50 protein-coding genes (2 of these 50 only partly in view) are annotated in these 57,671 nt (G+C 59.8%); 35 read left to right on the forward strand and 15 right to left on the reverse strand.

Going from position 1 to position 57,671, the window contains the following annotated elements; genetic code table 11:
- Positions 1-791 carry the 3' portion of a 3-isopropylmalate dehydrogenase gene (gene leuB, locus DXB44_RS07130; RefSeq protein WP_118658212.1) on the forward strand. The gene continues 283 nt to the left of window position 1, outside the view, so 791 of the gene's 1,074 nt are visible here — the last part of the coding sequence; its start codon lies beyond the left edge, outside the window; the stop codon is at positions 789-791.
- A gap of 72 nt (positions 792-863) precedes the next feature.
- Here the strand turns inward: leuB and DXB44_RS07135 are convergent, their stop codons facing one another.
- The 4 genes from DXB44_RS07135 to DXB44_RS07150 form a co-directional block, all read right to left on the reverse strand.
- Positions 864-1,628, reverse strand: a complete 765-nt coding sequence (locus tag DXB44_RS07135) for an amino acid ABC transporter ATP-binding protein (RefSeq protein WP_097782486.1) — start codon at positions 1,626-1,628, stop codon at positions 864-866.
- Positions 1,618-2,382 (reverse strand): amino acid ABC transporter permease, encoded by a 765-nt coding sequence (locus DXB44_RS07140; RefSeq protein WP_005920313.1) that lies wholly within the window; start codon positions 2,380-2,382, stop codon positions 1,618-1,620. The genes DXB44_RS07135 and DXB44_RS07140 overlap by 11 nt, the downstream gene beginning before the upstream one ends.
- A 112-nt stretch (positions 2,383-2,494) precedes the next feature.
- Positions 2,495-3,331: an ABC transporter substrate-binding protein gene (locus DXB44_RS07145; protein WP_118658213.1), complete on the reverse strand. Its 837-nt coding sequence runs from the start codon at positions 3,329-3,331 to the stop codon at positions 2,495-2,497.
- 401 nt (positions 3,332-3,732) lie between these two features.
- A complete protein-coding gene (locus DXB44_RS07150) occupies positions 3,733-4,308 on the reverse strand; it encodes a nitroreductase family protein (RefSeq protein ID WP_118658214.1) in 576 nt (191 codons plus the stop codon).
- Positions 4,309-4,526: 218 nt separating this feature from the next.
- Between DXB44_RS07150 and DXB44_RS07155 the strand changes: the two genes are divergently transcribed.
- Positions 4,527-5,336 (forward strand): twin-arginine translocation signal domain-containing protein, encoded by an 810-nt coding sequence (locus DXB44_RS07155; protein WP_243111076.1) that lies wholly within the window; start codon positions 4,527-4,529, stop codon positions 5,334-5,336.
- A 79-nt stretch (positions 5,337-5,415) separates the two neighbouring features.
- Here the strand turns inward: DXB44_RS07155 and DXB44_RS07160 are convergent, their stop codons facing one another.
- Both DXB44_RS07160 and DXB44_RS07165 read right to left on the reverse strand, forming a co-directional pair.
- A complete protein-coding gene (locus tag DXB44_RS07160) occupies positions 5,416-5,868 on the reverse strand; it encodes a threonine/serine exporter family protein (RefSeq protein ID WP_118658285.1) in 453 nt (150 codons plus the stop codon).
- The gene (locus tag DXB44_RS07165; protein ID WP_055186150.1) at positions 5,868-6,659 is read right to left on the reverse strand and encodes a threonine/serine exporter family protein; all 792 of its coding nucleotides are present in this window, start codon (positions 6,657-6,659) and stop codon (positions 5,868-5,870) included. The genes DXB44_RS07160 and DXB44_RS07165 overlap by 1 nt, the downstream gene beginning before the upstream one ends.
- An 890-nt stretch (positions 6,660-7,549) precedes the next feature.
- Here DXB44_RS07165 and DXB44_RS07170 point away from each other — a divergent pair.
- The 6 genes from DXB44_RS07170 to DXB44_RS07195 all read left to right on the forward strand — a co-directional run bounded on the left by DXB44_RS07170 (position 7,550) and on the right by DXB44_RS07195 (position 13,921).
- A complete protein-coding gene (locus tag DXB44_RS07170) occupies positions 7,550-8,464 on the forward strand; it encodes a MetQ/NlpA family ABC transporter substrate-binding protein (protein WP_118658215.1) in 915 nt (304 codons plus the stop codon).
- Between the two features lie 181 nt (positions 8,465-8,645).
- Positions 8,646-9,659 carry an ATP-binding cassette domain-containing protein gene (locus tag DXB44_RS07175; protein WP_118658216.1) on the forward strand — a complete coding sequence of 338 codons (1,014 nt, stop codon included), beginning with the start codon at positions 8,646-8,648 and terminating at the stop codon, positions 9,657-9,659.
- Positions 9,656-10,312 (forward strand): methionine ABC transporter permease, encoded by a 657-nt coding sequence (locus DXB44_RS07180; protein ID WP_113992408.1) that lies wholly within the window; start codon positions 9,656-9,658, stop codon positions 10,310-10,312. Before DXB44_RS07175 ends, DXB44_RS07180 begins: the two co-directional genes overlap by 4 nt.
- A gap of 92 nt (positions 10,313-10,404) precedes the next feature.
- Positions 10,405-11,679: an O-acetylhomoserine aminocarboxypropyltransferase/cysteine synthase family protein gene (locus DXB44_RS07185; protein WP_118658217.1), complete on the forward strand. Its 1,275-nt coding sequence runs from the start codon at positions 10,405-10,407 to the stop codon at positions 11,677-11,679.
- Between the two features lie 16 nt (positions 11,680-11,695).
- Complete coding sequence (gene metA, locus DXB44_RS07190) at positions 11,696-12,634, forward strand: homoserine O-succinyltransferase (RefSeq protein WP_118658218.1); 939 nt, start codon at positions 11,696-11,698, stop codon at positions 12,632-12,634.
- A gap of 138 nt (positions 12,635-12,772) precedes the next feature.
- Positions 12,773-13,921 carry an acyltransferase family protein gene (locus tag DXB44_RS07195; protein WP_118658219.1) on the forward strand — a complete coding sequence of 383 codons (1,149 nt, stop codon included), beginning with the start codon at positions 12,773-12,775 and terminating at the stop codon, positions 13,919-13,921.
- 90 nt (positions 13,922-14,011) lie between these two features.
- Here DXB44_RS07195 and DXB44_RS07200 read toward each other — a convergent pair whose 3' ends face one another.
- The 3 genes from DXB44_RS07200 to DXB44_RS07210 are packed head-to-tail and all read right to left on the reverse strand — an operon-like array spanning position 14,012 to position 16,294.
- Positions 14,012-14,596, reverse strand: a complete 585-nt coding sequence (locus tag DXB44_RS07200) for a flavin reductase family protein (RefSeq protein ID WP_055186157.1) — start codon at positions 14,594-14,596, stop codon at positions 14,012-14,014.
- Complete coding sequence (locus DXB44_RS07205; RefSeq protein ID WP_055186158.1) at positions 14,593-15,573, reverse strand: glycosyltransferase family 2 protein; 981 nt, start codon at positions 15,571-15,573, stop codon at positions 14,593-14,595. The genes DXB44_RS07200 and DXB44_RS07205 overlap by 4 nt, the downstream gene beginning before the upstream one ends.
- Positions 15,574-15,613: 40 nt before the next feature.
- Positions 15,614-16,294, reverse strand: a complete 681-nt coding sequence (locus tag DXB44_RS07210) for a Crp/Fnr family transcriptional regulator (RefSeq protein WP_118658220.1) — start codon at positions 16,292-16,294, stop codon at positions 15,614-15,616.
- Positions 16,295-16,479: 185 nt separating this feature from the next.
- On the opposite strand from DXB44_RS07210, the gene DXB44_RS07215 reads away from it, so the two are divergent.
- The 24 genes from DXB44_RS07215 to DXB44_RS07335 all read left to right on the forward strand — a co-directional run bounded on the left by DXB44_RS07215 (position 16,480) and on the right by DXB44_RS07335 (position 46,247).
- Positions 16,480-17,532: an MqnA/MqnD/SBP family protein gene (locus tag DXB44_RS07215; RefSeq protein ID WP_118658221.1), complete on the forward strand. Its 1,053-nt coding sequence runs from the start codon at positions 16,480-16,482 to the stop codon at positions 17,530-17,532.
- Between the two features lie 745 nt (positions 17,533-18,277).
- Positions 18,278-19,762, forward strand: a complete 1,485-nt coding sequence (locus DXB44_RS07225) for a C69 family dipeptidase (RefSeq protein WP_118658222.1) — start codon at positions 18,278-18,280, stop codon at positions 19,760-19,762.
- Positions 19,763-20,046: 284 nt separating this feature from the next.
- Entirely contained in the window at positions 20,047-20,802 is a 756-nt protein-coding gene (locus DXB44_RS07230) for a DeoR/GlpR family DNA-binding transcription regulator (protein ID WP_118658223.1), read from the forward strand.
- Entirely contained in the window at positions 20,799-21,704 is a 906-nt protein-coding gene (pfkB, locus tag DXB44_RS07235; RefSeq protein WP_118658224.1) for a 1-phosphofructokinase, read from the forward strand. Before DXB44_RS07230 ends, pfkB begins: the two co-directional genes overlap by 4 nt.
- A gap of 30 nt (positions 21,705-21,734) precedes the next feature.
- Entirely contained in the window at positions 21,735-23,663 is a 1,929-nt protein-coding gene (locus DXB44_RS07240; protein ID WP_118658225.1) for a fructose-specific PTS transporter subunit EIIC, read from the forward strand.
- A 215-nt stretch (positions 23,664-23,878) separates the two neighbouring features.
- Positions 23,879-25,375, forward strand: coding sequence for an MFS transporter (locus tag DXB44_RS07245; protein WP_118658226.1), 1,497 nt, complete (start codon positions 23,879-23,881; stop codon positions 25,373-25,375).
- Between the two features lie 179 nt (positions 25,376-25,554).
- Positions 25,555-27,048 carry a DUF1846 domain-containing protein gene (locus DXB44_RS07250; protein WP_118658227.1) on the forward strand — a complete coding sequence of 498 codons (1,494 nt, stop codon included), beginning with the start codon at positions 25,555-25,557 and terminating at the stop codon, positions 27,046-27,048.
- A gap of 144 nt (positions 27,049-27,192) precedes the next feature.
- Positions 27,193-28,563, forward strand: a complete 1,371-nt coding sequence (locus DXB44_RS07255; RefSeq protein WP_118658228.1) for a sodium-dependent transporter — start codon at positions 27,193-27,195, stop codon at positions 28,561-28,563.
- Positions 28,564-28,803: 240 nt separating this feature from the next.
- A complete protein-coding gene (ade, locus tag DXB44_RS07260; protein ID WP_118658229.1) occupies positions 28,804-30,543 on the forward strand; it encodes an adenine deaminase in 1,740 nt (579 codons plus the stop codon).
- 180 nt (positions 30,544-30,723) lie between these two features.
- Positions 30,724-31,494, forward strand: coding sequence for a formate dehydrogenase accessory sulfurtransferase FdhD (locus DXB44_RS07265; protein WP_118658230.1), 771 nt, complete (start codon positions 30,724-30,726; stop codon positions 31,492-31,494).
- A 178-nt stretch (positions 31,495-31,672) separates the two neighbouring features.
- Positions 31,673-32,590 carry an FMN-binding protein gene (locus DXB44_RS07270; RefSeq protein WP_118658231.1) on the forward strand — a complete coding sequence of 306 codons (918 nt, stop codon included), beginning with the start codon at positions 31,673-31,675 and terminating at the stop codon, positions 32,588-32,590.
- Between the two features lie 22 nt (positions 32,591-32,612).
- Entirely contained in the window at positions 32,613-33,257 is a 645-nt protein-coding gene (locus DXB44_RS07275) for a ferredoxin-like protein (RefSeq protein ID WP_118658232.1), read from the forward strand.
- A 12-nt stretch (positions 33,258-33,269) separates the two neighbouring features.
- The gene (locus DXB44_RS07280) at positions 33,270-35,426 is read left to right on the forward strand and encodes an aldehyde ferredoxin oxidoreductase N-terminal domain-containing protein (RefSeq protein ID WP_118658233.1); all 2,157 of its coding nucleotides are present in this window, start codon (positions 33,270-33,272) and stop codon (positions 35,424-35,426) included.
- 26 nt (positions 35,427-35,452) lie between these two features.
- On the forward strand, positions 35,453-36,370 hold the full coding sequence (locus DXB44_RS07285) for a hypothetical protein (protein WP_118658234.1): 918 nt from the start codon (positions 35,453-35,455) through the stop codon (positions 36,368-36,370).
- A 441-nt stretch (positions 36,371-36,811) separates the two neighbouring features.
- Positions 36,812-38,050: a gephyrin-like molybdotransferase Glp gene (gene glp, locus DXB44_RS07290; RefSeq protein WP_118658235.1), complete on the forward strand. Its 1,239-nt coding sequence runs from the start codon at positions 36,812-36,814 to the stop codon at positions 38,048-38,050.
- A complete protein-coding gene (mobB, locus tag DXB44_RS07295; protein ID WP_118658236.1) occupies positions 38,040-38,558 on the forward strand; it encodes a molybdopterin-guanine dinucleotide biosynthesis protein B in 519 nt (172 codons plus the stop codon). Before glp ends, mobB begins: the two co-directional genes overlap by 11 nt.
- 13 nt (positions 38,559-38,571) lie before the next feature.
- Positions 38,572-39,591 (forward strand): molybdopterin-binding protein, encoded by a 1,020-nt coding sequence (locus tag DXB44_RS07300; protein ID WP_005925006.1) that lies wholly within the window; start codon positions 38,572-38,574, stop codon positions 39,589-39,591.
- Between the two features lie 71 nt (positions 39,592-39,662).
- Positions 39,663-40,160, forward strand: a complete 498-nt coding sequence (gene moaC / locus DXB44_RS07305) for a cyclic pyranopterin monophosphate synthase MoaC (RefSeq protein WP_118658237.1) — start codon at positions 39,663-39,665, stop codon at positions 40,158-40,160.
- On the forward strand, positions 40,153-41,130 hold the full coding sequence (gene moaA / locus DXB44_RS07310) for a GTP 3',8-cyclase MoaA (RefSeq protein ID WP_118658238.1): 978 nt from the start codon (positions 40,153-40,155) through the stop codon (positions 41,128-41,130). The genes moaC and moaA overlap by 8 nt, the downstream gene beginning before the upstream one ends.
- A 6-nt stretch (positions 41,131-41,136) precedes the next feature.
- Entirely contained in the window at positions 41,137-42,069 is a 933-nt protein-coding gene (locus tag DXB44_RS07315) for an MOSC domain-containing protein (protein WP_118658239.1), read from the forward strand.
- A 74-nt stretch (positions 42,070-42,143) separates the two neighbouring features.
- Entirely contained in the window at positions 42,144-43,028 is an 885-nt protein-coding gene (modA, locus tag DXB44_RS07320) for a molybdate ABC transporter substrate-binding protein (RefSeq protein WP_118658240.1), read from the forward strand.
- Between the two features lie 10 nt (positions 43,029-43,038).
- The gene (gene modB, locus DXB44_RS07325; RefSeq protein WP_118658241.1) at positions 43,039-43,710 is read left to right on the forward strand and encodes a molybdate ABC transporter permease subunit; all 672 of its coding nucleotides are present in this window, start codon (positions 43,039-43,041) and stop codon (positions 43,708-43,710) included.
- Positions 43,707-44,756 carry an ATP-binding cassette domain-containing protein gene (locus tag DXB44_RS07330; RefSeq protein WP_118658242.1) on the forward strand — a complete coding sequence of 350 codons (1,050 nt, stop codon included), beginning with the start codon at positions 43,707-43,709 and terminating at the stop codon, positions 44,754-44,756. The genes modB and DXB44_RS07330 overlap by 4 nt, the downstream gene beginning before the upstream one ends.
- A 105-nt stretch (positions 44,757-44,861) precedes the next feature.
- A complete protein-coding gene (locus DXB44_RS07335) occupies positions 44,862-46,247 on the forward strand; it encodes a PTS transporter subunit EIIC (protein WP_118658243.1) in 1,386 nt (461 codons plus the stop codon).
- Between the two features lie 188 nt (positions 46,248-46,435).
- On the opposite strand, the gene DXB44_RS07340 is transcribed toward DXB44_RS07335, so the two are convergent.
- The 6 genes from DXB44_RS07340 to secA all read right to left on the reverse strand — a co-directional run bounded on the left by DXB44_RS07340 (position 46,436) and on the right by secA (position 54,465).
- Positions 46,436-46,792: a DUF1667 domain-containing protein gene (locus DXB44_RS07340; RefSeq protein WP_341458515.1), complete on the reverse strand. Its 357-nt coding sequence runs from the start codon at positions 46,790-46,792 to the stop codon at positions 46,436-46,438.
- Complete coding sequence (locus tag DXB44_RS07345; RefSeq protein WP_112121867.1) at positions 46,789-48,042, reverse strand: FAD-dependent oxidoreductase; 1,254 nt, start codon at positions 48,040-48,042, stop codon at positions 46,789-46,791. The genes DXB44_RS07340 and DXB44_RS07345 overlap by 4 nt, the downstream gene beginning before the upstream one ends.
- A complete protein-coding gene (locus DXB44_RS07350; RefSeq protein WP_118658244.1) occupies positions 48,035-49,480 on the reverse strand; it encodes an NAD(P)/FAD-dependent oxidoreductase in 1,446 nt (481 codons plus the stop codon). The genes DXB44_RS07345 and DXB44_RS07350 overlap by 8 nt, the downstream gene beginning before the upstream one ends.
- A gap of 250 nt (positions 49,481-49,730) precedes the next feature.
- Positions 49,731-50,297: a glycerol-3-phosphate responsive antiterminator gene (locus tag DXB44_RS07355; protein WP_118658245.1), complete on the reverse strand. Its 567-nt coding sequence runs from the start codon at positions 50,295-50,297 to the stop codon at positions 49,731-49,733.
- 37 nt (positions 50,298-50,334) lie between these two features.
- A complete protein-coding gene (locus DXB44_RS07360; RefSeq protein ID WP_118658246.1) occupies positions 50,335-51,552 on the reverse strand; it encodes a M20 family metallopeptidase in 1,218 nt (405 codons plus the stop codon).
- Between the two features lie 72 nt (positions 51,553-51,624).
- Entirely contained in the window at positions 51,625-54,465 is a 2,841-nt protein-coding gene (secA, locus tag DXB44_RS07365; protein WP_118658247.1) for a preprotein translocase subunit SecA, read from the reverse strand.
- Between the two features lie 265 nt (positions 54,466-54,730).
- Here secA and DXB44_RS07370 point away from each other — a divergent pair, with 265 nt between their 5' ends.
- The 3 genes from DXB44_RS07370 to DXB44_RS07380 form a co-directional block, all read left to right on the forward strand.
- The gene (locus DXB44_RS07370; RefSeq protein WP_118658248.1) at positions 54,731-55,567 is read left to right on the forward strand and encodes a type II CAAX endopeptidase family protein; all 837 of its coding nucleotides are present in this window, start codon (positions 54,731-54,733) and stop codon (positions 55,565-55,567) included.
- Between the two features lie 156 nt (positions 55,568-55,723).
- Positions 55,724-55,978, forward strand: coding sequence for a 30S ribosomal protein S15 (rpsO, locus tag DXB44_RS07375; protein WP_005925047.1), 255 nt, complete (start codon positions 55,724-55,726; stop codon positions 55,976-55,978).
- A 210-nt stretch (positions 55,979-56,188) separates the two neighbouring features.
- A protein-coding gene (locus DXB44_RS07380) for a polyribonucleotide nucleotidyltransferase (protein WP_055186080.1) crosses the window boundary here: on the forward strand, positions 56,189-57,671 show its 5' portion. It continues 659 nt past the right edge of the window; the window shows 1,483 of its 2,142 coding nt (coding positions 1-1,483); its start codon is at positions 56,189-56,191; its stop codon lies beyond the right edge, outside the window.

Genomic DNA, 57,671 nt, shown 5'->3' on the forward strand with positions numbered 1-57,671 from the left:
TGCGCGCCGGGATGGGACTGTACGCCAACAACCGCCCGGCGAAGATCTGGCCGCAGCTGGCGCCTGCCAGCCCCCTGAAGCCCGAGATCGTGACACAAGGCATTGACTTTATCATTGTGCGGGAGCTGATCGGCGGCGTGTACTTCGGCAATCACGAGACCCACACGCTGGAAAACGGCGAAAAGCAGGCCGTGGATACCATGCCCTATGCAGAGCACGAGATCGAGCGCATTGGCCGCATCGGCTTCGAGACCGCCCGCAAGCGCCGCAAAAAGCTGTGCTGCGTGGATAAGGCCAACGTGCTGGATACCAGCCGCCTGTGGCGCACTGTGATGCACCGGCTGCAGGTCGAGTACCCGGATGTGGAGTACAGCGAGATGTTCGTGGACAACTGCGCCATGCAGATCGTGAAGAACCCCGCTCAGTTCGACGTAATCGTCACCGAGAATATGTTCGGCGATATCCTGTCGGACGAGGCTTCCATGATCACCGGTTCCATCGGTATGATCCCGTCCTCCAGCCTTGGCGACGGCACCCGGGGTCTGTACGAGCCCATCCACGGCTCTGCCCCGGACATTGCAGGCAAGGACATCGTAAACCCCACTGCTTGTATCCTGTCCGCCGCCATGATGCTGCGGTACTCCTTTGGCATGGCAGAGGAAGCCGATGCCATTGAGAACGCCGTGAGCCGTGTGCTGGACAAGGGTCTGCGCACTGCCGACAACATAAGCGATGGCTGCACCTGCCTTGGCTGCACCGCCATGGGCGACGCCATTCTGGCAGAGCTTTGAGCCGTAGCGCTATTTTTAATGAAACAAGCCCGGAAGGTCTACCGACCTTCCGGGCTTGAATTTTTTATATTATTACAGCATCTTGGAGAGGAAGGCTTTCAGGCGGGGGTGCTTGGGGTTGGTGAACAGCTCCTGCGGCGGCTCATCCTCCTGAATTTTGCCGTCATCGATGAAGATGACCCGGTTGGATACCTCGCGGGCAAAGCCCATCTCGTGGGTGACCACCAGCATGGTGATACCGGTGTGTGCCAGCTCCTTCATCAGCTCCAGCACCTCGCCCACCATCTCGGGGTCAAGGGCGCTGGTGGGCTCGTCGAACAGGATCACATCCGGATCCATGGCCAGCGCACGGGCGATGGCAATGCGCTGCTGCTGACCACCGGACAGGCTCTTGGGGTAGGCGTTGGCCTTGTCGGCCAGACCTACGCGGGCCAGCAGCTCGTCTGCACGGGCAGAGATGGCCTCTTTGTCCTTCAGCTTCAGCAAGCTGGGTGCCAGCTCAAGGTTCTTTTTCACGGTCAGGTGAGGGAACAGGTTGAAGTGCTGGAACACCATGCCCATCTTCTGGCGCACGGCATCGATGTGTGTCTCGTTTACCTCCACACCCTCAAACTTGATGGAACCGGAGGTGGGAGTCTCCAGCCGGTTCAGGCAGCGCAGAAAGGTGGACTTGCCGCAGCCGGAAGGGCCGATCAGGCACACCACATCGCCGCGGTAGATATCAAGGTCGATGCCTTTCAGCACGTCCAGCGTGGGGTCGGCTTTTTTTGCGCCGCGCTTCTTTACGCCGCCATAGGTCTTGGTCAGGCCGCGTACTTCCAAAATCTTATCGGTCACTTTGTGCCAGCCTCCTCTCAAACTTGCTCAGCAGCCATGTAAACAGCATAACAAGGATCAGGTAGATCAGTGCAACGCCCAGCAGGGGGAACATGGCTTCATAGGTACGGTTCATAATGCCCTGTGCAGCATACAGCAGCTCCTTGCCGCCGATGGTGGTGATCAGGGAAGTATCCTTGAGCAGGACGATGAACTCGTTGCCCAGTGCAGGCAGCACCGCGCGGATGGCCTGCGGGATAATGATGACCACCATGGTGGTCATGTAGTTCAGGCCAAGGCTGCGCCCGGCTTCCATCTGGCCGGGGTCCACAGCCATCAGGCCGCCGCGGATGATCTCGGATACATACGCGCCGGAGTTGATGCCCAAAGTCAGCGCACCTACCATGGTAAAGTTGCGGCTGTTGGAAAAAATGACCATGCTCATGATCAGCAGCTGCACCATCATGGGCGTGCCGCGGATGATGGTGGTGTACACCTGACACACCGCGTTAAAAAAGCCCAGCACCGCATTTTTGTGGCCGGGGCGCTGCTGGTCGTGGGTCACGCGCACCAGCGCCACCACGCTGCCCAGCACCACGCCCAGCGCCAGCGCCAGTGCGGTGACCAGCAGGGTGGTGCCCACACCGTTGATGTACTGCATCCAGCGGTCCTTCAGCAGAAAGGCCTGATAAAACTTAAAAAAGAAATCCTGTCCAAAGCTTAGCTTTGTGCCGCTGTTGAGCAGCTCTTTGAGCAGTTCGTATTGCGCAGCCATTCACATCCTCGCTTTCTGTTTGTCAATAAATTGTAACCACTTTTTTCTAAAAAAAGAGGTGCCCCGGAGCGGGGCGCCTCCTTGGGTACGGAAATGGTACAGGGCACGCAGCTTAGTTTGCGTTGATGTACTTGTCCACGATGGCCTGCAGAGTGCCGTCAGCCTTCAGCTCCTCCAGAGCCTTGTTGACAGCGTCCTCCAGAGCAGAACCCTTTGCCATGCCGATGGCGTAATCCTCCTCGGCGTAGCTGGTGTCCAGCACCTTCAGGCCGGGGTTGGCAGCCACGAACTCCTGTGCGGGAGCGTTGTCGATGACCACAGCGTCCACCTGACCATTGTTCAGGGCCTGCACAGCGGTCAGACCGTCATCGTAAGCAACCACGTTCTCATCGCCGAAGTCATCGGAGCAGTAGATGTAGCCGGTGGTGCCGCGCTGGGTACCAATCGTCTTGCCGGCCAGATCGTCGGGAGAAGCAATGTCGGAATCGTTAGGCACGATGATGGACTGGATGCCGGTGGCGTAGCTGTCGGAGAAGTCCATCACAGCCTTGCGCTCGTCGGTCACGGTAACGCCTGCCATCACGATGTCGGCCTTGCCCTGCTGCACGCTGAGCAGTGCGGCGTCAAAGTCCATATCATCGATCTGCAGCTCCAGACCCAGCTTCTCAGCAATGGCCTTGGCGGTGTCCACATCGATGCCCTCAAACTCGCCGGCATCGGTGGTCATCTCGTACGGAGGGAAGGCGGCGTTGGTAGCCATGGTCAACTTGCCGGCCTCCACGGTGGTCAGTTCAGCAGCAGCGGCAGAAGAAGCAGCCTCGGAGGAAGCGGCAGAGCTTGCCACAGAGGAAGCAGCAGAGCTTGCAGAACCACCGCAGGCGGTCATAGCCAGAGCAGCAACGGAAACGGCAGCGGCAGCCATGAAGCTGCGGCGAGAGATCTTTTTCATATTCAAACACTCCTCAATCTATGCAATATAGTTTGCTTTGCCCCGATGGGATGCGATTCATCGCGCTTTCGGGGAACGCACTTAGTATAGTTTGTACAAAACAAAAAGTCAATACTTGTGCATAATAATCCGTGAAATTGAAACGATTTTGCAAACATTTATGCAATAACGGAGAAAATGCGTGAATATATGCAGTATAAACTCCCTCAGCCCTTGCTGTCCTGCGCCCTCTCCGTCTGCTCACTACGTTCGCATCCACCTCTCCCAAAGGGAGAGGCAAGAGCACTGCCGAGAACTTCCTCATTGCACCTAATACTTTAGCGATTAGCTTTACGGCTTGGCTCTCCCTTCGGGAGAGCTGGCGCGGGAGCGCCTGAGAGGGCGAACTTGCACTGCGGCGCTTATACGCTTCTTGCAAGCTCCTCCGCGCTGCGCTTGGGCACGCAGTAGTCGCGGTTTTCGTCCAGATAGTACTTTACGCCGGTCTGCTCGGTCATGGGGACGATGCTGGCTTTGTGGGTGGGGTAGCCGAAAGCCACCATAAAGGCCAGCTTCTGCGGCTCCTCGATGCCCAGCAGCGCGGTCAGGGCGGGCTTATTGATCGCGCCCATGATGCAGCTGCCCACGCCCTTGTCCCATGCGGCAAGGGTCATGTTGGCCAGCGCAATGCCGGTGTCGGTGGCAAGGTCGCCGGGGATGGCGGTATCCTGCACCACAGCTGCATAAAAGGTGGGCAGTTCGTCCGCTTTGGGCGTGCCCTGCTCCGGCGGCAGATAGCCAGCCCATTTGACCAGCGGCTGCACCTTGGCGACCATCTCCGGGCTTTGCACCAGCACCAGACGCACCGCCTGCCGGTTTGCCCCGCAGGAGGACAGCCGCACGGCCTGTACGATATCATCCACCACGTCCTGCGGCACGGCCTTTTGTGCAAATCGGCGGTAGGTGCGGCGGGTGGTCAGAAGTTCCATTGCGTTCATAGAAATCACTCCTTTTATAAATCACATTATAGTAAAATATAACAGATGCGGCAATATCTTGCAACAAGAATGATAAACAGATGGTGATTGTTAAAAACTTTTTTGCAAAAAGTCGAAATAAGTATTGACAAAATAATACAGGGGGGGGTATATTATAGAAGAACAAGCTCCTATTTTGTAGTAGGAGCTGAAAATAAAAGATCGTGAGGTTGATTATTATGTCTAATATCTCTCGTCGTCAGTTCCTGAAGGGCGCAGGCGCTGCTGCTCTGGCTGTTGCGGCTACCGGTGTGCTGGCTGGCTGCTCCAAGGATGATATTCCTGATACTCCTGATACTCCTGTGATTCCTGAAGTGACCAAGGAAGTTAAGGTCATCTTTATGTGCAACGGCGCAACTGCTGGCAAGGATGGTTCTGTTGTTGTTAAAAAGGACGCCAAGACTGTTCCTGTTTCCCTGATTAAGGCTGAGCAGATCCCGCAGGGCTATACTGTGGAGAGCACCGGTGAGCTGAACATCAAGGAAATCGACGGCAAGGAGTGTGTGCTTGTTACCCTGAAGAAAATCGCTACCAGCAAGAATGTTACGGTTGCATTCTACGACACCGTCAACAACGCTATGCTGAGCACCACCATGACGATTGCCGTTGCATCGGATGCTGAGTTTGTTTACAAGACCGATCTGAAGGAAGCTCTGCCCGGCTACGAGATTATCGACAACGGCAAGAACCAGATCAGCGAGAACAACCGCGTTGTGATGGCTGTTAAGCCTGTTGCACCGGAAAAAATGAGAAACGTTACTGTTACTTATCGTTTTTCGGGCTCTAACGGGTTTATTACTGATGCTACCGTTGATGTTCCCATGAGCAAGAAGTTTCTGACCAAGGCTGAGCTGCCCGCAGCAACGGTTGTGAGCGGCGGTTACCTGTTTGATGTTGTTCCTACTACTAATGGCCCGTTCGGTATCAACGATCTGGGCGATGGCAAGGGCGAAGTTGCTGTTACCGCAACAATCAAGATGCACAAATAATTTGAGCTGGCTTAGAAAGCTCGAAACCTGAGTTAAAAAGGGCGGCAGTCGTGTGACTGCCGCCCTTTTTTGTATATAGTCATTTTCCTCGTTTTTTCGGGATAGGTACGCACAGCACCAGACTGATGCCGATGGCCAGTGCCACCGCAATTTTAAAGGTGCTGATGCCCTTGGCAAGAGCAAGGGCGTTTTCGTTCTGGATGAAATAGTAGGCGGTGTAGTAGATGCCGGCGCCCGGCACAAGCGGGAAAATGCCGGTCAGCAAAAACACCGTGACCGGCGTTTTTTGGGTAATGGCAAACACGCGGGTAAGGATGGTAAGCGGAATGACCGCCAGCAGGGAGGCCGTGGCGGCGTCTGCGCCCAGCAGGGTCAGCAGTTCGTACCACAGCCAGCCCACAGCGCCCACCAGCGCGCAGTAAGGCAGGCAGCGCCGGGGGCACGCAAACAGAATGGCAAAACTCAGCGTGCCCGCCGCGGCCAGAAAAAACTGCGCGGTCAGCTCGCTGATCTGTACAGCTGTAAGGGACATCATACCACGACCACCCCCGTAAATACCGTGTACAGCCGCAGTACAAGGCCGGTGCCTATGGCAATGCTGGCGGCAATAAGCAAGGCGTCGATCATGCGGATGGTGCCGGAAAGGTAGTCGCCCTGCACAAAGTCCCGGATGCCCATGGTAAAGGCGATGCCCGGGGTCAAAATCATCAGCGTACCGATGATGGCGTGGCTTGCAGAAGTGTGCAGCAGATTGCACAGCAGGATGCACACCAGCGTGATCAGCGCGGCGGTGCTGATCTTCTGGAAGCCGCCGGGCACTTCATGCCGCCCGCACCACAGCAGATACCAGCTGGCCACCAGCCCCGCCCCGGCAGCTGCCAGTGCACTGCGCAGGTTGCCGCCGAACATCATGGCAAAGCAGAACGCCCCGCACAGCCCGGACAGCAGCTGCACATGATCTTTGGGGAAGGGCAGCTGCCGCGCCAGCACCAGACGGCTCTCGGCTTCATCCAAGGTCATCCCGGTCTGGGCGATCTGGCGGGAAAGCTCGTTCACCGCCGCCACCCGCCCCAGATGAGTGGTGCGCACCGGTACGTTGCGCACCTCGCTGATCTCGGCAGTGCCGGCACTGGCAAAAATGCCGTTGGTCAGCACATAAACGTGGAACTCCCGCAGATGGAAGCTGCGCGCCATGATCTCCATGGTCTGCTCCACCCGGAACACCTCTGCGCCGTTTTCCAGCAGGGTCTGCCCTGCGGCCATGATAAAATCCATGATGCGGCGGCGCAGCTCTTCATCGGGAAAAGGGTCTCTGCTGTTCATTGCCTGCTCTCCTTGCAAAAGATGATACCCTATTTTATCATGTGCACCAGCCGCATACAAGGGCGTATAATAAAAAGCTCTGGAAACACCAGAGCTTTCTTGCGAAAAGGGTCGGAATATGTTATAATCGTCCTGTCTCTGAAAAGTGACTGAAAGGTACTGCACATACGGCAGGCGGTTGGCCCTCACTTCCGGAAGGAGGTGAGAACATGCCTATTACTTTGACATTCCACTTGTTTGGATTTACGTTTACGATCAAGGTAAGAAAGTAAAAACCGCCACCCCCCACAGGTGACGGTTTTTCTTTGGATAAAAGTTAAACTAAAAACCTAAAGGGCCAACCGCTTGTCGCAGTGCCTTTTGTAGTTATAGTATAACCCTTTTTGTGCGCATTGTCAAGCAAAACGGGCGCGGCAAAAGGCCGGAAGCCATATCCCTACCCAAAAACTTCGTTGAAGGTGTTGACAAATGCCGCCGATGGGTTTATTATAGTGTCAATATCACAAAAATGGCTGTGAAGAGAAGAGTAGGCCTTCGCATTGATCCTTACCAGAGAGCCCGGGCGGTGGAAAAGGGCAGGAAACAGGAAGCTGAAAATGGTCTCGGAGCCGTGCGGACGAGGTGCAGGAGTGCTAAGCCCGCAACGGGATGCGCCCGTTACAGCGTCCGGCTGTAAGCAGTACACGCTGCCGCAGCATCGAGGCTGTATCTGTAAGGGTACAGTGAACCAAGGTGGTACCACGGAAGTATGTTCATGCCTCCGTCCTTGCAGAGTCTAAGACTCGTAAGGACGGGGGCATTTTTTCATGCATCCGTTCAAGGCCGCGCGCGGAAAGGTGCCGTGCGGGCCGCAGTACATAATAGAGAACAAATAGAGAGGGAACAAAACTATGATTACTCGTCGCGATTTTCTGAAAGTTACCGGTGTGGCAGCCGCAGCCGCTGCCCTGACTGCCTGCGGTGGTTCTTCTTCCACTGCTTCTTCCGCCGCTGCATCCGGCAGCGTGGCATCCTCTGCCGCAGCTAAGCTGGATAAGATCAAGGTGGCTGTGCCCAACGATACCACCAACGAGGCTCGTGCCCTGACCCTGCTGGAGAAGAACGGCTTCTTCAAGCTGAAGGCAGATGCCGGCCTGACCGCCACCAAGAACGACATCGAGGAGAACCCCCTGAATGTCACCGTGGACGAGGTGGAGGCCGCTCAGGTGCCCAACGTCCTGCAGGACGAGGACTACGCCGTCATCAACTCCAACTACGCCATCTCTGCCGGTCTGAACCCCATGACCGATGCACTGGCCATGGAGGACGGCTCTTCTGCTTACGTCAACATTCTGGTGTGCAAGGACGGCAATCAGGAGGAGCCTAAGATCAAGGCTCTGGCTGCTGCCCTGCAGAGCCAGAAGGTGAAGGACTTCATGGACGAGACCTACAAGGGCTCCGTGGTGTCCGTTGTGGAGAACCCCACCGACGGCTATGATTCCACTGTGGACTATGACGCTCTGAACGGCCAGACCGTCAGCTGCGCCGCTACTCCCGCTCCCCACTGCGAGGTGCTGGAGGTGTGCAAGGAGATCCTTGCCGCCAAGGGCATCACGCTGGATATTCAGGAGTACGACGACTATGTGATCCCCAACCAGATCGTCGAGGACGGTCAGGTAGACACCAACTACTTCCAGCATCAGCCGTATCTGGACAACTTCAACGCCGAAAAGGGTACCCATCTGGTCACTGTTGCCGGTATTCACGTAGAGCCCATGGGCGTCTACGGCGGCAAGCAGGACAGTCTGGCACCCATCGAGGGTTAAGAAGCCGTTTTCATAAGCATTGCACACCGGCTGAACGGTCTTTTTACTCGCATACTGCGTTGCTTTCCCTTGCAATCCAGCAAGGATTGCTGCGAAAAATCGCCTTGTCTGCGGGCAAAAATCCTCGCCATCCGGCGCACCCGCTTACGAAAACAACTTCCAAGCTAAAGGAGCAATTTCTGTGATCGAACTCAAGTACCTTTCCAAGACCTTCCAGATGAAGGATGGCGCGGTGAAAGCGCTGCAAAACATCAACCTCACCATTCCCGATGGCGCAATCTACGGCATCATCGGCATGTCCGGTGCGGGCAAATCCACGCTGGTGCGCTGCATCAACCTGCTGGAGCGCCCCACCGGCGGCAGCGTGGTGATCGACGGCGTGGCAATGGAGACTTTGTCTCCCGCCTCGCTGCGCAAGCGTCGCCGGGAGATCACCATGATCTTCCAGCAGTTCAATCTGCTTATGCAGCGCACCTGCCTGAAGAACGTCTGCTTCCCCATGGAGCTGGCAGGCGTAAAGAAGGCGGAGGCGGAAAAGCGTGCCATGGAGCTGCTGGAGATGGTGGGTCTGCCGGATAAGGCAAACGCCTACCCGGCACAGCTGTCCGGCGGTCAGAAGCAGCGCATCGCCATTGCCCGCGCACTGGCAACCAACCCCAAGGTGCTGCTGTGCGATGAGGCCACCAGTGCGCTGGACCCCAACACCACCCACTCCATCCTGACCCTGATCAAGGATATCAACCGCAAGCTGGGCATCACCGTTGTGGTCATTACCCACCAGATGAGCGTGGTGGAGGAGATCTGCGACAGCGTGGCCATTCTGGACGGCGGTGTGGTCGTGGAACAGGGCTCGGTACAGGAAATTTTTGCAAACCCCAAAACGGCAGCCGCCAAGCGTCTGGTGGCGCCCAACGGCGGCAGCGCAGCGCGGGATCTTTCCTGCTTTGCGCCGGATGACCATGTGGTGCGCGTTACCTTTAATGGTTCCTCCACCGCAAAGCCACTGGTGGCAAGCCTTGCCGCCGAAAAAGGCATTCTGGTGTCGGTGCTCAGCGCCGATACCCGTGATCTGAGCGGCCAGTGCTACGGCTCCATGCTGCTCAAGCTGCCCGCAGAGCTTGCGGTCGCACAGCAGGCTATGGAATATATGCGCAGCCAGTCTGGCGTAACGGTAGAGGAGGTGACCGGTATATGAATATCGCAGATTACGGCTTTGCCATCTGGGAGACCTTTTATGTAACGGTGCTCTCCACCGCCTTTGCGCTGGTGCTGGGTCTGCCGCTGGGTGTGCTGCTGGTAGCCGGTGACAAGGATGGCATTCTGCCTCTGCCCGGCTGGCTGATGCACCTGATCAACATCGTCATCAACATTCTGCGCAGCGTGCCTTTCCTGATCCTGATGATCTGTGTATTCCCGCTTACCCGCGCCATCGTGGGCACTACGGTGGGCACCAAGGCCACCGTAGTTCCGCTGGTGGTCGCCGCCTTCCCCTTTGTGGCACGTCTGGTGGAGACCAGCCTGCGGGAGCTGGACGAGGGCGTGGTGGAAGCTGCTCAGAGCATGGGCGCTACTCCTTTCCAGATCATCACCAAGGTCATGATCCCGGAGTGCCTGCCCGGCCTGATCTCCAGCATGACCACCGCGCTGACCACTATTCTGGGCTACTCCGCCATGTCCGGCGTCATCGGCGGCGGCGGTCTGGGCAAGATCGCTTTGTCCTACGGCTACTACCGCTACCAGACCAACATCATGATCGTCTGTGTGGTGCTGCTGGTGCTGATGGTGCAGGCGTTCCAGTCTGTGGGTACCCTGTGGGCCACCAAGAGCGATAAGCGCCTGCGGAAATAAGAAGCTTTGATTTTTCGATTCCCCGCCGGAGGCAGCCCCTCCTGCGGGGAATCGTCCTTCCCGACCAAAAAACCAGCAAAGGAGTATGTTGTATGAACCGTGATACCATCTGTGTACAGGGCGGCTACACCCCCGGCAACGGCGAACCCCGCCAGATCCCCATCATTCAGTCCACCACCTTCAAGTACGCCACCAGCGAGGACATGGGCAAGCTGTTCGATCTGGAGGCAGACGGCTATTTCTATTCCCGTCTGCAGAACCCTACCTGCGACATGGTAGCCAAAAAGATCTGCGAGCTGGAAGGCGGCACTGCCGCCATGCTTACCTCCAGCGGACAGGCCGCAAACTTCTTTGCCCTGTTCAATATCTGCGAGGCCGGAGACCACATCGTAGCCTCCAGCACCATCTACGGCGGCACCTTCAACCTCATCTCGGTCACCATGGCTAAAATGGGCATCACCGCCACCTTCGTGGACCCTCTGTGCACCGAGGAGGAGCTGAACGCCGCCTTCCGGCCCAACACCAAGGTGGTGTTCGGCGAGACCATCGCAAACCCCGCCCTGACCGTGCTGGACATTGAAAAGTTTGCCAAGGCCGCCCACGCCCACGGCGTACCGCTGATGGTGGACAACACCTTCCCCACGCCGGTCAACTGCCGCCCCTTTGAGTGGGGCGCGGACATCGTGACCCACTCCACCACCAAGTACATGGACGGCCACGGCGCAGTGCTGGGCGGTGCCATCGTGGACGGCGGCAAATTCGACTGGATGGCGCACGCCGACAAGTTCCCGGGTCTGTGCACCCCGGACGACAGCTACCACGGCATTACCTACGCCGAGCGCTTTGGCAAGGAGGGTGCCTTCATCACCAAGGCTACCGCGCAGCTCATGCGGGACTTCGGCTCCATGCAGTCCCCCATGAACGCCTATATGTTGAACCTTGGTCTGGAAAGCCTGCACGTTCGGATGCAGCGCCACTGCGCCAACGGCATGGCAGTGGCACAGTTCTTGGAGAACCACCCCAAGGTGGCCTATGTGAACTACTGTGGGCTGGAAAGCAGCCCCTACCATGCACTGGCGCAGAAGTACCTGCCCAATGGCAGCTGCGGCGTCGTGAGCTTTGGTCTGGCGGGTGGACGTCAGGCCGCCAGCACCTTTATGAAGGAGCTGAAGCTTGCCGCCATCGAGACCCATGTGGCGGATGCCCGCACCTGCTGCCTGAACCCTGCCTCCAGCACCCACCGCCAGATGAACGACGAGCAGCTGGCTGCCGCCGGTGTGCCCGCCGAGCTGGTGCGCATGAGCTGCGGTCTGGAATCTGCCGAGGACCTCATCGCCGATATCGCGCAGGCACTGGATAAGGTATGAAAGGAGCAACCATCCTATGCCGCTGATCATCCCCAAGACCTTACCTGCCTTTGATGCCCTGTATGAGGAAAACGTTTTTGTCATGCACCGGGAGCGGGCGCTGGCGCAGCATATCCGTCCGCTGGAGATCCTGATCCTGAACCTGATGCCCACTAAGATCGCCACCGAGACCCAGATCGCCCGGCTGCTGGCCAACACCCCGCTGCAGGTACACATGACCCTGCTGCAAACTGCCAGCCACTCTGCCACCCATGTGTCGGCTGCCCACCTTGAGGCCTTTTACAAGACCTTTGACGAGGTGAAGAACAACCGCTATGATGGCATGATCATCACCGGCGCGCCGGTGGAGACCATGGATTTTGAGCAGGTGGACTACTGGAACGAGCTGTGCGAGATCATGGACTTCAGCGAAACGAACGTCTACTCCACCCTCCATGTCTGCTGGGGCGCACAGGCCGGGCTGTACTACCACTACGGCGTGCGCAAGCAGTTGCTGCCGGAAAAGATGTTCGGCGTGTTCGAGCACCGGGTCACCCGCCCGGCAAACCCGCTTGTGCGCGGCTTTGATGAGGTGTTCTATGCTCCCCACAGCCGCCACACTGGCATCTGCCGGGAGGATGTGGACAACTGCGCCGCCCTGCGCATTCTGGCCGAGAGTGACGCCGCCGGACCCTTCCTCATGAGCACCGAGAACGGGCGGCAGATCTTTGTCACCGGTCACCCGGAGTATGATAAATACACGCTGGATGCCGAGTATAAGCGGGACGTAGCCAAGGGTCTGCCCATCCATGTGCCCGTCAACTACTACCCGGACGACGACCCCGCAAAGCCGCCGCTGTTCCGATGGCGCGCCCACGCCCACCTGCTGTACGAAAACTGGCTCAACTACTACGTTTACCAGAACACCCCCTACGACCTGGGGGATATCCAGCGGGTCAAGCACGAAGAAGCATAAGAAACATCAGAAGCCGCCGTGCAGAAAAAACTGCCCGGCGGCTTTTCTGTACAGGCAGGTATTGTATGAAAAAAGTACAGGTGGTACAATAAAATACATAGATCGCCTGAAAAAGGCGAAAACAGAAAGGGTGAGGTCATGGAACAAAAAGTTTTTGCGGACAAAAGCAGAATGCGGGATTCCGGCGTTGAGCTTTTAAAGATCATTGCGGTCATTCTGATCGTAATCAGCCATGTGGTGCTGACACTGATAACGGAAAATGAATATATTCCGTATAGCGACTACATTCTGGATTGTACCCATGCAACGACCAGCATAACAGTTCTGCTTTTAGCGGTCATGCGGCATTTTGGCGCGCTGGGGAACTGGATCTTCTTCGTTGCTTCTGCATGGTTTTTGCTGGACAGCACAAAAGCGTCCGGCAAGAAAATGATGGGGATGCTGCTGGATATCTGGGTGATCTCCGTCCTGCTCCTTGGAATAACGCTTTTGATCCGGGGTGAGGTAAGCGGTAAACTTTTCATTTTTTCGCTTTTCCCAACGCTCTTTGCAAATAACTGGTATTTGACCTGCTATCTGCTATTCTATCCCATCCATCCGTATTTGAACCGTCTGATCGCCGCGATGACGCAAAAAGAACATCTGAAGGTGGTTTCTGTACTGGCGGTACTGTATATCGGCTTTAACTTTATAAAAGACAGTTTTTTCTTCCCGAATATGCTGCTTCTCTGGATCAGCGTATATCTGATCGTTGCCTACATCAAGCGCTATTGTATGGAGCTGTATTCCAGCGCAAAAGTGAATGGCATCCTGCTGCTGTGCGGTGCGGCGGGGGCAGTGGGCATCGTGGTTCTGACTGACCTGCTTGGATTGAAGATCGCTGCGCTGTCGGATCAGCTTTTGCGGTGGGTGAGCAATTTTAATCTTTTTTTGATCCTGATCGCCATTGCGGCGTTTGGGCTGGCCAGAAAGAACCACTTTAAAAATAAAAGGGTAAATCACATTGCAAAGTGTTCTATGCTGATCTATATCATCCATGAAAACATTTTGCTGCGAACCTATGCAAGACCCTATCTCTGGCACTGCATTTTTAACCGGTACGGGTATGCCCATCTGTTTTTGTGGGTCTTTTTGTACTCAGCTGGCTGGCTGCTTGCAGCACTTGTGCTCAGCCTGCTTTACGAAAAGAGTATTCAAAAGATAACAGCAAGGGTAAGTGAAAAAATGCTGAAATGGATGGGCAGCTGGTATCAAAAATATGAGGCTGCCATGCTGAAACTGCATTGATAAGACCGCAGCCTGCCCGGACTTGATCCCGTAAAAAAGGAACCCTCTCAAAGCAAAAACTTTGCAGAGGGTTCCTTTTTGCATGATGGATTATTTTTTGTGCTTTGCGGGCTTTTTCTTCCGCACGCTGTAACCAAAGGTGCCCAGTTTTTTGCCAAGCGCCAGATACTCGCCGTGGCTGTACACAATGAGGTTTGCCTTGTCCAGACACAGCTTGCCTTTTTCGTCCAGCAGGCTCTCGTCCACATCGCAGGCCACCACCTCGGCTAAAAACAGGTCGTGGCTGCCCAGCGGGATGCGCTGGGTGATGCGGCATTCCAGATTGACCGGGCTTTCCTCCAGCACCGGGCAGTCGGTCAGCACGCTGCCGGGTGCTGCGTGCAGGCCGCAGGCGGCAAACTTGTCCACATCGCGGCCGCTCTTCACACCGCACCAGTCAATGGCGCGCACCAGCTTTTCAGTGGGCAGGTTGATGGCGAACTGCCCGCGCTCGCACAGCAGCTGATGGCTGTACCGCTCCGGGCGCACGCTGATGGATACCATGCTGGGCTGGGTGCAGATGGTGCCTGTCCAGCCGATGGTGATAAGGTTGGGTTTATCCAGCCCACCGCAGGATACCAGTACCGGCGGTTCCGGGTTCAGAAGGGTGCTGCCCTTCCAGCTTTGCTTACTCATCCGTGATATTTCCTTTCGTAGGGAGCCCATGTGCGCTCCGAGATGATATAGCGCGGGCGGGCTTTGGTTTCCATATAGATCTTGCCGATATACTCGCCGATCACGCCCAGACACACCAGCTGTACGCCGCCCATAAAGCAGACGATGCAGACGGTAGAGGCCCAGCCTGCCACGCTGCTGCCCATGGCGGCGCACACGATGGCCCAGATGACCCCGATAAAGCTGACAAGGCTCACCACGATGCCCGCTCCGGTGATGATGCGGATGGGTTTGTTGGAAAGGCTGGTAATGCCGTCAAAAGCCAGCGCCAGCATCTTGCTCAGGGGGTAGTGGCTCTCACCGGCCAAGCGCTCGTGGCGCTCATAGGTGACCACATCATGGGCAAAGCCCACCAGCGGCACCATGCCCCGCAAAAAGATGTTGACCTCTTTGTAATCCGCAAAGCTTTCCAGCACGCGGGTGCTGATCAGGCGGTAGTCTGCGTGATTGAACACGATATCCGCGCCCAAGGCGTTCATCACATGATAAAAGCCCTCGGCGGTGAACCGTTTAAAGAAGGTGTCGGTGTCCCGGCGGCTGCGCACACCGTACACCACCTCGGCACCGTCCAGATACTTTTTCACCATCTCGTCCATGGCGTTGATGTCGTCCTGACCGTCGCAGTCGATGGAGATGGTAATGTCGCAGCTGTCGCTGTGCAGTGCCTCCATCAGCCCCGCCAGCACGGCGTTCTGGTGGCCGCGGTTGCGGCTTTGGGAGATGCCGATATAGTGCTCGTCCTGTGCGGCAAAGCCTTGGATCAGCTCCCACGTTTTGTCGCGGGAGCCATCGTTGACAAAGAGCACCCGGCTTTTATCGCTGACCAGCCCCTGTGCGGTCAGACTGTGGATCTTTTCCAGAAACATGGGTGCTGTAATGGGCAGCACCTGCTCCTCGTTATAGCAGGGGATCACGATCCAGAGAACAGGTTTGGACATTGCTTGATTGCTCCTTAAATATAAGATAGTTGGCAAAAGGCTACTGCACCATCTGCTGCAGGGCGTCCGGCTCCAGCAGCTTGAAGCTGCTGCGGTAGGTATCGATGAGCCCTTCCCTCTGCATGGTGCTCAGCTCCCGGGAAAGGGCGCTGCGGTCGCAGTTGAGATAGTCCGCCAGCTGGATGCGGGAGAAGGGGATGCTGAAGGTCAGGCTGTGGGCGCAGGCGGCCTCGCTGAGCAGATAAGCCGCCACCTTGGCGCGCAGGCTCTTCATCACCAGCAGGTCGATGCGGTGGGAGAGGGAAAAATATTTATCGCTGATAGTGCGCACAAGGTTCTGCACCACACGCTGGTGGGCGGGGCTGCCGTCCGAGAGCAGCAGCCGCTCGTAGGGCAGCAGCAGCACCTCGCAGGGGGCAGCAGCCAGCACGGTGACCGGGCTGGACAGGCTGGAACCGCCCAGCACGTCCCCGAACACCCCGCCCGGCTCTACCCGGGCAATCGGGATGCGCACCCCGCCCGGTGCCGGGCGGTAGGCCTCCAACTCGCCGGACAGCACGATGCCTACCCGGCGGCTGGGCTCCCCCGCAAGCACAAGGGCTTCGCCTTTGCCGTAGCTGCGCACGCTTGCCCCCAGCCGGGACAGCAGCGTGCTGAGCTCCGCAGCGGAAAGACCCGCAAACAGCGTGGTGGTTTGTAACAGCGGCAGATAATTATTCATCGCAACTCCGCAGAGAAGATAGTGTTCTCCGCAGCCTCCTGCAATTGCGTTGCACACGCAACGGTATTTTTACCCCTATTATAGTAAACTGGAACGCGCAAAGCAAATGATTTTGCAAAATTTTTCAAAAAAGGCCGGTTTCCGTCCCCGCAGCGGGGCGTGCCGGGTGTGAAAAGGAGTATTTCATGAAAAAGATCCTGTCCTTACTGCTGGCATTCAGCCTTGCGCTGAGCCTTGCAGCCTGCGGCGGCAGCGCAAGCTCTGCCGCTTCCAGCACGGCGGTGTCCGAGGCTGCTTCCTCTGCGGCTGCTTCCGAGGAAGAGGCCGCCGCACCGCTGTCTGCCACCGAGCCGCTGCGCATCGCCGGGCTGAAGGGCCCCACCACCATGGGGCTGGTCAACCTGCTGTCGATGGAGCAGGCCGGTACCGCCGCCATGGACTACGATTTGCAGCTCTACGGCGCTGCGGATGAGATCGTGCCGCTGCTCATCAAGGGCGAGCTGGACATGGCCGCTATCCCGGCCAATCTGGCGGCGACCCTGTACCAGAAAACAAATGGCGGCATTCAGGCCGTGGCGGTGAACACCTTGGGCGTTTTGTATGTGGTAGAGCAGGGCGACACCGTCCACAGCATGGCCGACCTCAAGGGCCGCACCATCCTGTCCACCGGCAAGGGCACTACCCCGGAGTATGTGCTGCGCTATCTGCTTACCGCCAACGGTCTTGACCCGGACAAGGATGTGGACATCCAGTATTACAGCGAAGCTACCGAGGTGACCGCCCAGATGGCCAGTACGCAGGACGCCATTGCGGTGCTGCCCCAGCCCTATGTGACCGCTGCCGGATTGAAGGACGACACCCTGCGGGTAGCCCTTGACCTGACTGCCGAGTGGGACAAGGTGGCAGACACCCAGCTGATCACCGGTGTGACCGTGGTGCGCAAGGCTTACGCTGAGGAGCACCCGGATGTGGTAGCTGCTTTTCTGGCAGACTATGCCCAGAGCGTGAACGCCGCCAACACCGATCTGGATGGCACCGCCGCGCTGTGTGAGGAGCAGGGCGTGGTGGCAAAAGCCGCCATTGCCAAAAAGGCACTGCCCAACTGCAACATCGTCTGCCTGACCGGCGAGGAACTGAAGGCAGACGTCTCCGGTTACCTGCAGGTGCTCTACGATGCCGACCCTGCCGCCGTGGGTGGTGCGCTGCCCGGCGAGGACTTCTACTGGGCAGTCCAGTAACAGCCTGAAATAGCATTCCATCTCCCGCCGCTCTGCCGTGGTACGCAGCGCGGCGGTTTTTGTTGGAAAACGATTTTGAATGGCTTCCGCTGGGAGAGTTTCTGCTTGCCGCAAGCGTGCAAAGACGCTCCGCTGGGCCAGAGGCAGGGAGGGGTGTTCCGACTCCCCCCTCCCTACCTCTGGACTCCACCCACCCCGCAACGGGTCAAGGGCTACACGCCCTTGACAAACCTAAAGAAGAAGTCGAAGCACAAAAAAGCTAGCGCTGCGCCAGTCGGCGCTATCGCTTTAACGCTTTTTTCGCTTCTCCATTTATAACCCCTCAGTCGCTACGCGACAGCTCCCCCAAGGGGGAGCGGGCACACCCGCAAACTTTGCGCTTTAGCCCGAAACCTTCCCGCCATGCCAAGGGCTCCCTCTCCGAGGGAGCTGGCAAAACCGTCAGGTTTTGACTGAGGGAGTTCGTTCCAAACCCTCCCGTGAAAAGGCAAATCTGGAAAATCCGCGTTTGCGTAGCAATGAAAGCCCCAGTGGGGCTTTTAAGCGGCAGAGCGGTCTGCGTTAGCAGATGGAGGGGCTTTGCCCCGACAAGCTCCGCAGATTTTCCAGAATTGCAAAATAAAAATAATCCTTCCGCTGAACATGGCCAGAGCGCCAGCGGAGGCCATTTTAAATCGTCCCGGTTGCAATTCTGCTGCAAAAGTTCTACAATAGAGGCACATTATAGAATATGGAGGGAAAACCTATGGCTTGCACTACCATTCTGGTCGGCAAGGCAGCATCGTACGATGGCTCTACCATGATCGCCCGCAACGATGACTCCGGCTCCGGCCATTTCACCGCTAAAAAATTCACTGTGATCCACCCGGAGGATCTGCCCAAGACCTACCGCAGCGTCCTCTCCCATGTGGAGATCCCTCTGCCGGAGGGCGCACTGCGGTTTACCGCCATGCCCAACGCCGTGGAGGGCAAGGGCATCTGGGCAGCCTCCGGTGTCAATGCCGCCAACGTGGGCATGACCGCCACCGAGACCATCACCTCCAACCCCCGCGTGCTGGGCGCAGACCCGCTGGTGGAGTATCAGCCCGCCAAGGGTGAAAAGCCCGAGGTGCCCGGCGGCATTGGCGAGGAGGATATCGTCTATCTGGTGCTGCCCTATATCCACTCTGCCCGCGAGGGCGTGCTGCGTCTGGGCAGTTTGCTGGAACAGTACGGTACTTACGAGATGAACGGCATCGCTTTTCAGGACGTAAACGAGATCTGGTGGCTGGAGACCATCGGCGGTCACCACTGGATCGCCCGCCGTGTGCCGGACGATGTGTATGTGGTCATGCCCAACCAGCTGGGCATCGACACCTTTGATCTGGAAGATGCCTTCGGCGCACAGGAAAATTACCTCTGCTCTGCCGACCTGCGGGAGTTCATTGCCAAGAATCACCTTGACCTCTCTTTGGACGGCGCGCTGAACCCCCGGGACGCCTTTGGCAGCCACGATGACGCCGACCACGTTTACAACACCCCCCGCGCATGGTATATGCTGCGCTACCTCAACCCCCGCACATGGGTGTGGGAGGGTGCTGACGCCGACTACACTCCCATGTCCGACGACCTGCCGTGGTGCACGGTGCCGGAGCGTAAGGTGACCCCGGAGGACATCAAGTATATGCTGTCCAGCCACTATCAGGGTACCCCCTACGATCCCTACCTGAGCTACGGCGACAAGTCCGCAAAGGGCGCATACCGCTCCATCGGCATCAACCGCAACGACTTTATGGCGCTTTTGCAGATGCGTCCCGACCAGCCGGAGGAATCCCGCGCAGTGGAGTGGGTGGCCTATGCCTCCAATGCCTTCAACAGCATGGTGCCCTTCTACGCCAACGTGGAGCGCACCCCGGAGTATCTGGCCAACACCACCGGCACCGTGTCCACTGATAACTTCTACTGGACCAGCCGCCTGATTGCCGCCATGGCAGACGCTTCCTATAATAAGTCTCTGTTCCACCTCGAGCGCTACGAGGAGGCCGTGCTCTCCGCTGCCCGCGCACTGGTGAACCAGTACGACGCAAAGCTTGCTGCCGAGCCGGACGCTGCCCGCCGTGCTGCCCTGCGGGAGGAAGCCAACACCGCTATTGCTGCCATGCTGCAGGAGAAGGCCGCCGACACGCTGGACAAAGTCCTGTTTGAACTGAGCAGCCAGATGAAGAATGCCTATTCCCGCTCGGATGCCTGATGTAAACCAGCCTGAGCACCAAAACCGGTCTCGACCGGTCACATAAACGCAGAAAAGACCACCGCATACACAAGTGCGGTGGTCTTTTTGCGCGCAAAAACGCTCTTGTATCCCAGGTTTTGGCAACGGTGCACAAAAATCGAAGGTATTTTTTGTGCACGAAAATGACTGAAACTGATTGATTTTGACAGCGCTTTTGCTATAATAAAGATGCAAACAACCAAAACACGCCAAGACCGTGCAAAACCGGTCAGGCGTGGGAAGGAAAGAAGGGGAAAGACACCATGCTGGCAGAGGAACGTTTTGCACTGATCTTAGAACAGCTGAACGAGAAACGCACCGTGACGGTGCAGCAGCTGTGCGAAGCACTGCACACCAGCGAATCCACCATCCGGCGCGATTTGACCGAGCTGGACCGGCAGGGAAGGCTGACCAAGGTGCACGGGGGAGCTACCCTGCCGGACAGCCGCTTTCTGGCAGACGAGCCCACCATGGAAGCCAAGGAGACGCTGGCGGTAACCGAAAAGCGCAGCATTGCCGCAGCCGCCGCAGCACTTATCACTGCCGAGGATTTTGTGTTCATTGACGCAGGCACCACCACGCTGGAGCTGGTGCGGGTGCTGGCGGGTGCGGCACTCAAGGCCACCTATGTGACCAACGGCGTGGCACACGCCCGGCTGCTGGCGCAGAAGGGTTGCCGGGTGTATCTGCCCGGCGGGCTGCTGCGTCCCCAGACCGAGGCCATCGTGGGCGCCCCGGCGGTCAGCAGCATCCAGCAGTATAACTTCACCAAAGCGTTTATGGGTGCCAATGGCGTGGCGCTGGAGGCGGGCTTTACCACCCCGGACCCCGAGGAAGCAGCCGTAAAGGCAGCAGCCGTCCACCGCGCAAGGGAAAGCTGGTTCCTTGTGGACGACGCCAAGTTTGCAAAGATCTACCCGGCGGTCATCACGGACCTGCACGGCGGTGCGATCCTGACCAACCGCTGCCCGAACCCCAAGTATAAGCAGCAAACATTTGTAAAGGAGACAGAAGTATGATCTATACCGTTACCTTTAACCCGGCCATCGACTATGTTGTGCGTCTGGACGCACCGCTGGAGGTGGGCGCAGTGAACCGCGCCCAAGGCGAGGATTGCGTGCTGGGCGGCAAGGGCATCAACGTGTCCGGCGTGCTGGCACAGCTGGGCTGCGAGAGCGTGGCGCTGGGCTTTGTGGCCGGTGAGACCGGCGCATGGCTGGAGCGCGGTCTGGCGGCACAGGGGCTTAAGACCGACTTTGTGCATCTGGAAAACGGCATGACCCGCATCAACGTCAAAATCAAGGCCGGGCAGGAGACCGAGCTGAACGGCGCAGGCCCTGCCATCCCGGAAAGTGCGTTGCAGCAGCTGGAAGCCCAGCTGGACAAGCTGACCGAGGGGGATATCCTCATTCTGGCGGGCAGCATCCCGGCAAGCCTGCCGCAGAGCGTCTACGAGCGGCTGCTGGCGCGGCTGCAGGGCAGGGGCGTGCGCGCCGTGGTGGATGCCACCCGCGACCTGCTGGTAAACGTGCTGCCCTACCACCCCTTCCTCATCAAGCCCAACAACCATGAGTTGGGCGAGATCGTGGGCAGGGTGCTGACCGGTGACGCCGAGATCGTGGCCGCTGCCCGTACTTTGCAGGAAAAGGGTGCCCGCAACGTGCTGGTAAGCATGGCCGGGGACGGTGCGCTGCTGCTGGACGAGCAGGGACAGGTGCACCGCATCGGCTGCCCCAAGGGCAAGGTGGTCAACAGCGTGGGCGCAGGCGACAGCATGGTTGCCGGCTTTGTGGCCGGGTATCTGCAAAGCGGCAGCTACGCGCAGGCGCTGCGTCTGGGCACGGCCTGCGGCAGCGCAACGGCCTTCAGCCTTGGGCTTGCCACAAAGGAGAAGATCGACGCGCTGCTGGCGCAGCTTTGATAGGATAAAAGGAATAAAGGAGGAACATTTATGCGCATCACCGAGTTATTCACCGCACAGTCCATTGCGCTGGACGAGGCGCTGCAAACGCAGGAGGAGATCCTGAGCCGACTGGTGGAACTGCAGGCTACCCACGGCAATATTACCGACAAGGAAGCCTACAAAAAGGCACTCTACGCCCGCGAGGCCGAGGGCTCTACCTATGTGGACAACGGCATCACTGTGCCCCACGCCAAGACCAATGTAGTTACCCGCCCCAGTCTGGCCGCTCTGCGGCTGAGCACCCCGGTGCAGTACAACGCCGAGGATGACGGCACCACCGACCTGCTGTTTGCCATTGCCGCCCCGGAAAACGGCAGCCTGCATGTGGATATGCTGGCCCGCATGATGCAGATGCTGATGAACGAGGACTTTGTGGAAAAGCTCAAAGCCGCCAAGACCCCCAAGGAGTTTTTGGAGTGCATCGACGCGCAGGAGGAAGCACAGTTCGGCGCAGAAAGCTTTACCCAGCAGGCCATCCCGCAGGACGGCTACCGCATTCTGGCTGTGACCGCCTGCGTCAACGGCATCGCCCACACCTACATGGCGGCAGAAGCGCTGACCAAGGCCGGTGACAAGCTGGGTCTGCCCACCAAGGTGGAGACCAATGGCTCGGACGGCGCAAAGAACATTCTGACCCGCGCCGAGATCGCCGCCTGTGACGGCATCATCGTAGCGGCGGAGAAAAAGGTGGAAACCGCTCGCTTCGACGGCAAGCCGGTGCTGTTCACCCGCGTGGATGACGGCATCCATAAGCCGGAGGAGCTCATTAAGAAAATCGCCCACGGCGAGGTGCCTGTGTACCATGCCGAGGGCGGCGCAGCAGCCGAGGATGACAGCTCTACCAAGGACAGCTTCGGCCGCAGCCTGTACAAGAACCTGATGAACGGCGTTTCCCACATGCTGCCCTTCGTGGTGGGCGGCGGCATCATGATCGCGCTGGCCTTCCTGCTGGATGATTACAGCATCAACCCCGCAAACTTCGGCATGAACACCCCCGTTGCCGCCTTCTTCAAGACGGTGGGCGGCGCAGCCTTTGGCTACATGCTGCCCATTCTGGCAGGCTTCATCGCCATGTCCATCGCCGACCGTCCGGGCCTTGCCGTAGGTTTTGCCGGCGGCGTGCTGGCCATGAACGGCACCAACTTCACCGACCTTGCCGCAGGCAGCACCACCGGCATCTCCGGCGGCTTCCTTGCAGCGCTGCTGGCCGGTTTTGCGGCGGGCTACATTGTGCAGTTCCTTAAAAAGATCACCGAAAAGCTGCCCGCCAGCCTGAACGGTATCCGGCCCATGCTCATCTACCCGCTGGGCGGCATTCTCATCGTGGGTGCGATGATGTGCGCAGTGAACCCGGTCATGGGCATGATCAACACCGCCATGACCGACTGGCTGAACGCACTGGGCGGCAGCTCCAAGGTGCTGCTGGGTGCTATCGTGGCCGGTATGATGAGCGTGGATATGGGCGGCCCGGTCAACAAGGCGGCCTACGTCTTTGGCACCGCAGCTCTTGCCTCCGGCAACTACGAAGTGATGGCCGCCGTCATGGTGGGCGGCATGGTGCCTCCCATCGCTATTGCCCTGTCCACCACCTTCTGCCCACGCAAGTGGACCCCGGACGAGCGCCGCAACGGCATCGTGAACTACGTCATGGGTCTGTGCTTCGTGTCCGAGGGCGCTATCCCCTATGCAGCAGCCGATCCGCTGCGTGTTCTGCCCAGCTGCGTTGTAGGCTCTGCGGTTGCCGGTGCACTCTCCATGACCTTCGGCTGTGCACTGCGCGCACCCCACGGCGGCATCTTCGTATTCCCGGTGGTGGATCACGCTGCGCTGTACTGCGTGGCGCTGGCTGTGGGCAGCGCACTGGGCGCAGTGATCCTGAGCCTTGTCAAAAAGACACAGCCTGCTGAGGCAAAGTAACAAGCCATTTTCTTTCTCCATACGGATGGTTCTTCATAAGAGCAAAGGGGACTGCCGCACACTGCGGCGGTCCCTTTTGCGTTTTCCGACCGTCTGCGGTAAAAAGATGTTTTTTGCACCGGACAGTTCCCCGGCGGTGGAAAATGTGCTATCATAGAAATGATAGGAATGTGTAAGACCCTGCACTTGCGGGGAGAAAGGAAACGATCTGTTCCATGCGCAGACAAAGCTTCTGGAACCACCGGTTCACCCGCACCCGGATCAAAAGCGAGAAGGTCCAGCTGCCGGAGATGCTCTTCGGCTATATTCTGGGCCCTATGGGTGCTTCCATCTCAGGCAGTATTTTCGGCAGCATCCTGCAAAGCTACTTTACCGATGTGCTCCGGTTGGATCTGCGGTTCCTCAGCCGGTTGCAGCTGGTGTCCACTGTGCTCATCGTGGCGGCAAACCTTCTGGTAGGGCAGCTGATCGAGCGCACCCGCGCCACGGCGGGCAAGGCAAGGCCGTGGCTGCTGCTTTCGGTGTTTACCTTTTCCTCTGCCAGCGTGCTCATGTTCATCGTGCCATTTCAGGGCATCGCGCGCATGGTGTGGATCGCCGTGGCGTACAACCTGTACTACTCTTTCGCATCCCCCATTTACAGCACAGCCAGCAGTATCATGATCTCGGTGTCCACCCGGGACAGCCGTCAGCGCGGGCTGCTGGCCTCCATCAATAGCATGGTGGGTCTGGGCGTGATGGGCACTTGCAGCATGGTGTTCCCCATGCTGGTGTCCTTTTTCCTCCGGGAAAATATCCACCGCTGGTTTTTCACCATGCTGGGTGTGGCGGTGTTCACCGGGCTTACCATCTACTTGCAGTTCGCCTTTACCCGGGAGCGTGTCACCGAGGAGCGCCGCATTCTGGAAGGCCTGTACGGGCCGGAAGATGAATTTGAAGCCGCTCGGCAGGCAGAAGCTCCCCCGCCGGAGCCTGTACGGGTGCAGCGGGTCTCGCTGCGCCGCCAGCTGCGGGCGGTGGCTACAGACCCCATGTGGTGGCTCATACTGGGCATATGCGTGCTGTTCCAGTGGAGCGGGTCTTTAAAAAACAGCACCATGACCTACTATTGCAAGTGGGTGGTGGACAACACCTTTTTGGGCAGCGCCGGTGCATGGGGTGCATCCCAATCCCTGCTGACCATGATGGGCGCGCTGCCCATGGCGCTGGCCTCGGTGCTGCTGGTGCCGCTGACCGACCGGTTCGGCAAGCGCAAGGTGTGCGGCTGGTTTCTGCTGCTGGGCGCTGCGGGCGGCGTCCTCGCGGGGCTGGGGCAGGGCAGACTGGTTCCTGTTGCCATTGGTGTTGCGCTCAAGTGCTTCGGCTCTGCGCCTACCTGCTGCCTGCTCCTTGCCATGGTGACCGATGTGGTGGACCATGTGGAGGGGCGCAGCGGCATCCGCACCGACGGGCTTACCATGTCGGTGTACAGTTCCCAGTCCGTGGCGGGCGGCTCGGTGATGAGTGCATTGTTCAACGGGGTGCTGGCGCGCACCGGCTATGACCAATGCGCCAGCACGGCGCTGGGCACTGCCGCCCAGAATGCCGCTGTGCGCCATGTGATCGCAGGCGGTTATATCTGGGTGGAAACGCTCAGCTATGTGGCGGCGGGGCTTTTGCTGCTGGCCTTCTGGAAGGTGGAAAAAGACCTTGCCGCCCGGCAAAAGACCTGACCCAAAACGGCATCTGCAACAAAAAACAGAACTTTGTACCGCCCAAAACGGCCTATCCTGCCGGAATTGTATTTCGTGCCTTGTTTTGCATTGCGCCCCACCCCGGGCTGTGGTATACTTATGCTTGTGATTTTAAAGTCCGGGTATGGTGTGCCCGGCCACCAGAGAGGAAACGAACGATGAAAATAGGATTTGACAACGACAAATATCTTGCGATGCAGTCTGAGCATATCCGCGAGCGCATCAAGAAGTTTGACAATAAGCTGTATCTGGAATTCGGCGGCAAGCTGTTCGACGATTACCACGCTTCCCGCGTGCTGCCCGGCTTTCAGCCGGACTCCAAGCTGCAGATGCTTTTGCAGCTCAAGGAGCAGGCCGAGATCGTCATCGTCATCAGCGCCGAGGACATCATCAGCAGCAAGGTGCGCGGCGACTACGGTATCACCTACGATCTGGACGTGCTGCGCCTCATCGACGCTTTTCAGGAGATGGGGCTGTATGTGGGCAGTGTGTGCGTGACCAAGTACACCGCCGCCGCCGAAGTGGAAGCCTTTGAAAAGCGGCTGAACAGTCTGGGCATCCGCACCTTCCGCCACTACAAGATCCCTGGCTACCCCAACGATGTGGCCCGCATTGTCAGCGACGAGGGCTACGGCCGCAACGAGTACATTGAGACCGAGCGCCCACTGGTGGTCATCACCGCACCCGGCCCCGGCAGCGGAAAAATGGCCGTCTGCCTGTCCCAGCTGTACCATGAATACAAGCGGGGCGTCAAGGCCGGTTACGCCAAGTTCGAGACCTTCCCCATCTGGAACATTCCCCTGAAGCATCCGGTCAATCTGGCCTACGAGGCCGCCACCGCAGACCTGAACGATGTGAACATGATCGACCCCTTCCATCTGGAAGCCTACGGCGTGACCACCGTGAACTACAACCGCGACATCGAGATCTTCCCGGTGGTGAATGCGATGTTCGAGCTGATTGCAGGCCAGAGCCCCTATAAGTCCCCCACGGATATGGGCGTGAACATGGCTGGCAACTGCATCGTGGACGATGCGGTCTGCTGCGAAGCCTCCCGCAAGGAGATCGTGCGCCGGTACTACAAGTGCCTGTGCGAGCAGAAGATCACCGGCACCGCCAAGGAGAGCGAGCGCTACAAGCTGGAGCTGCTGATGAATCAGGCCGGGCTGACCATGGGCGCCCGGGAAGTGGAAAAGCAGGCGCACGCCCGCAGCGAAGCCACCGGCGGCGCACCGGCTACTGCCATTGAGCTGAGCGACGGCACTGTCATCACCGGCAAGACCGGCCCGCTGCTGGGCGCTACCGCAAGCGCCCTGATCAATGCGCTCAAGTATCTGGCGGGCATCCCGCAGGAGACGGATCTGGTCAGCGCCGCTGCCATCGAGCCTATCCAGACCCTCAAGACCAACTATCTGGGCGGCAAGAACCCCCGTCTGCATACCGACGAGATTCTGATCGCCCTGTCCAGCTCTGCTGCTTCCAGCGAGCTTGCCGCAGCAGCTATGCACCAGCTGCCCAACCTCAAGGGCTGCGATGTGCACTCCACCGTGCTGCTTTCCAGCGTGGACAGCAGCACCCTGAACCGTCTGGGCATGTACCTGACCTGCGACCCCGTCTACGAGGAAGAGGATCGCAAGTACCATAAGCTGTAAAAATAAAAAAAACTGGTGAACACCCCGGTCAGCGCCGTCAGGCGCTGACCGGGGTGTTTGTTCTGTTGCTTGCCAGTTGTCCGCAGATGTGGTACACTTGTTCTGCTTAATTTTTATAGCGGATAGGAAAAGAGGAACAACAACATGGAACAACAACACAAGCGCAGCGCGTTCTCCGGTAAGATCGGGTTCGTGCTGTCGGCCGCAGGCGCTTCGGTGGGTCTGGGCAACATCTGGCGCTTCCCGTATCTGGCAGCCAAATACGGCGGCGGCATTTTCCTGCTGGTATACATTCTGCTGGCAGTTACATTCGGTTATACCATGATCGTGGCCGAGACCGCGCTGGGCCGTATGACCCACAAAAGCCCGGTCAGCGCCTATGCTCATTTCGGCAAGGGCAGGGGCATCCGCTTCGGCGGCTGGATCAACGCCATCATCCCCATTTTGATCGTGCCGTACTATTCGGTCATCGGCGGCTGGGTCATCCACTATCTGGCCGAGTATCTGTGTGGCCGCGGCAGCAATCTGGCGGCAGACGGCTACTTCTCCGCCTTTATCACCAACGGCTTGCAGGCTGAGCTGGCCTTTTTGCTGTTCACCCTGTTCACACTGGGCATTATCTTTGCCGGTGTGCGCAACGGCGTGGAGCGCGTCTCCAAGGTGATGATGCCGGTGCTGGTGGTGCTGTCACTGGTCATTGCGGGCTACTCGGTCACCCGTCCCGGCGCACTGGCGGGTGTAAAGTATTTTCTGGTGCCCAACCCCAAAAACTTCTCCTGGATGACCGTGGTCACCGCCATGGGACAGATGTTCTATTCTCTGTCCATTGCCATGGGCATTCTGGTCACTTTCGGCTCTTATATGAAGAAGGACGTCTCCATCGAGGAGTCCACCGAGAACGTGGAGGTGTTTGATACCGCCATTGCCATCATGGCAGGTCTGATGATTATTCCGGCGGTGTTTGCCTTCTCCGGTGGCGACCCGGACACCCTGCAGGCCGGCCCTGCACTGATGTTCATTACCATCCCCAAGGTGTTTGCAAGCATGGGTCTGGGCACCGTGGTGGGCGTGCTGTTCTTTGTGCTGGTGCTGTTTGCAGCCATTACCAGCTCCATCGCCCTGACCGAGAGCGCTGTTTCCACCTTTGAGGACGAGTTGGGCTGGGATCGTACCCGCTCCACTGTGCTCATCGGTGCTATCATGGTGGCACTGGGCAGTCTGTCGGCACTGGGCTACGGCCCGCTGGCTGAGGTGACCGTGTTTGGGATGCAGTTTTTGGACTTCTTCGACTTTTTGACCAACTCGGTCATGATGCCTATTGCCGCCATTGCCACCTGCCTGCTGGTGTCCCGCGTCATCGGCGTGGAGCAGATCGCGCAGGAGGTGGAGCAGGACGGTCAGCGCTTCCGCCGCAAGCCGGTGTTCAATTTTATGATCCGCTGGCTGTGCCCCATTTTTGCAGCCATCATTCTGGCAAGTTCGGTGGCAAACGCCTTTGGCTGGATCGCCATGTAAACGGTACGATTCCGTGGATGCGGCTTACGACAATCCACTTTTGCAGCTTGACCCAGAGCAAAAGCCTTCACCCCTTGGGGGGAAGGTGGCATTGCGTCAGCAATGACGGATGAGGGGTAATTACCCGTAAGCTGCTGCTTACCTGCGCCCTCATCAGTCACCTTCGGTGACAGCTTCCCCCGACCGGGGGAAGCCTTCATATAGAAGCTTTTTACAGGAAAACAGGACAAGGGGGCCCTTATGAAAATGGAAACCTTGAAGCAGCAGATCCTGACGGCAAAGGGTGACGTGCGGGCAGAGCTTGTGCTGAAAAACGCCCGGGTCATCAACGTGTTCACAAACGAGATCGAGCAGGCCGATGTAGCCATCCGTCAGGGGGTCATCCTTGGCGTGGGACACTATACCGGAGAGACTGAGCTGGACTTGCAGGGCAAGTATGTCTGCCCGGGGCTTGTGGATGGGCACATCCACATTGAAAGCTCCATGCTCTGCGGCCCGGCCTTTGAACAGGCGGTGCTGCCCCACGGCACCACGGCGGTGGTCACCGACCCGCACGAGATCTCCAATGTAGCCGGTACGGCGGGGCTGGACTTTATGCTGGAGACCACGAAAGATCTGGCGCTTTCGGTCTACTTTATGCTGCCCTCCTGCGTGCCTGCCACCGGGCTGGACGAGTCCGGCGCGGTGCTGGAAGCGGAGCAGCTGCGCCCCTACTATCAGCAGCCCCGGGTACTGGGGCTGGCTGAGCTGATGAACTCCTACGGCACGGTGCGCGCGGACGAAAAGATCCTGCAAAAGATCTGCGACTGCACCGCTGCGGGCAAACGTATCGACGGGCACGCACCCTTCCTCAGCGGGGAGGAGCTGAACGCCTATGTCGTTGCCGGGGTACAGTCCGACCATGAGTGCTCAGAACTCCACGAGGCCATGGAAAAGCTGCGGCGCGGGCAATACATCATGGTGCGGGAGGGCACGGCGGCGCAAAATATGGAAAGCCTGCTGCCCCTGTTCCGGGAGCCTTATTGCAGCCGCTGTATGCTGGTGACCGATGACAAGCACCCCGGAGACCTGTTGCAGGGCGGGCATATCGACTATATCATCCGCAAGGCCATTGCCGCAGGGGTAGACCCGGTGGTGGCGGTGCGGATGGGCACCCTTGTCCCGTGCCAGTACTTCGGTCTTGCGCACAGCGGCGCGGTAGCCCCGGGCTATACCGCAGACCTGATCGTGCTGTCAAATCTGGAACAGTTCACGGTGGAGCAGGTGTACAAAAAGGGCAAACTGGTGGCGCAGCAGGGCAGAATGCTGCACCCCGCCGCCCTTACTGTGGACAAGGCATGCTTTGCGCGGGTGTTCGATTCCTTCAACATGGACGAGATCACCCCAGAGCAATTGCAGCTGAAGCAGACCGGCACCCGGCAGCGGGTGATCTGCCTGACCCCGCACGCCCTGCTGACCACCGAAAAGATCGTTCCGTTCTGCCAGCACCCGGGCACAGCGCCCGGCGTGGACGTGGCACAGCAGATCGTCAAACTGGCGGTGTTCGAGCGGCATCACCGCTCCGGTCATGTGGGCTTGGGCTTTTTGGGCAACTACGGCCTGCAATGCGGCGCAGTGGCTTCCAGCATCGCCCACGACTCCCATAACCTCATCGTGGCGGGCACCAACGATGCCGACATGGTGCTGGCGGGCAACACGGTGCGCAAAAATAAGGGCGGCCTTGCCTTTGCACTGAACGGACAGGTGGTAGGGGAGCTGCCGCTGCCGGTGGCAGGGCTTATGAGCACCGAGAGCGCCGAGACTGTGGAAGAAAAGCTGCAAGCGCTCAAGGCGGCGCTGAAAGCCCACGGCATCTCGGAGGACATCGATGCCTTTATGACCCTTGCCTTCGTTAGCCTGCCGGTCATCCCGAAGCTGCGGCTGAACACCTACGGTATCGTGGATGTGGATGCCCAGCAGATCGTCCCGGCGGTGTTCTGAAAACGCTGCCTGAGAGGGCAAACTGTAAATCTGACGTTTTTATCGCAATGCCGGACAGTCTGCGGGCTGTCCGGCATTGCGTTTTACGGCAAGAGGGCTCTTGACTTTTTGCCACAGAACCGGTATGTTGATACTGTCCACTTACCACACAATATTGCATTTATAATACAAGGAAACTTTATGGAAAAACGCAGTACACCCTCTTTGCAGATCACCGACCGCTTTGGCGCGCAGGCGGCTTTTGCCAGCCTGCGTCTGCCGGACGGCACCGAAGCCACCGTACCGGCAGAGCACGCCGCCGCTATCTATGTAAACGAGCAGCCCGCCTTCCGGGTGGTATGCACCCCGGCGCTGCTGCCGCAGCTGGCCTTGGGGCGGCTGCTCACCGAAGGATGGATCGCATCTGCGGACGAGGTGGAGCAAATTGCCGTCTGCGCTGAGGGCGCAAAGGTGCAGGTATATCTGCGCCACCCGATGCCCACCCGCCGCGCCGCCGCGCAGGAGGTTGCCAGCTGCTGCACCGATAATATCGCGCTGGGCAGTCCGGTGGAGCAGCTGCCCCTGCGCCCTGTGCCGGGGCTGGCCTTGCAGCCGGAATGGGTGCAGACCCTGACCGCCGCCATGCACGCCGGTCTGCCGCTGTACCGCGCCACCCGGGCGGTGCACAGCTGCTTTGTGCTGCACAAAGGGGAAATTGCTTTTGCCTGTGAGGATCTGGGGCGGCACAACGCGCTGGATAAGGCGGTGGGCTGCGCGGTGCTGGCAGGGCTTCCGCTGGCAGAATGCGTGCTGTACACCAGCGGCCGGGTGCCGCTGGATATGGTGCGCAAGGCCATCCGCGCGGGGGTGCCGGTGCTGGTAAGCAAAAGTATGCCCACGGTGCAATCCGCAGAGCTTGCGGCGGAATACGGCCTGCAGCTGGTGTGCGGACGCAAAATCCCTAAAGTTTAAGCAAATATTACAAAAACAATAGTTACAAAACGGAAAAGCCTGTCTGTTTCTGTTGACATACTCCGCGCACGCATGTTAATATATTATCGAAGAGACCGCTCCGCTGTTGCAGCAGCCAGAGCGGCCTCAATTGCTGTCCGGGGTTACCCGGCAAAATAAAAAACAGGCAGGTGATAACATGAAGCAGGCAACCAACCCGTTTGCGCCCGTACCGCTGTGGCGCAAGCGGTTGCCGGGCTATGCAGCCATGGGCGTTGCGACCATCGCCTTGGCGGTCGGTCTGACCACCTTGCAAAGCGCACGCACCACGGTTGCCGGTACCCTGCTGCCGGTGTCGGAGGCGGATGCAGCCACCTACGGCATCAGCGCAGTGTACCAGCTCGACGATGGCAGCTACCGCGTGGAGGGCTCTCAGAAGGGCTTCCAGAGCGATGTGCAGGCTGCCGTGACCATTGACGCCGAGGGCAATGTTTCCGCAGTAGAGATCCTCTCTCAGGACGAAACCGAAAGCCTTGGCGGCCAGTGCGTCAACCCGGAGTTCACGTCCCAGTATCAGGGCGCAGCTCCCTTCACGCTGGCAGGCAAAAGCTACACCGTAACGGACCCCGTTACCGGTGCCGCCTATGCCGCTGCTGGTGCGGCGGAGGAGCAGCCCGCTGCTGCCGGGGATTTTGACCCCGCACAGTGGCGCACCTTCGATACCTCTCCCGAGGCTGAGGCTACCCGCAAGATGTATGCTGCAGGGCTTACCCTCTCGGCACTAAATGGAGAGCCCTTGGACGATGAACTGGCTCCGCCGCTGGATTCCAGCGCAGAGGCCGTAGCACGGCGCAAGCTGTACGCAGCCATGCTCAGCAAGAGCGCACTGGACGGCGAGCCGATGGCGATCCCCTTTGCGGATCTCTCGGCAGAGGAGCAGTCTAAGGTGCGTCTGGAACAGGCCAGCCTGACCACTGCCAGCAATGCGTCCGGTGCCGTCAGCGCAAACCTGACCGAGGTGGACGCCCTTTCCGGTGCGACCATCACCTCTTCGGCAGTGACGACCATCGTCAACAACTCGTATTTCTATGTGACCGGGGTACTCTGCGCAGAGTGACCTCAACGGAGGAATGGAACCTATGGCAAAAACTGATTTCCTGACGGCTGACATGACCCGCCGTCAATTCATGAAGATCTCGGGCAAGAGCCTTGCAGGGCTCACCCTGTCCGCTTCCATGCTGTCCCTGTTCGGCTGCTCTCAGCAGCAGGTGGATTCCGGCGCAGTGGCCACTTGGGCACTGCCGCAGGGCCTGCTGGTGGTCAACGCAGACCTGTGCACCGGCTGCCAGCGCTGCGAGATCAACTGCACCCTGACCAACGATGGCGTGTGCTCCTCTTACATCAGCCGCGTCAAGATCCAGCGCCGTCTGAATCTGGACGGCGCAGGCAACGGTCTGCTGTCCGGCACGGATAACTGCTTTGTCTACTTCCCGGATACCTGCCGCCAGTGCGAGGACCCCGCCTGCGGCAACGCCTGCCCGCAGAAGGCTATCATCACCGATGACCGCGGCATCCGCGTAGTGGATACCGACAAGTGCATCGGCTGCGGTGCCTGCCATGATGCCTGCCCGTGGCACATGCCCACCGTCAACCCCGAGACCGGCAAGTCCTCCAAGTGCATCGCCTGCGGTGCCTGCGTGGCAGGCTGCCCGTCCGGCGCTCTGTCCATCGTGGATTGGGATGCCGTTACCAGCGCAGCACAGGCTGCATACTTGGATCTGTAAGGAGGAACTACAATGGCTGAAAGTTATGGCTGGGCAGGCAAGATCCTGCGCGTCAACCTGACCACCGGCGAGATCACCACGCAGGATGACGAAAAGTACCATAAGTATATCGGCGGTATGGGTATGGCCTACCGCATTATGTATGAGGAAGCTCCCATGGAGCTGGACCCCTATGACGAGAAGGCTCTGGTCATCTTTGGTGTCGGCCCCCTGACCGGCGCAGGCGTGCCCTGCTCCGGCCGTATGAACGTGACCTTCCGCTCCACCTGGTCCAAGGGTCACTCCATCATTGACGCACACATGGGCGGCCACATCGGCTCCATGCTGAAGTATGCCGGTTACGATGGCATCGTGATCAGCGGCATCTCTGAGAAACCCGTCTACCTGCGCATCGAGGACGGCGCGGTCTCTCTGGAGGACGCAACCGAGATCTGGGGCAAGGGCACCTTTGCTTCCAATAAGTGGATGGTAGAGCAGAACGGCCGCGAGTTCGAGACCGCTTCCATCGGCCCCGCCGGTGAGAACCTGGTGGATTATTCCACCCTGAACACCAGCTTCGGCAACTCCGGCGGTGCCGGTCTGGGCGCTGCCATGGGCAACAAAAAGCTGAAGGGTCTGGCCATCCGCGGCACCGGCAGCGTCAAGGTGGCTGACCCCAAGAAGGTGCTGGAGCTCTCCAACTACATGATGGGCAACCTGATCGGCGGCAACAACAACCACAACGTGCCCGCACAGCCCCAGAGCTGGGCAGAGTACAGCGCCACCTCCGGCAAGAACCGCTGGTCCGGCGCCCCCGGCCGTATGTGGAAGAAGGCTCCCGGCGGCCCCGTGGATACCGGCGAGCAGCCCTACAACGATATCAACAAGGTGGCTCTGCGCTGCTTCAAGGGCTACTTCGACTTCGGCGCTCCCGCTGCCGAGTACACCGTGAAGAACGGCGGCTGCTCCTCCTGCCCCATCCGCTGCTACACCGAGTATGATGTGGATCCGCTGGCTGATTACGATCTGCCTACCCACAACTCCAACACCTGTATGCCCGTGCTGTACGGCACCCGCGTCTACCCGGACGGCGTGCACGACTTCAAGTACGAGGGCGACGGCACCATGGTCATCAATCTGGCATGGTCTCATGCAGTGGACGACATGGGTCTGTGGGACAACTACGGCAACCTGAACCGCGACCTGCTGTGGATCCTGCGGATGCCGCGCGAGGAAGCCACCAAGTACATCAGCGAGGCCGAGTACGACTCTCTGCCTTGGGAGTGGGAGAAGGCCGGCGATCCCCGCTGGGAGGTCGAGCTGATCCGCCGCATGGCTTACGGCGAGGGCGACCTGTCCGTCATCGCCAAGGGCACGCTGGCTATGATGGAAAAGTTCGGCCTGCCCAAGAGCTGGCTGGACCGCGACGACGGTGCTACCAACTCCAACCTGATCTACAACGGCTTCCCCAACCACCACGGCCCTGCTGAGGCATGGCAGGTGGGTATGCTGTACAACCTCGTCTACAACCGTGACTGCATGATCCACGAGATCGTCTGCGAGACCGGTTCCGGCGCTCCCTATGAAGTGACCAAGAAGGTCATGGAGGACTTCTTCGGCGAGGGCTGCTACGATAAGGCCAAGGCCTACACTCCCATCAACGAGAACAAGGCAAAGCTGGCTGCATACTGCGTCAACGATAAGAACTTCCACGATTCCGCTACCCTGTGCAACTGGATGTGGCCCATGACCCAGTCTCCCTCCAAGGAGCGCGACTACCACGGCGATCTGGATCTGCAGGCAGACTTTATGACTGCTGTTACCGGCGAGACCTATACCCAGGCCGGTCTGCAGGAGGACGGTGCCCGCATCACCCAGATGCTGCGCGCGATGACCGCCATCAGCTTCCAGCAGAACTGCGGCAGCGCAAACCTGCGTCAGGAGCACGATGCCATCTGCGATTGGGTGTTTGATAAGGACCCCGACTTCAAGGCATTTGAGGAAGGCACCACCAAGCTGGACCGCGCCGACATGGAAAAGGCAAAGGATCTGTTCTACGACGTCTTTGGCTGGGACCGCACCACCGGTGTGCCCACCCGCGAGACGCTGGAGAAGTATGATCTGGCTGACATGGCCGATGATCTGGAAAAGCGCGGCATCTACGCCCAGAACACCGCAGCAGCTGAATAAATCCCATAGAAAGAGGAAAGATCGTCATGTTGTTTGGCAGACGTAAACCCGGCTACACCACCACGGTGGATGGCAGCGTAGACCCGGAGCAGGCCGTTCTGGAACTGCAAAAGGCAGAGCTGGCCGCCAAGAAAAAGCCCAAGGCAGAGGTGTTCGACATCGATGCCGCAAGCGAGACTGCCCGCCGCCTGAAGGAGACCGGCAGCACCTTTGACGGCAGCGCCGCCAAGACTGGCGAGGACGTGATCGCCGCAGTGGAACGGGAGACCGCCGAGCTTGCCGCAAAGCAGGCCGCCGAGGCCGCACCCGAAGCCGCCGGGGCTGCGCAGCCCGATGCTGCAAAGCCGGAACTGCTGGATTTTCTGGCCGGTGAGCCGGAAGCGGAAAACGATCCCTTTGCGGATCAGCCCACCAAGACCGCTCCGGAGCTGCCGGAGCTGACCCCTGCACAGGAGCTGGCCGGTTACATCCGCGCCCGCTCTGCGGCTGCGCTGCTTACCCCCCACGCTTTGCTGCTGGAGGAAGTGGAAAACGCCGACGAGCTGCTGGCGCAGATGCCCGCAGACCCCCAGTGTACCGATATCGTCACCCGCGCGGGCGCAAAGGACACCTACTACTACTCTAACGCCAACATGAGCGATAACTACGCCATGATCGCGCAGCTCATCGAGGACAAGGATCTGTGTGTGATGTTCGCCGAGATGGTGCGGTTCAACGCCCGCATCTACCCCAGCGCCACTCCGCTCAAGTACTTCCAGCGCTCCCCCTACGGCCTTGCGCCGGAGGTCATCGAGCAGACATGGAAGGCCATGCAGGAGAACCCGGAGTATGCCGATATCGAGGAGCTGACCAACAACCAGAACGAGCGGTTCCTCTTTTCCACCAAGCACCTCACCCGCCGCTACGCCAAGGCTATCAGCGACGTGGACGATTTCTGCGATTAAACCATAAACTACAATTGAATCAGGGTATAAGAGCTTCTTTGAGCAAAGGTGTCTAAACTTCCACAAAGAGCAGGGCACCGCGCCGCAATGCTGCACCCGCAAGGGCGGGCATTCAAGGGTGGCGGGGGAAACCCCACCGCCTTCCCGCAGAAGAAACGCTGCAATTTGAAAAAAAGAACTCCTCCCATCTTCACAGGTGCTTTTTGGCTGTGTGCTGCCGCTGCAAGGGCGGCGCATAGCCAAAGGCTGCCACCGGCGTAGCAGACTGCAAACTGCCGCAGCCGGTTTTGTGGGGATATTCTGCGGAGGCGTTTTGATTTTCCGGTCAAGACGTCTCCGCTTCTTTTTCACCTGCCTTTTTGAAAAAAGAATACCCCCGCCGGTGTCCCCGTCTGAGCCATAGCAGAAGGGGAGAGCGGCGGGTCTATGGAGGAAGTTATAATGAATCAGCCTTTCTGCTCCCCCGTTCAGGCGCTGCGCAGCGTGCTGGACGCGGCAGCACTTCTGCCTTCTCCGTCCCCGGAGACCATCCCGCTGGAAGCCGCCTGCGGGCGCATTGCCGCCAGTGACCTCTGCGCCCGGATGGATCAGCCCCCCTTTGACCGCAGCCCGCTGGACGGCTACGCCCTGCACAGCGCAGATACCGCCGGAGCAAGCCGGGAGACCCCGGTCACTCTGCCGGTGGTGATGAAGCTTTACGCGGGCGATGCCCCGGCTGCGGCGCTGCCCGCAGGGTGCGCTGCCCGCATCATGACCGGAGCCCCCCTGCCGGAGGGCGCAGACTGCGTTTTGATGCAGGAGCTGACCGACAGTGGCGAAGAGACCGTGCAGCTCTATGCCGCCGTAAAACCGCTGCAAAACGTGGTGTTCCGGGGGGAAGATGTAGCCGCCGGTGCGGTTATCGCGCCTGCCGGTACGGTGCTCACCCCCGCCCATCTGGGTGTGTTGGCCGGGCAGGGCTACGCCGAAGTAGCCGTCTGCCGCCCGCTGACTGTGGGCATCCTTTCCACCGGCAGCGAGCTGCTGGAACCCGGCGCACCGTGGACACCCGGTAAAATTTACGATGCAAACGGCATCCAAAATGCAGCCCGGCTGCGTCAGCTGGGCTTTTCCGTGGAACGGCAGCAGTGCTCCGACGACCCGGAGGTCATCACCGGTAAAATGCAGGAGCTGCTGACCCGCTGTGATGCTGTCATCACCAGCGGTGGCGTCTCCGTAGGGCAGAAGGACTATCTGCCCCTTGTGCTGGAAAAGCTGGGTGCACAGCTGCTGGTGGAGGGCGTAGCCCAGAAACCCGGCAGCCCCATGCTGGCGGCTACACTTAACGGTAAGCTGGTGTTCTGCCTGTCCGGCAACCCCTTTGCCGCCGCCGCCACGCTGGAGCAGTACGCCATCCCTGCGCTGCTGCGCGCCGCCGGACGCCGGGAGGTGAGCTGCATCCCCGCCCGCACCGTCTGCACCCTGACCAATGGCTTTTCCAAACCCAGCAAAGGCAACCGCTACCTGCGGGCGACTGCCTGCGGCGGCAAGGTGACCCTGCCCGGTGCGGGCAACACCGAGGCGCACTCTTCCGGTGCACTGTCTGCCATGATGGGCTGCAACTGTCTGGTGGAGATCCCCGCCGGCAGCGGGCCGGTGGAACCCGGCATGGAAGTGGAGGTGCTTTGCTTTGTACAGTGAACAAAAACAGGCGCTGGCCGAAACACAGGCGCTCAAACGCCCGGCGGTGCTGGCGGTCAGCGGGGTGCACAACAGCGGTAAGACCACCCTGCTGGAAAAGCTGCTGCCCGTGCTGCGCAGCCGCGGGCTGAAGGTAGGTGTCATCAAGCACGACGGCCACGATTTTACCCCGGACGTGCCCGGCACTGACAGCTACCGCCTGCGGGAAGCCGGTGCCGAGGGCGTGGCGGTCTACTCCGGCACGCGCTATCTTCTGACCGAGGAATTCCGCCTGACCGAGCAGGATCTGCTTGCCCTGTTCGAGCGTCACGGCTACGACCTTGTGCTGCTGGAGGGGTTCAAGTCCAGCGGCTGGCCGAAGATCGAGGTGGTGCGCAGCGCCATTTCGGATGCGCCCGCTTCCTTCCAGCCGCTGGCGGTGGTGGGGGATATCCCCGGCGCAGATTTTGACCTGAACGATATTCCGGCACTGGCAGACTGGATCGAAGCCCAGATGCCCGCGCTGTAAGGAGAATGCCATCATGAAACTGATCCGTACTGTTGACGCCGCAGGGCAGGTGCTCTGCCATGATATCACCCAGATCATCCCGGGCGAGTACAAGGATGCCCGCTTCCGCAAGGGGCACGTCATCCAGCCCGAGGACATCCCCGTACTGCTTTCCATCGGCAAGGAGAACCTATACGTCTGGGAAAAGCACCCCGGCATCCTCCACGAGGACGAAGCAGCTGCCCTGCTGTACAAGGCCGCTGCGGGCAAAAATATCCACGGCACTGCGCCGAAAGAGGGGAAGATCGAGCTGATCGCGGACTGCGACGGCCTGTTGAAGATCAACCGCAAGGCGTTGATGGCTGTAAACAGCACCCCGCAGATGATGATCGCCACCATCCACGGCGACCTGCCGGTGAAAAAGGGACAGAAGCTGGCCGGTACCCGCATCATCCCGCTGGTCATCGAGCAGGAGAAGATGGACGCCATGCAGGCCGCTGCCGGGGCAGAGCCTATCCTGAACGTGCTGCCCATGCAGGCCAAGAAGGTGGGCATCATTACCACCGGCAGCGAGGTGTTCAAGGGACGCATCGAGGATAAATTTACCCCCATCCTGCAAAGCAAGCTGGCGGTCTACGGCTGCGAGATGGTTTTCCATAAGGTCTGCGATGACGACCCTGCCGGGATCACCGCTGCCATTCTGGAAGCAAAAGCCGCCGGGTGTGAGCTGATCTTTACCACCGGCGGCATGAGCGTGGATCCCGACGACCGCACCCCGCTGGCGATCAAAAACACCGGGGCCGATATCATCACCTACGGCGCACCGGTGCTGCCGGGAGCCATGTTCCTTGTCAGCTATCTGGACGGTGTGCCGGTGTGCGGTCTGCCCGGCTGCGTGATGTACGCCAAGCGCACCATCTTTGACTTGCTGCTGCCCCGTCTGCTGGCCGATGACCCCATCACCGCTGAGGATATCGCCCGTCTGGGCGAGGGCGGCTTGTGCCTGAACTGCGAAGTGTGCCACTGGCCGAACTGCGGCTTTGGGCACTGCTGAAATCCTCTCAGTCAAAGCCTTTCGGCTTTGCCAGCTCCCCCGAAGAGGGAGCTTTACTAAGGTGAAAAAATATGAATGATAATAATCTGACACATTTTGATGCCGCCGGCAACGCCGTGATGGTGGACGTGAGCGCAAAGCCCGTCACCGCCCGGGAAGCCACTGCCCACGGCATTATTACCATGAACGCCGAAGCCTTTGCCGCCGTGCAGAGCGGCACCGTGAAAAAAGGCGATGTGCTGGGCGTGGCGCGCATTGCAGGCATCATGGCCACCAAGCGCACCAGTGAGCTGATCCCTCTGTGCCATCCGCTGCCCCTGACCAAGGTGGGCATCGAGTTCCGTCTGCTGCCCGAGCGGCAGGCGGTGGAAGCCCTGTGCACCGTCAAGACCAGCGGCGTGACCGGCGTGGAGATGGAAGCGCTGACCGGCGTTTCCACCGCGCTGCTTACCATCTACGATATGTGCAAGGCCGTGGATAAGGGCATGGAGCTGGGCGAGATCCATCTGGTGGAAAAGACTGGCGGCAAGAGCGGCCACTATATCCGGGCGGAGGGCGGCTATGTTTGATCGTTACCAGCGCAAGATCCATTACCTGCGCCTGTCGGTGACCGACCTGTGCAACCTGCGCTGCCGCTACTGTATGCCGGACAGCGTGGAAAAGCTGGAGCGGGAAGCCGTGCTGACCTACGAGGAATTTCTGCGTCTGGCCGCGCTGTTTGCCCAGTGCGGCATCGACACCGTGCGAGTGACCGGCGGCGAGCCGCTGGTGCGCAAGAACGTGGCGCAGCTGGTGGCAGGACTTAAAGAGACCCCGGGCATCCGCCGGGTCACCCTGACCACCAATGCGGTGCTGCTGGCAGAGCAGCTGCCCGCATTGCTGGACGCCGGGCTGGACAGCGTGAACATCAGTCTGGACACCCTGCGCCCGGAGGTTTTCCGGCAGATCACCGCCCGGGACGATTTTGCCGCCGTGCAGGCGGGCTTGCAGGCGGCGCTGGAAAGCGGCCTGCCCGTCAAGCTGAACTGCGTGCCGCAGGCGGGCGTCAACGAGGGTGAGCTGGAAGCGCTTGCCGCGCTGGCAAAGGACAACGCCCTGCAGGTGCGGTTCATCGAGATGATGCCCATCGGCTACGGCGCTGCCATGCCCTGCATCTCCGGCCCGGAACTGCGGGCGCGGTTTGCCCGGCGCTGGCCGGAGCTTGCGCCTCTTTCTGCTGCGCAGGAGCACGCCTTGGGCGACGGCCCAGCGGTGTACTACACCGTGCCGGGCTGGCAGGGCAGCATCGGTTTTATTGCAGCGGTGCACGGCAAGTTCTGCGCTTCCTGTAACCGTGTGCGGCTGACCAGCCAGGGCTTTTTGCGCCCCTGCCTTGCCAGCGAGACCGGGTGCGACCTGCGCGCCCTGCTGCGCAGCGGCGCGGACGATGCGCAGCTGCTGGCCGCCATCCGGGAGACCATCTGGGCAAAGCCTCGGGAACACCATTTTAACGACAGTTCCATGCCCGCTACCCGCGGGATGTATCGCATTGGAGGATAAATAACTATGGGTAAGCTTCTGGCAATCTGCACCAGCCCCAAGCGGGGCACCGTAAAAACCGAGGTGCCCAGCGCCGTTTTGACCCCGGAATGGGGCATCGTGGAGGACGCCCACGGCGGCAACTGGCACCGTCAGGTCAGTATGCTCAGCGCCGAAAAGATCGAGGCGTTCCGCAAGAAGATCTGGGTGGACTACGGTGCCTTCGGCGAAAATCTGGTCATCGAGGGCTTCGATTTCCGCAATCTGCCGGTGACCAGCCGGTTTGCCATCGGGGATGTGGTGCTGGAAATGACCCAGATCGGCAAAGAGTGCCACAACGACTGCGTCATCAAGCAGCAGACCGGCGAGTGCATCATGCCCCACGAGGGCGTGTTTGCTCGAGTACTGACCGGCGGTGAGATCCATGTGGGGGACGAGGTGACCCTGCTGCCCGCACTGGAAAACCCGCCCCTGCGCGCTGCCGTCATCACCCTTTCCGATAAAGGCAGCCGTGGTGAGCGGGAGGATAAAAGCGGCCCGCTGATCGCCCAAATGCTCACCGCCGCAGGCTATGTGGTGGAGGAGACCATGATCCTGCCGGACGAAGCCAAGGCGCTGAAAGCGCAGCTCATCCGCATGGCAGACGGCCGTCAGGTGAACCTTGTGCTCACCACCGGCGGCACCGGCTTCTCCCCCCGTGACATCACCCCGGAAGCCACCTGCGCCGTTGCCGACCGCAACGCTCCCGGCATTGCCGAAGCTATGCGCTACCACAGCCTGAGCATCACCCCGCGCGGGATGCTGAGCCGTGGCGTCAGCGTGCTGCGCGGCAAGACCCTGATCGTCAACCTGCCGGGCAGCCCCAAGGCAGTGCAGGAGAATCTGGAGTACATCCTGCCCAGCTTGGAGCACGGGATACGCATCGCCGCGGGTCTGGACGGCGAGTGCGCCCGTAAGTAAGGTCTCCCGCCCTGTTTTTCTTTACGGGGCGTAGAAATGTGCTATTTTTTCACTTAAAGTAAGGAGAAACAGAGATGAACGACCATCGCATTTCCCGCCGGAGCTTTCTGGCCGCTGCCGGTATGGCCGGTGCAGTCGCTGCCCTCACCGCCTGCGGCGGTGCTGCTTCCAGCGCAGCATCGTCCGTGGCTTCCTCTGCCGCCGCTTCCTCGGAAGCAGCACAGAGCGTGGAGTTGATCGTGTTTGCCGCCGCCTCCCTCACCGAGACGCTGAACGCTCTCGGCGAGAGCTACACGGCAGAGCACCCGGAGGTGACCTTCCGCTTCAACTTCGACTCCTCCGGTACCCTCAAGACCCAGATCCAGGAGGGCGCGGATTGCGATCTGTTCATCTCTGCCGGTCAGAAGCAGATGAACCAGCTGGACATCACCGCTTCTGCCGATGTGAACAAGGACGGTCTTGACTTTGTGGATGCCGACAGCCGCGTGAACCTGCTGGAAAACAAGGTGGTGCTCTGCGTGCCGGAGGGCAGCGACAAGGGCATTGACAGCTTTGACGCACTGGCCGAGCACCTGAAGGCGCAGGATATCCTGTTCTGCATGGGCAACAGCGATGTGCCCGTGGGGCAGTACACCCAGAAGATCCTTGCCTACTACCAGCTGGACGAAACTGCACTGGCCGCTGCGGGCGTGATCACCTACGGCTCCAACGTCAAGGAAGTGACCACGCAGGTCACCGAAGGCAGCGTGGATGCCGGTGTCGTTTATTGTACGGATGCGTACAGCGCCGGTCTGACCCCCGTGGACGAGGCCACCAAGGAGATGTGCGGTCAGGTCATCTATCCCGCCGCTGTGCTGAAAGCCGCCTCCAACGCGGAGGCCGCCAAGGAGTTTTTGGCTTACTTACAGACCGACAAGGCCATGACCGTGTTCGAGGGCGTGGGCTTCAGCGCCGTATAAAGGAGCAGGCATGGACTGGTATCCGTTGTGGAACAGCCTGCGCATTGCTTTAATCAGCTGCGCGGCGGTATTCTTTCTTGGCATTTTTGCGGCCTATTATATCGCCCGGCTCCCCCGGGTGGTCAAGGGTGTGCTGGACGTGTTGCTCACCCTGCCCATGGTGCTGCCGCCCACGGTGGTGGGCTACTTTCTGCTGCTGCTCTTCGGCGCAAAGCGGCCGCTGGGCATCTTTTTCATGCAGCAGTTCGGGGTAAAGCTGGTCATGAACTGGTACAGCGCCATCTTTGCCTCCATCGTGGTGGCTTTTCCGCTGATGTACCGCACCGCGCGCGGCGCGTTTGAAAGCTTTGACGAAACGTTGGCGTGGTCGGCGCAGACGCTGGGACAGTCCGATCCATGGATCTTTTGGCGGGTGCGGATGCCCGCCTGCCGTCAGGGCATTCTGGCGGGCACAGTGCTGGCTTTTGCCCGGGCACTGGGCGAATACGGCGCTACCAGCATGATCGCGGGCTACACCCCCGGCAAGACCGCCACCATTGCCACCACGGTCTACCAGCTCTGGCGCACCAACGATGAGCTTGGTGCCATGCGGTGGGTGCTGGTGGATATCGCCATCTCGGCGGTGGTGCTGCTGGCGGTGAACCTGCTGGAGAAAAAACAGAAAGCGGGTGGCCGGAAATGAGCCTTGAAGTCAACATTGAAAAAAAGCTGGACGGCTTCACCCTCCGCGCCGCCTTTACCGCCGGCAACACCTCCACCGCTTTGCTGGGAGCTTCCGGCTGCGGCAAAAGCATGACGTTGCGGTGCATTGCAGGCATTGTAAAGCCGGACCGCGGACGCATCGTGCTGGACGGGCGGGTGCTGTTTGATAGCACCCAGCACATCGACCTGCCGCCGCAGCAGCGGGGCGTGGGGCTGCTGTTCCAGAACTACGCGTTGTTCCCCAATATGACCGTAGAACAGAATATCCTCTGCGGTCTGAAGGCGGAAAAAGACCCTGCCGCCCGCCGCACCGCCTGCGCCGAAATGCTGCGCGCCATGCGGCTGGAAGAGCTGGCAAAACGCTACCCTGCCCAGCTTTCCGGCGGACAGCAGCAGCGCGCCGCGCTGGCACGCATTCTGGTGGGCAAGCCCCGCATCCTGATGCTGGACGAGCCCTTCAGCGCGCTGGACAGCTATCTGCGGGAAGAGGTAGAAGGCGAGGTAGGCAGCCTGCTGGCAAGCTTTGCGGGCACCGCCCTGTTGGTGACCCACAACCGGGACGAGGCCTACCGCCTGTGCAAAGAGATGATCGTGCTGAACGAAGGGCAGGTGCTGCGCACCGGTACCACCAAGGCCGTTTTTGCCGACCCGCAGAGCATCGCCGCCGCACGGCTGACCGGTTGCAAGAACATTCTGCCCTGCACTCCGCTGGATAGCCACACCGTCCGGCTGGACGGCTGGGACACCACCCTGCGGCTGGCGCTGCCCGTCCCGGCAGGCTGTACCGCTGTGGGCATCCGTGCCCACGACTTTACGCCCTGCACCGCCGATGTGCCCAACGCCATCCCGGTAAAAGCCGTTTCCACCAGTGAGAACCCCTTTGACTGGAATCTCATCTGCACTCCGCCGGAGGGCACGGCGCAGCTGTGGTGGAAGGTAAGCAAAAAAAGCCTTTGCTCGGCAGCGCCCGCCGCGCCGCAGTACCTGTGTGCCGCACCGGAGAGCATCATGCCGCTGCAAGGCTGAAAAACGATTTGAAATGGCTTCCGCTGTGCTCTAGCCATATTCTGCGATGAGCCGGAAACGCTTGCGAGGGTTTTCCGGCTCACTTTTACAACGAAGGAGAAAAGCATGAGGACATTGGATCACGCCGCCTGCGCCAGAGCGATTTTTGAAAGCATTGGCGGCGGGGAAAATCTGGTTTCCGCAGTGCACTGCGCCACCCGGCTGCGTCTGGTAGTGGTAGATGCGCACAAGGTCGATCAAAAACGGCTGGAAAGCATCCCGGGCGTGATGGGAGTGTTCTGCGCCGGGGGACAGCTTCAGATCATCCTTGGCACCGGCACGGTGAACCGGGTGTACGAGGAATTTATAAAGCTGTCCGGTCTGCCCGGTGTCCCGGCGGCGCAGAAATGTACGGCCCCGGTATTGCCGCTGCCGCAGCGGCTGGTAAAAACGCTGGGGGATGTGTTTGTGCCCATTCTGCCCGCCATTGTGGCTGCCGGTCTGCTGACCGGCATTCTGGACGCACTGGGCAGGGCGCTGCCCGCCGTTGCCGCCGCCGACTGGTTCAACTTTTTAAAGATGGTGTCCGGCACAGCTTTTGTGTCTCTGCCGGTGCTGGTGGCGCTCTCCTCCGCCCGGGTGTTTGGGGGCAATCTTTTCCTCGGCGGGGTGGTGGGACTGTGCATGGTGCACCCCGCGCTGCTCAACGCGTGGTCTGTGGGCACAGCGGAGAACGTCCCGGTCTGGCATCTGCTCTGTTTCAACGTAAAACAAGTGGGGTATCAGGGACACGTTATTCCGGTGATCATTGCAATCTGGCTCATGTCCCGGCTGGAGCGGTGGTTCCGCAGCCGCGTCCCTGCGGCGCTGGATCTTTTTGTTACGCCGCTGTGCACGGTGCTTATTACCACCTTTGTTACCTTTACCATCCTCGGCCCCTGCTTCTCCTTTGCGGAAAACAGCATGATCGGCCTTGCAAGGCAGCTCAGCACAGTGGGGCATGGCATCGGTGCGCTGGTCATGGGGGCGCTGTACCCCGTTACGGTGGTCTGCGGTCTGCACCACATGTATAACGTTATCGAGGCGGGGCTGCTCTCTGCGGGCAGCCTGAATATCTGGATGCCCATTGCCTCTGCCGCAAACTTTGCCCAGTGCGGTGCCTGCCTTGCGGTCACCTTTAAGACCCGCGACCCCCAAAACAAGACCGTTGCCATCCCTTCGGCGCTGTCCGCAGCCTTTGGGATCACCGAGCCCGCCATCTTCGGCGTGAACCTGCGCTATGTCCGGCCGTTCGTCTGCGCTATGGTGGGCGGCGCGGTGGGGGCGTGGTTCGGTACGGTAACGGGCATCGGCGCAACGGCCTACGGCGTTACCGGTCTGCCGGGTTTTCTGATCGTGGGCGGCTACATTCTGCCCTACGCCGAGCTGCTGGCGCTTTCCGGCGGGGTGGCCTTTGCCGCCACATGGTTGTTCTGGCAGGATGCGCCCGCGCAGGACAAAACGCCCGGCTGAGCAGTTTCGGCAGAGTGTTCAACAGCCGGGTGAAGGCTCCAGCGGAGCGCATTCCAAATCGTGTTTACACAGGGGAATTTCCCTACACGCAAAGCAGCCGCTGCACGGCAAGGTGCAGCGGCTGCTTTGTTTATGGTGTTGTGTATAGGAAGGGAGGTTGAAAAATGCTGTCGGAGTAAAGGGGGAATTTATGCCATATCGCGGCAGGTCACAATGTCAGCCCCGGTGCCGCAGACGTCGGTCAGCACCACATCACCCACATGGATGGGAGCGTGCAGCACCACGCTGTCCAGCGCGGCGACAACCTCAGCCATCTGTCCCTTGGGCACGGGCTTGGAGGTCTTGACCGGGCAGCGGGAGTGCAGACAGCCCTCGGCGCGCACGGTGCTGGTGATGATGCGGGTGGGGTGGGTCAGCTCTTCCTTGCCGTAGGCGATGCCGTTGGGGCAGCCGTTGCCGGTCACCTTGTAGTCGTTGGCTTCATCTACCTGCAGATGGCAGCCCTGAGGGCAGCAGGTGCAAATTACTTCTTTCATATCGCTCATGCCTCCTCGATCTCAATGGTCACTTCGTCCACGGGGGCTCTGTCCAGCAGCACTCTGGGCAGGGCAATGTGCTCCATCTCGCCGGGGGCAAGGCGGTCGCGCTTAAAGCGTGCGATTACCGTGTCACCGCTCTTGACAAGGATGGTGCTCTTGCCGCAGATGCGGCGGACGCGGAAGGAAACGTTGGTGCTCTTTTCCACGCCTTCCAGACGGATGCGCTGCGGCAGGGTGTAGCCAAGGTCTGCGCCGGGCTTCACGGTCAGCACACGTCCCTCGGCCACGGGGCCGTTCTGGACGTAGTTGGCAGCGGCCGCACCGGCCAGCTCGCTCTCGCCGGAAACAAAGTCCACCAGATCGTGCACCTGCACCACGTTGCCGCAGGCAAACACACCGGGAATGCTGGTCTCCATGTTTTCGTACACGATGGCACCCTTGGTGCGGGGGTCCATCTCGATGCCGGCCTGTTTGGTCAGCTCGTTTTCGGGGATCAGACCCACGCTCAGCAGGATGGTGTCCACATCAAACTCCATCTCGGTGCCGGGGATGGGCTTGCGGTCGGGGCCGATCTCGGCCACGATGGCCTTTTCTACGCGGTTCTTGCCCTGAATATCCACGATGGTGTGGGAGAGGTACAGGGGGATGTCAAAGTCGTTCAGGCACTGCACGATGTTGCGGGTCAGGCCGCCGGAGTAGGGCATCACCTCTACGCAGGCCAGCACCTTTGCACCCTCAAGGGTCATGCGGCGTGCCATGATTAGGCCGATATCGCCGCTGCCGAGGATCAGCACCCGCTTGCCCACCAGATAGCCTTCCATGTTCACATAGCGCTGTGCTGCACCGGCGGTGTACACGCCGGCAGGGCGGGTGCCCGGGGTGCCGATGGCACCACGGGTGCGCTCGCGGCAGCCCATGCCCAGAACGATGCTCTTGGCTTCGATGATCTGGTAGCCGTACTCCTTGGAAACACAGTGCACCTTTTTATCCGGGGTCACTTCCAGCACCATGGTGTCCAGCTGAACCTTTACGCCGGTGTTCTTGAGCATCTCAATAAAGCGTCCGGCGTACTCCGGGCCGGTGAGCTGCTCACCAAAGCGGTGCAGACCAAAGCCATTGTGGATGCACTGGTTCAGAATGCCGCCCAGCTCTTTATCGCGCTCCAGAATGAGGATGTCGCGCAGACCGCTTTCCCATGCCTTGCAGGCAGCAGCAAGGCCCGCAGGGCCGCCGCCGATAATGACCAGATCAACCATTGCTCTTTCCTCCTACCTTCGTTTCGCTGACCAGAACGTTCGAGCCGTTCTTGTCCTGCAGGATGTCCAAGGGGTTCATGCCCAGCTCGCGGCTGATAAGCTCCAGCACGCGGGGGCCGCAGAAGCCGCCCTGGCAGCGGCCCATGCCTGCACCGGCGCGGCGCTTGACGCCATCGATGGTGTTGGCGGGCACCTCGCTGTGGAGGGCTGCCAGAATCTCGCCCTCGGTAATGGTCTCGCAGCGGCAGATCACGCGGCCGTAGGCGGGCTGCTCCTTGACCAGCGCTGCCTTTTCCTCTGCGGAAAGCTCCTTAAAGCGGATGTGGCGGCGGCCATCCTTGTAGTCAGCCTTTTCAGCGCCCAGCACACCGCGCTCTTTCAGGATGGCAACGGCCTCCTCAGCCACTGCCGGGGCGGCGGACAGGCCGGGGCTCTTCATGCCGGCCAAGTCGATCCAGCCGGGTGCTTCCGGCTCTTCACCAATGATAAAATCGTCCACGTCCAGATTGGCACGCACGCCCGCAAAGCTGCGGATGGACTCGCCAAAGTTGATGCTGGGCACGCTGCGCTGGGCAGTGGTCTTGACAAATTCCAGACCGCTGCTGGTGCAGGAGGTGTCGTTGCCCTCCACCGGCTCTGCGTTGGGGCCGACGATCAGGTTGCCGTGCACAGTGGGTGCTACCAGTACACCCTTGCCCAGCTCGTTGGGGCACTGGAAGATGACGTGGCTCACGCGGGTGCCCTCGCTCTTGTCCAGCAGATAGTACTCGCCCCGGGTGGGGATGATGTGGAAGTTGGCGGGCTCCACCATGGAGTGCACCTTGTCTGCCCAGATACCGGCAGCGTTGATGACGCAGCGGGTCTCCACCGTACCGTCGGGCACGGTCAGGCGGTAGCCGCCCTCGATGGACTCGGCGTCGGTCACCTTGCAGCTGCGGCGCAGCTCCACGCCGTTGCGCACCGCCACCTCGGTCATGGCCAGTGCGTACTCCCACGGGTTCACGATGGCAGCGCTGGGTGCCCACAGTGCGCCGCAGACCTTTTCAGAAAGGTTAGGCTCCATGGCAAGGGCCTCTTCCTTGGAAAGGATCTTCATGTCGGGCACGCCGTTTGCGGTGCCGTTCTCAAACAAATGCTGCAGGTGGGGCAGCTCCTTTTCGTCCAGTGCCAGCACCAGAGAGCCGCACTGCTTATAGGAGACATCCAGCTTTGCGCAGATCTCCTTAGCCAGCGCCACGCCGCGCACGTTCAGCCGTGCCATGCGGGTGCCGGGGGCGGGGTCGTAGCCTGCGTGGAGAATGGCGCTGTTGGCCTTGGTGGTGCAGTCTGCCACATCGTTCTCGGCCTCAAGGATGACCACCTTGTTGTCGTAGCGCGACAGTGCGTAGGCTGCGGCGGCACCGATGACACCACAGCCGATGATTGCTACATCATACATTGTTCTTTTCCTCCTGTCCGTTCTGCCTTGGCCCGTCGGGAGCCGGGCATCTGTTGTTGTACAAAAAAAGAGCGAACCGAAACAAAGGCAACTGCCCTTGTCCGTTTCGCTCATATCTCTTGAAACAAACAGCACTTGTTGATTCTTATGATACCCTGTCCCTGCGAAAAAAGCAAGATGTTTTGCACTTTTTGTGAAACCCTTACAAAAAGTGCCTGCCGCTTTTGCGCAGAATGCAGAATGCGCAGCCTTACATATCCCACACGGCCTGATTGGTGGTGGAAATGGCGGTAGCTCCGGCTTCCAGCGCAGCCAGCACATCCTCCTTGTCCGCAATCAGCCCGCCGGTCAGCACCGGCACCTTGGCCTTGGCGCAGACGCGGCGCAGGATCTTGGGCATGGTGCCGGGCAGAAGATCCAGACAGTCCGGCAGGTTTGCGGGGATCTTATCCAGACTTTCCAGCGCGATGGAATCCAGCAGAAATACCCGCAGGATGGCGGCAAGCCCCAGCTCCTTGGCGCGGCGGATGAAGGACTGCCGGGTGGAGATGATGCCGTCCGCCTCGGTGGTATTGCGGATAAAGTCCACCGCCACCTCCTTGCCCGCCAGTCCGGCAATAAGGTCTACATGCACCACGGCAAAGCGTCCGGCTTCGTGGATGCGGCGCACAATGGAGAAAATATTACAGATATCTCCATATAATACAAATACCACCCGGATATTCTCGTTGGTCAGCGCGTTGCGAAGCCCTGCATCGTCCTTGACTGCCGCAATGACCGGCGTTTCCAGAATGGCATCCATCAGCTCCTGCTTCATGCTTTTCCTCCTGCCCGGCGTTCTGTGGGGCAACTTTTTACTGGTGCTCTGCCAGCCAGCGAAGCGCCATATAGGTGTAGGCTGCCGTGCCGCAGTACAGGATGCTGTCGTCAAAGCGCACCTTGGGGTGGTGCTGACCGTAGGTGTAGCCCTCCTTGGCGTTGCCAGCAGCTAAGAACATACTCACGGTGGGTACCTCGTGGCTGACAAAGGCGAAGTCCTCGCTGCCGCCGCCGGGCTTGCCGCCGGTGAGCGGGGTCATATCCATAGCGCCCTTGCCCAGCAGTTCGGTCATATAGGTCAGGGCGTTGCCCGCCAGCGGGGTGTCCACCACCATGCAGGGACAGTAATCGCTGAACTCCACCTCGGCGGTGCAGCGGTAGGCGGTAGCCACGCCCTGCGCAATTTCGGTCATGCGCTGGTGGATGAGGGCACTGACCTTCTGCTCCGGGTCCACGGTGCGGATGGTGCCCCACATATCAGCAGTATCCGGGATGACGTTGGAGGCCTTGCCTGCCTCGAACCGGCCGGTGGTGAACACACCGAAGCCTGCGGGGTCCAGCTCGCGGCTGTTGATCTCCTGCAAGGCGATGTGGATGTGCGCCGCTGCGGTGATGGGATCGATGCAGGCGTTGGGCATGGAGCCGTGGCCGCCCTTGCCGTGCACAACGATGTGGTACTGCTCGCAGCTGGCCATGGTAATGCCGCCGCCCGGCACCAGCACCATACCGGCGGGCAGGGGCATTCCGGCCAGCACATGGAACATGACCGCTGCGTCCACCTTGGGGTTCTCCAGCAGGCCGCTGTTGATCATATCCAGCGAGCCCTGAAAGATCTCCTCTGCGGGCTGGAACTCCAGCTTTACCGTGCCCTCGATCTCGTCCTCGTGCTCCTTGAGCAGTTTGGCTGCACCCAGAACCATGGCAGTGTGCATATCGTGGCCGCAGCCGTGCATCTTGCCGGGCAGCTCAGAGGAAAACTCCTCGCCGGATTCCTCCTGCAAGGGCAGCGCGTCCATGTCGCCCCGCAGCAGGATCACCTTGCCGGGGCGTTTGCCGCCTGCAAGCGCCACCACGCCGCACTTGCCGCAGTCCTGCGGGGTGTAGCCCATCTCAGTCAGCGCCTTTTTGACCAGTGCCTTGGTCTGGGGCAGGTCAAAGCCCACCTCCGGGTGACGGTGCAGTGTGCGCCGCCATTCCTGCAGCTGGGGCTCCAGCGCCTTGGCGGCTTCCAACAGTTTTTCCGGTGCGATCATTGTAAAATCAACTCCCTCTGAATTTATACGGAAAGCCCTCTCGGCCACGGCAGGGAGGGCTTTGCCTTATGGTTATTCTTCCCCGCCGTTATTGCCATTGGGGTGATACTGGGCGCAGGTGCACTTTTTGAACTTCAGGCCGCTGCCGCAGGGGCAGGGGTCGTTGCGGCCAATTTTGACCACACGCACTGGCTGTCCCTTGGGGCTGCCCTTGACGCCGGGTGCACCGTTGCCGGGCACAAAGCCTTCGCCGGTGGGCTTTGCCACCTGCTCCCGCTTAGGAGCGGAACCGGCGGCGCGCAGTTCGATGGTCAGCAGCATCTTGACGCTGGACTCCCGGATGGAATCCACCATCTGGTCGAACATATCAAAGCCCTCGATGCGGTATTCCACCACGGGGTCCTTCTGACCGTAGCCGCGCAGCGCGATGCCCTGCCGCAGCTGGTCCATGTTGTCGATGTGGTCCATCCACTGGCGGTCTACGCACTTGAGCAGGCAGATGCGCTCCAGCTCGCGCATGACGGGTGCACCGTAGCGCACCTCCTTGGCCTGCAAAATCTGCATCCCACGGTCGTACAGCATATCGGCAATGCCCTGCTGAGAGAGGTTATCAAAATCCGCCACAGTGTAGTGGAAGTCGGCATCGGTGGTCAGCCAGCCCTGATAGTGGCGGCGCAGCGCACCAAAATCCCACTCGTCTTTTACATCGCCGGAAAGGAACTGTGCGCAGCTGGAATCGATGTTCTCTCGCAGCATCTTGTGCATCTCGGTGCTGATATCCTCGCCGTCCAGCACCTTGCGGCGCTGCCCGTAGATGATCTCGCGCTGCTGGTTCATCACGTCATCGTACTTCAGCACATTTTTACGGATCTCGAAGTTGCGGCCTTCCAGCTTTTTCTGGGCGCTTTCCAGCGTATTGGTGATCATGCGGTTCTCGATGGGGGTATCCTCGTCGATCTTCAGGGTGTTCATCAGGCTGGACACCCGGTCGCCGCCAAACAGGCGCATCAGGTCGTCTTCAAGGCTCAGGTAGAAGCGGGAAGCGCCCGGGTCGCCCTGACGGCCAGCACGGCCGCGCAGCTGGTTGTCGATACGGCGGCTCTCGTGGCGCTCGGTACCAATGATGAACAGACCGCCTGCGGCGCGCACCTCGTCGGCCTCGGCATCGATGGCGGGTTTGTACTGGGCATACAGCTGCTCAAAGCGCTGGCGTGCGGCCAGAATGTTGGCATCGGTGGTCTCGCCGTGGCCGTTTGCCTCGGTCAGCAGCAGCTCCACGGCTGCCGGGTCGGCGTCCTGCGGGGTGTCGGGGTTGAGCAGGTTCTCGCAGAAGTGCTCCTTGCGCATCTGGGCCTTCGCCATGAACTCGGCGTTGCCGCCCAGCATGATATCGGTACCACGGCCTGCCATGTTGGTGGCGATGGTGATGGCACCCTTTTTACCGGCCTGCGCTACGATCTCGGCTTCGCGCTCGTGGTTCTTGGCGTTCAGCACGTTGAAGTCCCGGGTGTGGCGCTGTAACATTTTGGCGAGCGTTTCGCTCTTTTCCACGCTGACGGTACCCACCAGCACAGGCTGACCGTTTTTGTGGCACTCCATTACCTGCTCGATGACGGCGCGGTACTTGCCCTCCACGGTCTTGTAGATGGCGTCCGGGTAGTCCTTGCGCTGCACCGGGCGGTTGGTGGGCACGCTGACGATGTTCAGGCCGTAGATCTCGGTAAACTCGGTGGCCTCGGTGCGGGCAGTACCGGTCATACCGGACAGCTTTTTGTACATACGGAAGTAGTTCTGGAAGGTGATGGTAGCCAGCGTCTTGCTCTCGGCGGCGATCTTCACGCCCTCCTTGGCCTCGATGGCCTGATGCAGACCCTCGTTGTACCGGCGACCGATCATCAGGCGTCCGGTGAACTCGTCCACGATGATGACCTGACCGTCCTTGACCACATAGTCGATATCCCGCTGCATCACGCCGTAGGCCTTGATGGCCTGATCGATGTGGTGGGCAAGGGTCATGTTCTCGGCGGCGGCAAGGTTCTCTACCTTAAAATAGGCTTCGGCCTTTTTGATGCCGGCGGCGGTCAGGGTACAGGTCTTGTGCTTTTCGTCCACAACGTAATCGCCATCGGCCTGCTCATCGGTGGAGACCTTATCCTCCAATTCCACCACCACGCTCTTGTGCAGGGTGCGCACAAAGCGGTCCACCTGCGTGTACAGGCTGGAGGAGTCCTCGCCGCGGCCGGAGATGATCAGGGGCGTGCGGGCCTCATCGATCAGGATGGAGTCTACCTCGTCCACGATGGCGTAGGCGTGGCCGCGCTGCACCATGTTGGCCTTGTAGGTCACCATATTGTCGCGCAGGTAGTCAAAGCCGAACTCATTGTTGGTGCCGTAGGTGATATCGGCATTGTAGGCAGCCCGGCGGGCGTCGCCGTCCATGCCCTGCACGATCAGACCGACAGTCAGTCCCAGCCAGCGGTAGAGCTTGCCCATCCACTCGCTGTCGCGCTTGGCCAGATAGTCGTTAACGGTAACAATGTGCACCCCCTCGCCGGTCAGGGCATTCAGGTAGGCGGGCAGGGTAGCCACAAGGGTCTTGCCCTCACCGGTCTGCATCTCGGCAATATCGCCGCGGTGCAGGGCAATGCCGCCGGTCACCTGCACAGGGAAGTGCTTCATGCCCAGCACACGCCATGCGGCTTCGCGGCAGACGGCAAAGGCATCCGGCAGGATGTCGTCCAGCGTTTTGCCCTCGGTCAGCTGCTGCTTGAAAGCGGCAGTCTGCGCCTGCAAGTCAACATCGGACATGGCCTGATACTTGGGCTCCAGCGCCAGCACCTGTTTGGTGATGGGGTTCACCTTTTTCAGCTCCCGGTCAGAGAAGCTGCCAAAAAGTTTTTCAACAAGGGACATAGGTCACACCTCATAAATCTTAAAAATCGGGCTGTGATGCGCCCGGAATCGCGCATAACAATACAAGTATATGATACACCAAAGCGGCAGACACGTCAAATCTGCAAGACTATTTTAGTCAGTTTTTACATGAACTTTCTGTAAAAAGATGCTGCAAGCCGTTCACAGACCCCTGATCTCCCGGCGGCACACTTTATTTTTGTCCTATCGCTTTTGGGGGAATCGTGGTAGAATAGTGCTATCATTGATAGGGAGGACTGTACTTATGCTCAAACGGCTGCGCACTGCGCACCCCATTCTTTATTGTATCCTGTCCGAGGTGCTGTTCCTTGGCAGCATGGTCGTGTTCAGCCTGCTGGCCACCATCGGGCTGGCAGCGGCAGGGGCGGACTTTGACACCATGGACGGCTACCTGTTTGGCTCTGTGCAGGAGGCTGTCGGGCTGGCGGTGGCGCTTTTGTTGCTGGCCCGTACCGGCAGGCTGGACCTGCTGCGGCGGCGCGGCTGCGGCTTTCTGAACGGGCTGCTGGTGGGCATGTACCCGCTGTTTTTCATCGGGTACACAGCCTTTGGAACGTTGGCTTTTGGTCGCCCGGACACGCCGTTGCTGCCGCTGCCCCGCATTCTGACCTTTATACTGAACATGATCCTTGTGGGCGTGGCCGAGGAGCTGGTGTTCCGGGGCATTATTGCCCAGACTCTGCTGGAGCGCTACGGCACCGCCCGCGCGGGGGTGTGGAAAGCCTGTCTTGTGTCCGGTGTGCTCTTTGGTGCGGCGCACCTGAGCAACCTGCTCGGCTCGGAACCCTTTGGTGTGCTGATGCAGTGCGTATTTGCGGCTTCGCTGGGCGTGATGCTGGCCGCCATCTACTTCCGCACCGGCAATCTGTGGGTGACGGTGTTCCTGCACAGCGCCATGGACGTTGCTGCCATGCTCATCGGCGGGCTGTACGGCACCACCAGCGTGGCCGAAAGCGTAAGCGGCTACGATGCCTCGCGGCTGCTGTCGGTGGCGGTGTACCTGATCCCCACTGTGTTTCTGCTGCGCAAAAAGAAGCTGCCGGAGGTGCAGCTGTACTGGGGCGGCATTGTAAAAAATTAAGGCTTACGGACAAAAATCTTCTTGCAATCTGCCGGGCAATCTGGTATACTGTATCTGTTACCGTGGTACGGGGCTGGGAGTATGCCCGCTTTTGGGAGAACCGTTTCCCGCCGCTGTGCCATAGGCAGATAAATTACTTGAAAGAGGTACTGTATTATGAATAAGCAGGAAGTTATGGCCAAAGTCGCTCTGACCGAGAAGGATACTGGCTCCCCCGAGGTGCAGGTCGCTCTGCTGACCGCTCACATCAACGAGCTGAACGAGCACCTGAAGAAGAACCCTAACGATCACCACAGCCGCCGCGGTCTGCTGAAGATGGTTGGCCGTCGCCGCAATCTGCTGGCTTATCTCCAGAAGAAGGACATCGAGCGTTACCGTGCTCTGATCGCAACTCTGGGTCTGCGTAAGTAATTTTAACGGAGGGCAGGTACCGCAAAGGTACCTGCCCTTTGCTTTATGTATAGCTCCATGTATCCCATGCGCACAAAATAGCGGTGGCAGCGTATTGCAGCAGTAAATCGAACGCCTGTGCCTGCGGGCAGGGACGCTGGATTTATTGCTATAATGCGCGCGCCACAGCTTTTTGGATAGAACGATCCGAAAAACAAGGAGGCAGAAACAATGGCAATCGAATTTGGTTCCCGCAAAGAGACCTTTGACAACTTCAAGGTCTACGAGACCATGTTGGCCGGCCGCCCGTTCAAGGTTGAAATGGGCAAGATGTGTGGCCTGTCCAATGCCAGCGCACTGATCCGCTACGGCGAGACCTGCGTGATGTGCAACGTGGTCATGAGCCCCAAGCCCCGCGAGGGCGTGGATTTCTTTCCGCTGAACGTGGAGTACGAGGAAAAGCTCTACGCCGCAGGCCGCATTCCCGGCAGCTTTATGCGCCGTGAGGGCCGCCCCGGCGAGCGCGCTATTTTGACCAGCCGCGTGGTGGACCGCCCCATGCGCCCGCTGTTCCCCAAGGAGATGCGCAACGACGTGTGCATCACCATGACCGTCATGAGCCTTGACCCGGATTGCAGCCCCGAGATCGCCGGTATGATCGGCGCTTCTCTGGTGACCGCCGTGTCCGATATTCCGTGGAACGGCCCCATCGGCGGCGTGCAGGTGGGCTTGGTGGACGGCGAGATCGTGCTGAACCCCACCCAGGAGCAGCGCAAGGTGAGCGACCTTGCCCTGACCGTTGCCGCCACCATGGACAAGATCGTGATGATCGAGGCCGGCGCCAACGAGGTGGACGAGGACACTATGCTGACCGCCATCAAGACCGCACACGTTGAGATCAAGAAGATCATCGAGTTCATCAACAAGATCGTGGCCGAGCGCGGCAAGCCGAAGATCGACTTCCAGGTGGTGGGTCTGGACATGGACGTGTTCCACGCCATCCAGAACAAGTATCTGGATGACTTCAAGGCTGCTATGGACACCGACGACAAGAACGTGCGTGACGCAGCCCTGCTGCCCATCATGGACAAGATCGCCGAGGAATATCCCGACCTGTCTGCCGCCGATCTGGATCTGGTAAGCTACAAGATGCAGAAGTTCGTGGTGCGCCGCTGGCTGCTGGATGAGGGCAAGCGCGTGGACGGCCGCGGCATCAACGAGATCCGCCCGCTGGCCGCTGAGGTGGGCATTCTGCCCCGCGTGCACGGCTCCGGTATGTTCACCCGCGGTCAGACGCAGGTGCTTACCACCTGCACGCTGGGCGGCACCAAGGACAACCAGTTGATGGATGACCTGACCGACGAGCAGACCAAGCGCTATATCCACCACTATAACTTCCCGCCGTACTCTGTGGGCGAGGCACGCGCACCGCGCAGCCCCGGCCGCCGCGAGATCGGCCACGGCGCACTGGCCGAGCGTGCTCTGGTGCCGGTGCTGCCCTCTCTGGAGGAGTTCCCTTACACCATCCGCTGCGTGTCCGAGGTGCTCAGCTCTAACGGTTCTACCTCTCAGGCTTCCATCTGCGGCTCTACGCTGGCACTGATGGATGCAGGCGTGCCCATCAAGGCTCCGGTTGCCGGTATCTCCTGCGGCCTGATCACTGAGGGCGAGCGCTGGATGACCATGCTGGACATTCAGGGCGTGGAGGACTTCC

Origin of the sequence: Faecalibacterium sp. OM04-11BH (genome assembly GCF_003482185.1) — a bacterium.
GTDB classification, from domain to species: domain Bacteria; phylum Bacillota; class Clostridia; order Oscillospirales; family Ruminococcaceae; genus Faecalibacterium; species Faecalibacterium tardum.

Bases quoted from the DNA above. Each gene is read 5' to 3' on its own strand.
- DXB44_RS07140 (WP_005920313.1), bottom strand. From the start codon at position 2,382: ATGGCTGCGCAATACGAACTGCTCAAAGAGCTGCTCAACAGCGGCACA.
- DXB44_RS07145 (WP_118658213.1), bottom strand. From the start codon at position 3,331: ATGAAAAAGATCTCTCGCCGCAGCTTCATGGCTGCCGCTGCCGTTTCC.
- DXB44_RS07150 (WP_118658214.1), bottom strand. From the start codon at position 4,308: ATGAACGCAATGGAACTTCTGACCACCCGCCGCACCTACCGCCGATTT.
- DXB44_RS07155 (WP_243111076.1), top strand. From the start codon at position 4,527: ATGTCTAATATCTCTCGTCGTCAGTTCCTGAAGGGCGCAGGCGCTGCT.
- DXB44_RS07160 (WP_118658285.1), bottom strand. From the start codon at position 5,868: ATGTCCCTTACAGCTGTACAGATCAGCGAGCTGACCGCGCAGTTTTTT.
- DXB44_RS07165 (WP_055186150.1), bottom strand. From the start codon at position 6,659: ATGAACAGCAGAGACCCTTTTCCCGATGAAGAGCTGCGCCGCCGCATC.
- DXB44_RS07170 (WP_118658215.1), top strand. From the start codon at position 7,550: ATGATTACTCGTCGCGATTTTCTGAAAGTTACCGGTGTGGCAGCCGCA.
- DXB44_RS07180 (WP_113992408.1), top strand. From the start codon at position 9,656: ATGAATATCGCAGATTACGGCTTTGCCATCTGGGAGACCTTTTATGTA.
- DXB44_RS07185 (WP_118658217.1), top strand. From the start codon at position 10,405: ATGAACCGTGATACCATCTGTGTACAGGGCGGCTACACCCCCGGCAAC.
- metA (WP_118658218.1), top strand. From the start codon at position 11,696: ATGCCGCTGATCATCCCCAAGACCTTACCTGCCTTTGATGCCCTGTAT.
- DXB44_RS07195 (WP_118658219.1), top strand. From the start codon at position 12,773: ATGGAACAAAAAGTTTTTGCGGACAAAAGCAGAATGCGGGATTCCGGC.
- DXB44_RS07200 (WP_055186157.1), bottom strand. From the start codon at position 14,596: ATGAGTAAGCAAAGCTGGAAGGGCAGCACCCTTCTGAACCCGGAACCG.
- DXB44_RS07205 (WP_055186158.1), bottom strand. From the start codon at position 15,573: ATGTCCAAACCTGTTCTCTGGATCGTGATCCCCTGCTATAACGAGGAG.
- DXB44_RS07210 (WP_118658220.1), bottom strand. From the start codon at position 16,294: ATGAATAATTATCTGCCGCTGTTACAAACCACCACGCTGTTTGCGGGT.
- DXB44_RS07215 (WP_118658221.1), top strand. From the start codon at position 16,480: ATGAAAAAGATCCTGTCCTTACTGCTGGCATTCAGCCTTGCGCTGAGC.
- DXB44_RS07225 (WP_118658222.1), top strand. From the start codon at position 18,278: ATGGCTTGCACTACCATTCTGGTCGGCAAGGCAGCATCGTACGATGGC.
- DXB44_RS07230 (WP_118658223.1), top strand. From the start codon at position 20,047: ATGCTGGCAGAGGAACGTTTTGCACTGATCTTAGAACAGCTGAACGAG.
- pfkB (WP_118658224.1), top strand. From the start codon at position 20,799: ATGATCTATACCGTTACCTTTAACCCGGCCATCGACTATGTTGTGCGT.
- DXB44_RS07240 (WP_118658225.1), top strand. From the start codon at position 21,735: ATGCGCATCACCGAGTTATTCACCGCACAGTCCATTGCGCTGGACGAG.
- DXB44_RS07245 (WP_118658226.1), top strand. From the start codon at position 23,879: ATGCGCAGACAAAGCTTCTGGAACCACCGGTTCACCCGCACCCGGATC.
- DXB44_RS07250 (WP_118658227.1), top strand. From the start codon at position 25,555: ATGAAAATAGGATTTGACAACGACAAATATCTTGCGATGCAGTCTGAG.
- DXB44_RS07255 (WP_118658228.1), top strand. From the start codon at position 27,193: ATGGAACAACAACACAAGCGCAGCGCGTTCTCCGGTAAGATCGGGTTC.
- ade (WP_118658229.1), top strand. From the start codon at position 28,804: ATGAAAATGGAAACCTTGAAGCAGCAGATCCTGACGGCAAAGGGTGAC.
- DXB44_RS07265 (WP_118658230.1), top strand. From the start codon at position 30,724: ATGGAAAAACGCAGTACACCCTCTTTGCAGATCACCGACCGCTTTGGC.
- DXB44_RS07270 (WP_118658231.1), top strand. From the start codon at position 31,673: ATGAAGCAGGCAACCAACCCGTTTGCGCCCGTACCGCTGTGGCGCAAG.
- DXB44_RS07275 (WP_118658232.1), top strand. From the start codon at position 32,613: ATGGCAAAAACTGATTTCCTGACGGCTGACATGACCCGCCGTCAATTC.
- DXB44_RS07280 (WP_118658233.1), top strand. From the start codon at position 33,270: ATGGCTGAAAGTTATGGCTGGGCAGGCAAGATCCTGCGCGTCAACCTG.
- DXB44_RS07285 (WP_118658234.1), top strand. From the start codon at position 35,453: ATGTTGTTTGGCAGACGTAAACCCGGCTACACCACCACGGTGGATGGC.
- glp (WP_118658235.1), top strand. From the start codon at position 36,812: ATGAATCAGCCTTTCTGCTCCCCCGTTCAGGCGCTGCGCAGCGTGCTG.
- DXB44_RS07300 (WP_005925006.1), top strand. From the start codon at position 38,572: ATGAAACTGATCCGTACTGTTGACGCCGCAGGGCAGGTGCTCTGCCAT.
- moaC (WP_118658237.1), top strand. From the start codon at position 39,663: ATGAATGATAATAATCTGACACATTTTGATGCCGCCGGCAACGCCGTG.
- moaA (WP_118658238.1), top strand. From the start codon at position 40,153: ATGTTTGATCGTTACCAGCGCAAGATCCATTACCTGCGCCTGTCGGTG.
- DXB44_RS07315 (WP_118658239.1), top strand. From the start codon at position 41,137: ATGGGTAAGCTTCTGGCAATCTGCACCAGCCCCAAGCGGGGCACCGTA.
- modA (WP_118658240.1), top strand. From the start codon at position 42,144: ATGAACGACCATCGCATTTCCCGCCGGAGCTTTCTGGCCGCTGCCGGT.
- modB (WP_118658241.1), top strand. From the start codon at position 43,039: ATGGACTGGTATCCGTTGTGGAACAGCCTGCGCATTGCTTTAATCAGC.
- DXB44_RS07330 (WP_118658242.1), top strand. From the start codon at position 43,707: ATGAGCCTTGAAGTCAACATTGAAAAAAAGCTGGACGGCTTCACCCTC.
- DXB44_RS07335 (WP_118658243.1), top strand. From the start codon at position 44,862: ATGAGGACATTGGATCACGCCGCCTGCGCCAGAGCGATTTTTGAAAGC.
- DXB44_RS07340 (WP_341458515.1), bottom strand. From the start codon at position 46,792: ATGAGCGATATGAAAGAAGTAATTTGCACCTGCTGCCCTCAGGGCTGC.
- DXB44_RS07345 (WP_112121867.1), bottom strand. From the start codon at position 48,042: ATGGTTGATCTGGTCATTATCGGCGGCGGCCCTGCGGGCCTTGCTGCT.
- DXB44_RS07350 (WP_118658244.1), bottom strand. From the start codon at position 49,480: ATGTATGATGTAGCAATCATCGGCTGTGGTGTCATCGGTGCCGCCGCA.
- DXB44_RS07355 (WP_118658245.1), bottom strand. From the start codon at position 50,297: ATGAAGCAGGAGCTGATGGATGCCATTCTGGAAACGCCGGTCATTGCG.
- DXB44_RS07360 (WP_118658246.1), bottom strand. From the start codon at position 51,552: ATGATCGCACCGGAAAAACTGTTGGAAGCCGCCAAGGCGCTGGAGCCC.
- secA (WP_118658247.1), bottom strand. From the start codon at position 54,465: ATGTCCCTTGTTGAAAAACTTTTTGGCAGCTTCTCTGACCGGGAGCTG.
- DXB44_RS07370 (WP_118658248.1), top strand. From the start codon at position 54,731: ATGCTCAAACGGCTGCGCACTGCGCACCCCATTCTTTATTGTATCCTG.
- rpsO (WP_005925047.1), top strand. From the start codon at position 55,724: ATGAATAAGCAGGAAGTTATGGCCAAAGTCGCTCTGACCGAGAAGGAT.